Annotated in this window: 52 protein-coding genes (1 of these 52 running past the window's edge); 23 read left to right on the top strand and 29 right to left on the bottom strand. The window is 50.7% G+C overall.

The window, feature by feature from the left end:
• The 3 genes in view from ABD852_RS04940 to ABD852_RS04930 are tightly spaced (at most 7 nt apart) and all read right to left on the bottom strand, a layout consistent with a single transcriptional unit that may run on beyond the window.
• A protein-coding gene (locus ABD852_RS04940) for an ABC transporter ATP-binding protein (RefSeq protein ID WP_345026915.1) crosses the window boundary here: on the bottom strand, positions 1-902 show its 5' portion. The gene continues 100 nt to the left of window position 1, outside the view; 902 of the gene's 1,002 nt are visible here — the first part of the coding sequence; the start codon lies at positions 900-902; its stop codon lies off the left edge, out of view.
• Between the two features lie 5 nt (positions 903-907).
• Positions 908-1,951, bottom strand: a complete 1,044-nt coding sequence (locus ABD852_RS04935) for an iron chelate uptake ABC transporter family permease subunit (RefSeq protein ID WP_345026914.1) — start codon at positions 1,949-1,951, stop codon at positions 908-910.
• A gap of 7 nt (positions 1,952-1,958) precedes the next feature.
• Positions 1,959-3,134, bottom strand: a complete 1,176-nt coding sequence (locus tag ABD852_RS04930; protein WP_345026913.1) for an ABC transporter substrate-binding protein — start codon at positions 3,132-3,134, stop codon at positions 1,959-1,961.
• 261 nt (positions 3,135-3,395) lie between these two features.
• Between ABD852_RS04930 and ABD852_RS04925 the strand changes: the two genes are divergently transcribed.
• Positions 3,396-4,316 carry a methylenetetrahydrofolate reductase gene (locus tag ABD852_RS04925; protein WP_345026912.1) on the top strand — a complete coding sequence of 307 codons (921 nt, stop codon included), beginning with the start codon at positions 3,396-3,398 and terminating at the stop codon, positions 4,314-4,316.
• A gap of 12 nt (positions 4,317-4,328) precedes the next feature.
• Here the strand turns inward: ABD852_RS04925 and ABD852_RS04920 are convergent, their stop codons facing one another.
• Complete coding sequence (locus tag ABD852_RS04920) at positions 4,329-5,468, bottom strand: site-2 protease family protein (protein WP_345026911.1); 1,140 nt, start codon at positions 5,466-5,468, stop codon at positions 4,329-4,331.
• A complete protein-coding gene (locus tag ABD852_RS04915; protein ID WP_345026910.1) occupies positions 5,461-6,093 on the bottom strand; it encodes an HAD family hydrolase in 633 nt (210 codons plus the stop codon). The genes ABD852_RS04920 and ABD852_RS04915 overlap by 8 nt, the downstream gene beginning before the upstream one ends.
• 192 nt (positions 6,094-6,285) lie before the next feature.
• Here ABD852_RS04915 and ABD852_RS04910 point away from each other — a divergent pair, with 192 nt between their 5' ends.
• From ABD852_RS04910 to bshB1, 5 genes are all read left to right on the top strand, one after another.
• Positions 6,286-6,912, top strand: coding sequence for a 7-carboxy-7-deazaguanine synthase QueE (locus ABD852_RS04910; RefSeq protein WP_345026909.1), 627 nt, complete (start codon positions 6,286-6,288; stop codon positions 6,910-6,912).
• A complete protein-coding gene (locus ABD852_RS04905; protein WP_345026908.1) occupies positions 6,912-8,819 on the top strand; it encodes an OmpA family protein in 1,908 nt (635 codons plus the stop codon). The genes ABD852_RS04910 and ABD852_RS04905 overlap by 1 nt, the downstream gene beginning before the upstream one ends.
• A 147-nt stretch (positions 8,820-8,966) precedes the next feature.
• Complete coding sequence (gene trxB, locus ABD852_RS04900; protein ID WP_345026907.1) at positions 8,967-9,920, top strand: thioredoxin-disulfide reductase; 954 nt, start codon at positions 8,967-8,969, stop codon at positions 9,918-9,920.
• A 90-nt stretch (positions 9,921-10,010) separates the two neighbouring features.
• Positions 10,011-11,108, top strand: a complete 1,098-nt coding sequence (locus ABD852_RS04895) for a peptidoglycan DD-metalloendopeptidase family protein (protein WP_345026906.1) — start codon at positions 10,011-10,013, stop codon at positions 11,106-11,108.
• A gap of 94 nt (positions 11,109-11,202) precedes the next feature.
• Positions 11,203-11,928: a bacillithiol biosynthesis deacetylase BshB1 gene (bshB1, locus tag ABD852_RS04890; RefSeq protein ID WP_345026905.1), complete on the top strand. Its 726-nt coding sequence runs from the start codon at positions 11,203-11,205 to the stop codon at positions 11,926-11,928.
• Here bshB1 and pdxH read toward each other — a convergent pair.
• Entirely contained in the window at positions 11,925-12,572 is a 648-nt protein-coding gene (gene pdxH / locus ABD852_RS04885; protein ID WP_345026904.1) for a pyridoxamine 5'-phosphate oxidase, read from the bottom strand. The two genes, bshB1 and pdxH, sit on opposite strands and share 4 nt — an antisense overlap.
• Positions 12,573-12,674: 102 nt before the next feature.
• On the opposite strand from pdxH, the gene ABD852_RS04880 reads away from it, so the two are divergent.
• Positions 12,675-14,726 carry a DUF349 domain-containing protein gene (locus ABD852_RS04880; protein WP_345026903.1) on the top strand — a complete coding sequence of 684 codons (2,052 nt, stop codon included), beginning with the start codon at positions 12,675-12,677 and terminating at the stop codon, positions 14,724-14,726.
• A gap of 108 nt (positions 14,727-14,834) precedes the next feature.
• Positions 14,835-15,656 (top strand): UDP-2,3-diacylglucosamine diphosphatase, encoded by an 822-nt coding sequence (locus ABD852_RS04875; RefSeq protein ID WP_345026902.1) that lies wholly within the window; start codon positions 14,835-14,837, stop codon positions 15,654-15,656.
• On the opposite strand, the gene ABD852_RS04870 is transcribed toward ABD852_RS04875, so the two are convergent.
• From ABD852_RS04870 to ABD852_RS04855, 4 genes are all read right to left on the bottom strand, one after another.
• The gene (locus ABD852_RS04870) at positions 15,653-16,396 is read right to left on the bottom strand and encodes a carboxypeptidase-like regulatory domain-containing protein (RefSeq protein WP_345026901.1); all 744 of its coding nucleotides are present in this window, start codon (positions 16,394-16,396) and stop codon (positions 15,653-15,655) included. The genes ABD852_RS04875 and ABD852_RS04870 overlap by 4 nt on opposite strands.
• Before the next feature lie 145 nt (positions 16,397-16,541).
• On the bottom strand, positions 16,542-17,375 hold the full coding sequence (locus tag ABD852_RS04865; protein ID WP_345026900.1) for a phosphatidate cytidylyltransferase: 834 nt from the start codon (positions 17,373-17,375) through the stop codon (positions 16,542-16,544).
• Entirely contained in the window at positions 17,359-17,565 is a 207-nt protein-coding gene (locus tag ABD852_RS04860) for a DUF2007 domain-containing protein (protein WP_345026899.1), read from the bottom strand. The genes ABD852_RS04865 and ABD852_RS04860 overlap by 17 nt, the downstream gene beginning before the upstream one ends.
• A 54-nt stretch (positions 17,566-17,619) precedes the next feature.
• Positions 17,620-18,564, bottom strand: coding sequence for a CPBP family intramembrane glutamic endopeptidase (locus ABD852_RS04855; protein WP_345026898.1), 945 nt, complete (start codon positions 18,562-18,564; stop codon positions 17,620-17,622).
• A 76-nt stretch (positions 18,565-18,640) separates the two neighbouring features.
• Here ABD852_RS04855 and dusB point away from each other — a divergent pair, with 76 nt between their 5' ends.
• From dusB to frr, 3 genes are all read left to right on the top strand, one after another.
• A complete protein-coding gene (dusB, locus tag ABD852_RS04850; protein ID WP_345026897.1) occupies positions 18,641-19,642 on the top strand; it encodes a tRNA dihydrouridine synthase DusB in 1,002 nt (333 codons plus the stop codon).
• Between the two features lie 134 nt (positions 19,643-19,776).
• Complete coding sequence (pyrH, locus tag ABD852_RS04845) at positions 19,777-20,493, top strand: UMP kinase (protein WP_345026896.1); 717 nt, start codon at positions 19,777-19,779, stop codon at positions 20,491-20,493.
• 31 nt (positions 20,494-20,524) lie between these two features.
• The gene (frr, locus tag ABD852_RS04840) at positions 20,525-21,085 is read left to right on the top strand and encodes a ribosome recycling factor (protein WP_345026895.1); all 561 of its coding nucleotides are present in this window, start codon (positions 20,525-20,527) and stop codon (positions 21,083-21,085) included.
• 90 nt (positions 21,086-21,175) lie between these two features.
• On the opposite strand, the gene ABD852_RS04835 is transcribed toward frr, so the two are convergent.
• The 8 genes from ABD852_RS04835 to ABD852_RS04800 form a co-directional block, all read right to left on the bottom strand.
• Positions 21,176-21,961, bottom strand: a complete 786-nt coding sequence (locus ABD852_RS04835) for a glucosamine-6-phosphate deaminase (RefSeq protein ID WP_345026894.1) — start codon at positions 21,959-21,961, stop codon at positions 21,176-21,178.
• Positions 21,962-21,970: 9 nt separating this feature from the next.
• Complete coding sequence (nagA, locus tag ABD852_RS04830; protein WP_345026893.1) at positions 21,971-23,146, bottom strand: N-acetylglucosamine-6-phosphate deacetylase; 1,176 nt, start codon at positions 23,144-23,146, stop codon at positions 21,971-21,973.
• Positions 23,147-23,223: 77 nt separating this feature from the next.
• The gene (locus tag ABD852_RS04825) at positions 23,224-24,549 is read right to left on the bottom strand and encodes a sugar MFS transporter (RefSeq protein WP_345026892.1); all 1,326 of its coding nucleotides are present in this window, start codon (positions 24,547-24,549) and stop codon (positions 23,224-23,226) included.
• Between the two features lie 18 nt (positions 24,550-24,567).
• Entirely contained in the window at positions 24,568-25,929 is a 1,362-nt protein-coding gene (locus ABD852_RS04820) for a Gfo/Idh/MocA family protein (RefSeq protein WP_345026891.1), read from the bottom strand.
• 247 nt (positions 25,930-26,176) lie between these two features.
• The gene (locus ABD852_RS04815) at positions 26,177-27,214 is read right to left on the bottom strand and encodes a M28 family peptidase (RefSeq protein WP_345026890.1); all 1,038 of its coding nucleotides are present in this window, start codon (positions 27,212-27,214) and stop codon (positions 26,177-26,179) included.
• Between the two features lie 72 nt (positions 27,215-27,286).
• Entirely contained in the window at positions 27,287-27,790 is a 504-nt protein-coding gene (locus ABD852_RS04810; protein WP_345026889.1) for a DUF192 domain-containing protein, read from the bottom strand.
• A 149-nt stretch (positions 27,791-27,939) separates the two neighbouring features.
• Positions 27,940-29,442 (bottom strand): cysteine--tRNA ligase, encoded by a 1,503-nt coding sequence (cysS, locus tag ABD852_RS04805; RefSeq protein ID WP_345026888.1) that lies wholly within the window; start codon positions 29,440-29,442, stop codon positions 27,940-27,942.
• A gap of 143 nt (positions 29,443-29,585) precedes the next feature.
• Positions 29,586-30,359 (bottom strand): 3-hydroxybutyrate dehydrogenase, encoded by a 774-nt coding sequence (locus ABD852_RS04800; protein WP_345026887.1) that lies wholly within the window; start codon positions 30,357-30,359, stop codon positions 29,586-29,588.
• Here ABD852_RS04800 and ABD852_RS04795 point away from each other — a divergent pair, their 5' ends adjacent.
• The 6 genes from ABD852_RS04795 (at position 30,360) to gloA2 (ending at position 35,744) form a co-directional block, all read left to right on the top strand.
• Positions 30,360-30,536, top strand: a complete 177-nt coding sequence (locus ABD852_RS04795; protein WP_345026886.1) for a hypothetical protein — start codon at positions 30,360-30,362, stop codon at positions 30,534-30,536.
• Between the two features lie 85 nt (positions 30,537-30,621).
• Entirely contained in the window at positions 30,622-31,560 is a 939-nt protein-coding gene (locus ABD852_RS04790; protein WP_345026885.1) for a glycoside hydrolase family protein, read from the top strand.
• A gap of 98 nt (positions 31,561-31,658) precedes the next feature.
• Entirely contained in the window at positions 31,659-32,483 is an 825-nt protein-coding gene (locus ABD852_RS04785) for a phytanoyl-CoA dioxygenase family protein (RefSeq protein ID WP_345026884.1), read from the top strand.
• 25 nt (positions 32,484-32,508) lie between these two features.
• Positions 32,509-33,477: a glycosyltransferase family 2 protein gene (locus ABD852_RS04780; RefSeq protein ID WP_345026883.1), complete on the top strand. Its 969-nt coding sequence runs from the start codon at positions 32,509-32,511 to the stop codon at positions 33,475-33,477.
• Between the two features lie 93 nt (positions 33,478-33,570).
• Positions 33,571-35,352 (top strand): ABC transporter ATP-binding protein, encoded by a 1,782-nt coding sequence (locus tag ABD852_RS04775; RefSeq protein ID WP_345026882.1) that lies wholly within the window; start codon positions 33,571-33,573, stop codon positions 35,350-35,352.
• Between the two features lie 5 nt (positions 35,353-35,357).
• On the top strand, positions 35,358-35,744 hold the full coding sequence (gene gloA2 / locus ABD852_RS04770; protein WP_345026881.1) for an SMU1112c/YaeR family gloxylase I-like metalloprotein: 387 nt from the start codon (positions 35,358-35,360) through the stop codon (positions 35,742-35,744).
• A gap of 8 nt (positions 35,745-35,752) precedes the next feature.
• Here gloA2 and lpxK read toward each other — a convergent pair whose 3' ends face one another.
• Complete coding sequence (lpxK, locus tag ABD852_RS04765) at positions 35,753-36,757, bottom strand: tetraacyldisaccharide 4'-kinase (protein ID WP_345026880.1); 1,005 nt, start codon at positions 36,755-36,757, stop codon at positions 35,753-35,755.
• A gap of 102 nt (positions 36,758-36,859) precedes the next feature.
• Here lpxK and ABD852_RS04760 point away from each other — a divergent pair, with 102 nt between their 5' ends.
• Positions 36,860-37,963: an o-succinylbenzoate synthase gene (locus tag ABD852_RS04760; RefSeq protein ID WP_345026879.1), complete on the top strand. Its 1,104-nt coding sequence runs from the start codon at positions 36,860-36,862 to the stop codon at positions 37,961-37,963.
• Here ABD852_RS04760 and hemF read toward each other — a convergent pair.
• Complete coding sequence (hemF, locus tag ABD852_RS04755) at positions 37,950-38,858, bottom strand: oxygen-dependent coproporphyrinogen oxidase (protein ID WP_345026878.1); 909 nt, start codon at positions 38,856-38,858, stop codon at positions 37,950-37,952. The genes ABD852_RS04760 and hemF overlap by 14 nt on opposite strands.
• Before the next feature lie 231 nt (positions 38,859-39,089).
• Here hemF and leuS point away from each other — a divergent pair, with 231 nt between their 5' ends.
• Entirely contained in the window at positions 39,090-41,897 is a 2,808-nt protein-coding gene (leuS, locus tag ABD852_RS04750; RefSeq protein WP_345026877.1) for a leucine--tRNA ligase, read from the top strand.
• A gap of 79 nt (positions 41,898-41,976) precedes the next feature.
• On the opposite strand, the gene ABD852_RS04745 is transcribed toward leuS, so the two are convergent.
• Positions 41,977-42,345 (bottom strand): DMT family protein, encoded by a 369-nt coding sequence (locus tag ABD852_RS04745; protein WP_345026876.1) that lies wholly within the window; start codon positions 42,343-42,345, stop codon positions 41,977-41,979.
• 234 nt (positions 42,346-42,579) lie between these two features.
• Between ABD852_RS04745 and ABD852_RS04740 the strand changes: the two genes are divergently transcribed.
• Positions 42,580-44,148 carry a Na+/H+ antiporter gene (locus tag ABD852_RS04740; protein WP_345026875.1) on the top strand — a complete coding sequence of 523 codons (1,569 nt, stop codon included), beginning with the start codon at positions 42,580-42,582 and terminating at the stop codon, positions 44,146-44,148.
• Positions 44,149-44,173: 25 nt separating this feature from the next.
• On the opposite strand, the gene idi is transcribed toward ABD852_RS04740, so the two are convergent.
• Genes idi through ABD852_RS04725 form a run of 3 tightly spaced genes read right to left on the bottom strand, consistent with a single transcriptional unit; the run spans position 44,174 to position 50,580 of the window.
• Positions 44,174-44,713, bottom strand: coding sequence for an isopentenyl-diphosphate Delta-isomerase (idi, locus tag ABD852_RS04735; RefSeq protein WP_345026874.1), 540 nt, complete (start codon positions 44,711-44,713; stop codon positions 44,174-44,176).
• A gap of 41 nt (positions 44,714-44,754) precedes the next feature.
• Entirely contained in the window at positions 44,755-50,199 is a 5,445-nt protein-coding gene (locus ABD852_RS04730) for a S8 family serine peptidase (RefSeq protein ID WP_345026873.1), read from the bottom strand.
• A 39-nt stretch (positions 50,200-50,238) separates the two neighbouring features.
• Complete coding sequence (locus ABD852_RS04725; protein ID WP_345026872.1) at positions 50,239-50,580, bottom strand: TfoX/Sxy family protein; 342 nt, start codon at positions 50,578-50,580, stop codon at positions 50,239-50,241.
• 109 nt (positions 50,581-50,689) lie between these two features.
• Between ABD852_RS04725 and ABD852_RS04720 the strand changes: the two genes are divergently transcribed.
• A complete protein-coding gene (locus ABD852_RS04720) occupies positions 50,690-51,028 on the top strand; it encodes a HopJ type III effector protein (protein WP_345026871.1) in 339 nt (112 codons plus the stop codon).
• 83 nt (positions 51,029-51,111) lie between these two features.
• Here the strand turns inward: ABD852_RS04720 and ABD852_RS04715 are convergent, their stop codons facing one another.
• Positions 51,112-51,972 (bottom strand): DUF808 domain-containing protein, encoded by an 861-nt coding sequence (locus ABD852_RS04715; protein ID WP_345026870.1) that lies wholly within the window; start codon positions 51,970-51,972, stop codon positions 51,112-51,114.
• 453 nt (positions 51,973-52,425) lie between these two features.
• On the opposite strand from ABD852_RS04715, the gene ABD852_RS04710 reads away from it, so the two are divergent.
• Positions 52,426-53,007, top strand: coding sequence for a porin family protein (locus ABD852_RS04710; protein ID WP_345026869.1), 582 nt, complete (start codon positions 52,426-52,428; stop codon positions 53,005-53,007).
• An 81-nt stretch (positions 53,008-53,088) separates the two neighbouring features.
• On the opposite strand, the gene ABD852_RS04705 is transcribed toward ABD852_RS04710, so the two are convergent.
• The gene (locus ABD852_RS04705) at positions 53,089-54,300 is read right to left on the bottom strand and encodes an amidohydrolase (protein WP_345026868.1); all 1,212 of its coding nucleotides are present in this window, start codon (positions 54,298-54,300) and stop codon (positions 53,089-53,091) included.
• A gap of 69 nt (positions 54,301-54,369) precedes the next feature.
• Positions 54,370-54,525, bottom strand: a complete 156-nt coding sequence (locus tag ABD852_RS04700; RefSeq protein WP_345026867.1) for a hypothetical protein — start codon at positions 54,523-54,525, stop codon at positions 54,370-54,372.
• 258 nt (positions 54,526-54,783) lie between these two features.
• Here ABD852_RS04700 and ABD852_RS04695 point away from each other — a divergent pair, with 258 nt between their 5' ends.
• Positions 54,784-56,151 carry an amidohydrolase gene (locus tag ABD852_RS04695; RefSeq protein ID WP_345026866.1) on the top strand — a complete coding sequence of 456 codons (1,368 nt, stop codon included), beginning with the start codon at positions 54,784-54,786 and terminating at the stop codon, positions 56,149-56,151.
• Between the two features lie 68 nt (positions 56,152-56,219).
• On the opposite strand, the gene ABD852_RS04690 is transcribed toward ABD852_RS04695, so the two are convergent.
• Together ABD852_RS04690 and ABD852_RS04685 are read right to left on the bottom strand one after the other, a co-directional pair.
• Entirely contained in the window at positions 56,220-56,822 is a 603-nt protein-coding gene (locus ABD852_RS04690; RefSeq protein ID WP_345026865.1) for an NAD(P)H-dependent oxidoreductase, read from the bottom strand.
• 53 nt (positions 56,823-56,875) lie between these two features.
• Entirely contained in the window at positions 56,876-57,256 is a 381-nt protein-coding gene (locus ABD852_RS04685) for a GxxExxY protein (RefSeq protein ID WP_345026864.1), read from the bottom strand.
• Positions 57,257-57,671: the final 415 nt, after the last annotated feature.

Below are 57,671 nucleotides of genomic sequence, written 5' to 3'. Positions count from 1 at the left end.
GCGGCAACACGTATTGTCGGCCCGGCGGTTCCTGAGCCGGTATTTACAGCGTACCCCGTTCTCTTCAGGGCCTTTAATGTCCACTCATATGCCAGGCCGGATCCTTCTACCGAACAGCCTCCCGATCGGTTGATGAGCGGAACGAGAATCTGGCCGGTCTGGTTGTCAAACCCCCACTCCTGGTTCCGGGAGTAGATGTTCCCGATGCTTCCCTCCAGGACCAGGTCCTCCGGAGCACCGGTTTTTACGGTTCCGTTTTCATCTATCAGCCAGATGTGATCAGCCATCTGGAGCGCCAGTTCCACATCGTGAGTAGAAAACAGAATGGTTTTCGAGGTGGTAAGCGATCTCAGTTTATCGATTAATTCAATCTTTCCTAGAACATCGAGGTGAGCTGTAGGCTCGTCAAGCAGTATATAGTGAGTTTCCTGGGCGAGCGCCTTTGCGATCATGGCTCTTTGTAGTTCGCCATCGCTTAACTGGCTGATTTTGCGAGTGGATAGCGCCGTAATCCCCGTGGCATTGAGGCTTTCGTATACCTTTTCGAGGTCCGGACCGGCCAGGTTGCCCATTCGGTTCGTGTGGGGAATTCTTCCCAGGGCAACCAGTTCGAATACGGAAAGATGCGTGCCCCTGATCGGTTCCTGGAGGACGATGGAGAGCCTTTTCGAAAGCTCGACCCGGCTCCGCGAAGACAGGCTTACGTCGTCCAGCAGAACATCACCCGAAATGACGGGCTGCAGGCCGGAGAGAGTGCGGATCAGGGTCGACTTCCCGGATCCGTTCGGACCGAGTAAGGCGGTTAGGCGTCCATCCGGAAGGGTGAAGTTCAGGCCACCGGCGACCAGTCTCTCGTTTTTGTAGGCTCTGTACCCGATAACCAGCTCTTTTGCTTCAATCATCTGCGTTAAAACGAATTTCTCAGGTTGTTCATTTTCAGTATGATCCAAATGACGGCCGGCGCGCCGGCAAGAGACGTCGCGATGTTGATCGGAAGTACAATGCCATTGCCCGGAAGCTGCGCGATCAGGTCACAACACAACAGGGCCAGCGCACCTCCAAGACAACAGGCAGGCATTAAAATCATATGGTTGGAGGTAGCGAAAAGAGATCTCATGACATGGGGTACCGCAATACCGACAAAACCGATAGGGCCGCAGAACGCAGTGACAACACCGGTAAGCAGGCAGGTGTTGAGCAAAATAAGCGTTCGGGCCTTCCGGGGAGAAATACCCAGGTTGGAGGCGTAGTTCTCACCCAGTAACAGCGCATTAAGCGTCTTGGAAAGGAAGAAAGAAAACAGCAGCCCGGCTATCGTAGCCGAAGCCAGCACGGTCAGCCGCGGTCCGCCTGAAACGCCCAGGCTCCCGAAGGTCCACGAAACGAAAGCCTGGAGTTGTTCAGGTCGGCTGAAGTACTGCCAGAGGCCGGTGATGGCCAGGGTGAGCGTGCCAAGCATGAGCCCTACAATCAGCAACACCACGTTGTCTTTTACAAACCGGCTGATGATCAGCAGTAGCGAGAAAACCGCTCCGGCCCCGGTTGCAGCGGCCAAAGCAATCATCCACGAAGCGCCGATGCCAAGCCGGTGCAGCTGGATGCCGACGCCCTGGTCAAGGAAAAAGATAAACAGACCGGTCCCTAAAGCTGCCCCCGCGCTGATTCCCAGTTCAGAAGGGCTTGCGAGCGGATTCCTGAACAAGGTTTGCATCTGAAGGCCGCAAACCGATAAGGCTGAGCCTGCAAATACTGCCGTGAAAGCCTTGGGAACCCGGATCTGAAAGAGGATATGACTCCACGCAATATGGTCGTGGTCTTTACCGGACAGGATAGAAAGCGCGTCAGGAAGCGGGATGCGTACGGTCCCGACAAGGATGTCGGTCACGAAAAGCACTACCAGCAGGAATGCCAGCAGCGAGAACCAAACATATGTTTTGACGGAGTCATTCAAAGCCGGACTAAGGTTTCAGTTCATTGCAATAGTAAAGCGCATGCGGAGAAAGAACATCCGGGTGCAAAATGTGCACATAGTCGGCCAAAAGCAGATCGGGGCGGTAAGCGGACGATTCCCAATAGTCGTTGGCCCCGTTTTCAGCCAGGCGCCCGTTGAAGGAATACAGGCGATTGTTCTGTACGGGTTTGAAAGCCTGGTAACGCGGATCCGCTGAAAGCAAAGCGGCCTTTCCCATATCTGTAGCCGGCAGGAAAATATTCAGCCAGGCGTCGGCTTCCAGTGCAACCGGGTAAACAGACTCAAACGCAAGCGGTATACCGCCGGTCTGGTCGTTGTCCTTCCAGGGGTAGTCGGCGCCTGCGTCTTTCAGTAACGCGGCCATGAAACTCTTTCCGCCGGGCATATGCCACGTGCCCTGAAATTCATTCCCAAGCAGAACCTTTGGCCTGCTGCCCGGCGCACTTCTTACTTTTTCTGCCAGGCGCTCGTAATTGGAGGCCACAAGTGCAAATTGATGCTGGGCAAAATTGAGCTTGTCAAATAAAACGGCCATCAGTTTAATCCATTCGGCGCGTCCCAGCGGCGAGGTCTCCATCCACTCCGAATTGACAATCACGGGTATACCCGATGCCTGGATACCGGCATAGGCGTCGTGACCGGCATCAGGACTACCGGTTACCATAAGCACGTCGGGGTGCAAGTCGATGACGCTCTCCTGGTTAATCTGACCGCCTTTTTGAATTTCACGGATGGAGCCAGCGGCAATGCGGTCTCTTATACGGGCCGAATATACCTGGGAACCGTCGCCGACCGCAGCCAGGTTGTTCCACGCCTCCAACTGGTCTACTGCGCCGACATGAAGACTGGAAGTAACGGCTATAGAATTGATGGGCGTGCGAATAATCTGTTCAGGATTGAACCCGCCCGGCACCGGCGCAGTTTTCTTCAGCAAGATATACTGCACGGTATCGCCCGGTTGAAAGGGACTGAAAATGCGGAGCAGATGGTAGTCACCCCGGTCATCAAGCCGGAACCCCTTTGCGTACCGGATGAGCCCTGAGGGCTTTTCTACCTCGGCCCGCTCTTCGTTCCGGACGTCGCGCGTACAGGAAGCAGACAGGCAGATGGAAATGGCTACAGCGCCGGTGCAGACAAAGGAAATAATAGAGCGAATGATCATTTTATGCTTTGATACAGTTGCTTCGGAGGAAGCCGGTGCGTTCAGACAAAATTAGTACAGTACTCACATAATCTCTCCCTGGCGAAGTTTTTTTTGATATGAATCTTATTTAAAGATAAAAAATGATGACAGTTTCGGTTTTAATGAATCATTATTCTTGTAATTGGCTAAATAATAGATTTTTTGTCTTTAATGGGTGTGCTATATTTGCGGCGGAAAGCATGGATGGGGTAGGCGTTAGTTTCTTTTGTTCAGAATAATATGTTGCGATCAAAAATTGAAAACCGGGAATCCGGGATATTGCTGTATGGAATTACGCCGCCGAAGCTCGGTCACGCCCCTGAGAAGATCGCGGAGATAGCAGCGCGCCAGCTCGCGCGGATTGCCGGTCTGGATATTGACGGCCTTGTTCTTTACGACATACAGGATGAGTCGGCCAGGAATGCTTCCCCGCGGCCTTTCCCGTTTATAGAAACCATCGATCCGTGGGTTTACAGCCGAGACTACCTTGGCGATCTGAGGCTTCCCAAAATTATCTACAACGGAGTTGGGAGATATACGCAGGATACGTTTGCCGAATGGCTGGGGACGGAGGGACGTTCGGTTGACTTCATGGTGCTGGTCGGCGCTCCGTCCAGGCTGTCGAATGCCGGGCTTTCGCTGCAGGATGCCTACCGGATCAGCCGTTCCTACCCGCAGGCCAGGCTAATAGGCGGTGTGACGATTCCCGAAAGACATATCCGGAAGTCTGACGAACATTTGCGGGTAGTTGCAAAAACTGAGTCGGGGTGCCGCTTTTTTATTTCCCAGTGCGTATATAATATTCAGAATGCGCGGCAATTGCTCCTTGACTATTGCGATTACCTGAAAAAGACCGGCGAGACGCCTGTTCCGATAATCTTTACCATTACTCCTTGCGGGTCGTCCAAAACACTGCACTTTATGGAGTGGCTGGGGATTGAGATACCGGTTTGGCTGAAAAGCGAGCTGGAGGCCTCTGCGGATATGTTATCCAAATCAGTTGATGCCTGTACCAGGATCGTAGACGAACTCATTGCACATGCGGCAGATCTCTGTGTTCCGATCGGCTTTAACGTTGAGAGCGTAGCCATACGGAAGGACGAAATAGAAGCCTCCCTGGCTTTGGTCCGCTATATCGGTGGCAAATGGGGGCGTATATAGTCCCGGATTGGTCTACAGCTCAATAAATGGCTGCGGGCTGAAGCACAGGACGAAAACCAGCAGCGCTACAATACCCAGTACCACGCGCCCGGCTCCCAGGGGCCGTTCATCGGGTGTTTCCGGGTGGTATATCCCCAGGAACCGCCCCAGGATGAACAGGAAAAACAGGAAAACGGGGTAGCCGGTAATGCCCGGGAAAAAATGCGCGATCAATAGCTGCGCCAGCACGACGCCCAGCGCGAGCATCAGCGCATTCAACGGGTTTTCGAAGACTTTTCGCAGGCAGATAAATAGAAATATGGCATACAGCGCCAGCGAGAGGAGCCCGCTATAAAATTCCTCGTTGGTAAAGAGGGAAAACTCGATCAGTGTGTAAAGGCCGATGCCGGAATAAGTCAGTGCCAATACGTAGAGGGTGGGCGCTACAATATCAAACTTCTTTTTACCAATCAACCCGTAAAGTATATGACCGCCGTCGAGCTGCCCGATCGGGATCAGGTTGAGCGCGGTAAAAAAGAGCGCCAGGTAACCCGCGAAAAGGTAAGGATAGTGAATGATTTCAAAGCGGTGCGGCAGGAGCGCCGGGTCGGCGACATAACTCTTGAAAAACCAGAAAACCAGGTTGTCGCCCAGGGCAATGTTGCCCGCCGCATTCTCGTATACAAAATGCGGGTAGGAGAGTCCATGCTCCAGGTACTCCGGGTGAATCGTGAATATATGCTCGGGAGGCGGCAGGTGTGTAAACCCGTACCATAACACCAGCAAGGCTACCACGAAACCGGCCAGCGGTCCGGCTATTCCGATATCAAAGAATTTAATCCGGGATTGGACCTGTTCCCTGATCTTAATAAAGGCGCCCATGGTCCCGATGCTCGGGGATATGCCGAACCACAACGGGATATAGTAGGGGAGCGATACCCGCACCCGGTGGCGCCGGGCAACAAAATAGTGCCCGAATTCATGTACGGTAAGCACCCCGAGAAAAGGGATGGAAAATTGGAACCCCTGGCAGAATTCCTGCCATCCGAAGGCTTTATCGGAAAAGAAAAACAGATGTCCGTGCATCCACTCGGTTCCGGCCAGTGTGGTCGTTACAAGGGTAATCAGGAACAAGGCCAGCTGGATGGTAAGGGTGCGGCGATTCTCAGGCATAAGGAACCAGGTATTCGAGAATGGTGGGGGGTTTTTGAACGTGGATGGTTTGGATACCCAACCGGTTGGCGGCGATGATATTGTCGTGGTTGTCGTCCAGGAACAAGGTATGCTGTGCTTCTATGCCGGCCTGCTCGAGCACCATTTCATAGATGACAGGATCAGGTTTCATAATTCCCATTTCATAGGAAAGGAATACTTTCTTGAACAGGTCATGAAGCTGGGGAACGCCGCTGCTTTCTTTCAGTATAAGATTCACTTTGTCGATGTGGATGCTGCTGGTATTGCTGAGAAGATACAATTCGTATCGCGTGGCAAGCTGCTGCAGGAGGGTGACGCGGGCCGGTGGGATATCCAGGAGCAGTGCATTCCAGGCGGTGTCGATCTGGTCATCCTGAAGCTGAGGCATCTCCAGTACTTCGCGGACGAGATTCCTGAAGCCGGGCGCAGACAGGCTGCCGGTTTCAAAGCGTCTGAAAAGCTCGTTTTCCCGGAACAACAGAAAGAGTTCTTCATCGCTTCGTCCGGTCAGCAAAGAGAAAGCATGCACGGTTCTGGGAATATCGATGTTGAGAATAACATCGCCAAGATCGAAAATAATGTGCCGGATATTGGAATGCATCATGGCCTGTGATTAGGTTTTGCAGGCGGTAAAGCGGCAGTACGCGCTGTCACCTGGCGGATATTCGGCCAAAGCTAGGAACAAATGCACAAATGTGTTAAGCTTTCGGTCAGGTATTTTGTTTAATTTCGCTTCTTTGCCGGAGAAAACCTCGGGCATAAGGCAAGTTGGGTAAGGTTTTTTTTGAAGGAAGGAATGGCTATCAAAACAATTGAGATTCAGGAAGTAAGTTTCCCCGTGATGGAGGCCTTTTATACCTTGCAGGGGGAGGGTATGCACAGCGGAAAGGCCGCTTATTTCATTAGGCTGGGCGGGTGTGATGTGGGGTGCCATTGGTGTGACGTGAAAGCGTCGTGGGATGCGGATAAGCACCCGCGTGTGACCGTTGATCAAATTGTATCCGGGGCCCTGCAATATCCGGGCCGTTTGGCAGTTATTACTGGTGGAGAACCGCTGATGTATGATTTGGAACCGCTGACTGCTTCGTTGAAAGCGGCCGGGTTTCAAACCAATATAGAAACCTCGGGGGCACATCCCTTATCGGGGGATTGGGACTGGGTTTGCTTCTCCCCGAAAAAGTTTAAAGATCCGCACCCCGGTATTTACCGGCACGCGGACGAATTGAAAGTGATCGTGTACAACAAAAGTGATTTTGAATTTGCGGCGTATCATGCGGAACGGGTTCCGGCCGGCTGTCACCTGATCTTGCAGGTGGAGTGGGGAAGAAAAGACCAGATGACCGATCAGATCGTTGACTTTATCAAGGACAACCCCCGATGGCGCATGTCGCTTCAGACACATAAATACATGAATATTCCCTGATGCGCAAGGTCGTCCTATTCTTCGGTGTATGGTTCCTGACAGCAGGCGGGGCCTGGGCCCAGGCTCCGCAGTTGAGTCGGAGGAACCGCGATTTGGAAGAAAAGGCGCTGAAGGCCTGGGAACAAAGAGACCTTGAAAAGGCCGCCGGCTTGTACAGGCAGCTTGTTGAAAACGAGCCGGGTTACCTGTCCGGTCATATGAGACTGGCCCAGGTTTACGAATGGCAAAAACACAGTGATCTCGTAGCACAGCATTATACACGGGCCATTGAGGTGGCCCCGGATGCAGTCGAGGCTATGCCGGCCTACCAGTGGTTGGCCCGGAAAGCCCAGTCGGAGGAGAAATACGAATTATCGGCCAGGTATTGGCAAAAGGTCATTGATCTCAACACCGGGCAGAAACCCAATAACCTGGTGCGCCTGGCAAAGCGCCAGTTGGAGTCCGCAGAATTTGCCCAAAAGGCCAAGCGAAATCCTTCCAATATTGAACGCGTTCCGCTGAGCGATACGGTGAATCACCTTCCTATGCAATTTTTCCCGGTATTGACCGCCGATGAAGAAACGCTGATTTTTACCGGCCTGGAAAACGGGGGTGATGAGAACATCTTTCTTTCGTCAAAACGGGATGGAAATTGGTCGGCTCCAGTTTCGTTGTCCGATCAGATCAACACCACCAGTAACGAAGGGACCTGTACAATTTCAGCAGACGGACATACGCTGGTTTTTACCGGCTGCAACCGACAGGACGGCCTGGGAAGCTGCGATCTTTACATCAGCTTTCAAAAGAACGGCAAATGGTCGCGGCCGACAGGTATCGGAGAGCCGGTCAATAGCCGGTTCTGGGAGTCGCAGCCTTCGCTCAGCGCCGACGGCAGCGTGCTTTACTTTGCCTCCGATCGTCCGGGCGGCGTCGGGAAGTCCGACATCTGGAAGTCGGAAAAGCTGGAAAATGGAAGCTGGGGGCCGCCGGTCAATCTCGGTGAAACCATTAATACCCCCGACGATGAAAATGCACCCTTCATTCACGCCAACGGGCGCACGCTGTTTTACGCCTCAAAAGGGTTGCCGGGTATGGGGAGCTTCGATATTTTCATGATCGACCTGCAGGAAGGCGGTCAGGCAAAGCCGGTAAACCTGGGCTACCCGATCAATAACAGCGCCGACCAGGTGGGACTGTTCATTACTGCGGACGGGGAAACAGCCTATTATACAGAGGACCGTACGGAGACAGGAAAGGGGCGGCTTTCCAAATTGTATACGTTTGCAATTCCGCCAGAATTGAAGCCGCTTTTTACACCGACCCGCTATATTAAAGGACGGGTTCTTGACAGCGAAACCAGGCAGCCTGTGCAGGCGCAACTGCGCCTCTATGATCTCGCAACCCAACAATTGGTTTCCGGTTTTACTTCCGATGAAACTTCAGGCGAGTACCTGGCCGTAGTGAACAAAGACAGTCACTACGCATTGTATGTGGAAAGAGCAGGGTATCTTTTCAAAAGCATGTCGTTTGACATTGCGGATTCGGAGGCGCCGGTGAAGAAGGACATCCTCATAGAACGCGTGAAGAAGGATAAATCCGAAATACTGACCAATGTTTTCTTTGATACCGGTGATTTCAGGCTGAGCGAGAAGTCAAAGCTTGAGCTGAACAAGCTCGTGGCTTTCCTGGAGGCGAATAACGGGCTTGAGATCGAGGTCTCGGGCCACACCGATGATGTCGGTTCGGAAAACGATAATTTCAAGCTTTCGGAAAAAAGAGCCGAATCGGTAGTTAACTACTTGACATCCAAAGGTATTTCGGGAGGACGGTTGCGGTTTAAGGGCTTTGGGGAAAGCGCTCCGAAAGTACCCAACGTATCTGACGAAAACCGGAGCGTGAACCGGAGGATTGAATGGCGCATTCTGTAAACGGGTTGTTTTTTTTTATAAAATGGCGCACTTTTGGGCAGATTTTTGTTGTCAGTGAATAAGAGGCTCCCGGAGAACAGCCCGGGTGTTCTGAATGTGATAAAAAAGTTTTAATTATAGTTCGATTAGTAACAATACCCCGGAATCATGTCGATAGAAAAAGTTGAATGTTTAATAATTGGTTCGGGGCCTGCCGGATATACTGCCGCAATCTATGCTGCCCGCGCAGGTATGAAACCGGTACTCTATCAGGGCGGCCAGCCTGGCGGCCAGCTCACCACCACGACCGACGTGGAAAATTACCCGGGATACCCGTTGGGAATAGGCGGACCGGAGATGATGCAGGATTTTGAAAAGCAGGCGCTGCGCTTCGAAGCAGATATACGTTACGGAATGGTAACCAGCGTTCATTTTTCCGGTTATCCCCACCGTGTAGTCGTCGATGGTAAAAAAGAAATCGAAGCCAGGACCGTACTGATCGCCACCGGTGCATCTGCTAAGTGGCTGGGGCTTCCGGGTGAGGACCGGTTGAATGGCAAAGGCGTTTCGGCCTGCGCGGTATGTGACGGATTCTTTTTCCGGAAACAGGAGGTAGCGGTTGTGGGCGGTGGTGATACGGCCCTTGAAGAAGCATCTTACCTGGCTAAATTGTGCAGCAAGGTCTATCTCCTGGTTAGACGTGACGAATTGCGTGCATCGAAAATCATGCAAAGAAGGCTGCTTTCTCTGGAGAACGTAGAAGTGTTGTGGAATACTGAGGCGGTTGAGTTGCTTGGAGAAGATGTTCTGGAAGGCGTGGTGGTGCGCAATAATGTTACCGAGACCCAGCAAACCCTTGCGGTTACCGGTTTTTTTGTCGCCATAGGCCATAAACCCAATACAGAAGTGTTCAGCGAATACCTGGAGATGGACGATCACGGGTATATCAAGACAATTCCCGGCTCCACCAAAACCAATGTAGAAGGTGTATTTGCCTGTGGTGACGCACAGGATAATGTCTATCGTCAGGCGATAACGGCGGCAGGTACCGGTTGTATGGCCGCTCTTGATGCGGAACGTTTTTTGGTAGTGAAGGAAGCAGAGATGCTCGATCAGGTATAATCAGCGTGAACAATACCGGCCCTTTTTACTGTTGATCTGGCCCCCAGGTCGCAGTGTGTTTTTTTGTAAAAAAAGCGGCCTTAGTCGAATATGAAAGGACTGACTATTTTTAAGAATTGGAACAAAGTCGTTTTGTGCCTGTTCTTTCCCGTATTTTTTGCCGGGAAAGAAGCGGTGGGCCAGGAGAGAGGAAAGGTGAAGCAGGCACCGAAGATCAATCAGGGAACCACAAAGACTCCCGATTCTCCTAAGAAAGATCAGAAAGACGAGACCGAGGGGTTTGAAATTCAAACATCAAACATCCAGTTTCAGAGCCAGTTTGAACCGGTAAAGCCGATTAATCCTGTTGTCAACGAGGATCCTGATACGTTGTTGCCGGCTGATTTGACAGTGGCGGAAATGGCGGATTCCATGCAGGTAGGCGATGATATGGTCAAAGTAGCCGAATACTTTGTGATCTGGGATGACCGGAACATTAACCCCTACAATATTAATCCGCTTGAGTTTGACGAAAGCGTTGTTTTGGATTTATACAACGACGACGAAGGGCGCTATGCTGCTATGCCGCTCAGAAGCGTGAAACCTACCTCGCAGTTTGGATTGAGATGGGGGCGGAATCACACCGGCACCGACCTGGACCTGGATACCGGCGATACCATCGTGTCTGTCTTTGACGGTATGGTACGCGTCGTCGGCACCGACGGCCGGGGTTATGGAAGGTTTGTCGTGGTGAGGCATTACAACGGGCTGGAAACGCTGTACGGGCATATGTCGAAACCACTGACGGAGTCCGGTACCGTGGTGAAGGCGGGTGACGTATTGGGCCTGGGCGGAAGCACGGGCCGGAGTACCGGTCCGCATTTACATTTCGAAGTCCGATACGAAGGAAATGCCTTTGATCCGAGACATATTTACGATTGGAACAAACCGGCGGTCAAGTCGAGGGAATTTGAACTGACCAAATCGGTTTGGGATTACCGGCGGGGAAGCCGGAGTTACAAGAGTGAATTTGAATCAGGTGACCAGTCCCCGGCGTACCGGTCGGCGGTTTGGCATAAGATACGTTCGGGAGAAACGCTTTCTTCAATCGCCCGAAAATATGGAACGACGATTTCGAGCGTTGCAAAACTGAACAGATTAAGCGTCCGCTCTACGTTACGTATCGGACAGAGATTGCGAATCCGGTAGGGAGGAGCGAGGTACGAGGAGCGAACCAGCTGTAAGCCGGAACCCCTCACCCCTCACCCCATACCTCATACCTCATACCTCATACCTCATACCCATGAAACTAGATATACTTGCGATTGCCGTCCATCCGGATGATGTGGAGCTGGGTTGTTCCGGTACGCTGATGATGGCAGTTCTCCAGGGGAAGAAGGTAGGCATTGTAGACCTTACCCGCGGAGAGCTCGGAACGCGCGGAACCCCCGAAGGCCGCCTGGCAGAAGCGGCCGATGCGGCGGCACTGATGGGAGTCCCTGTCCGGGAAAATGTAGGTCTGGCCGATGGCTTTTTTCGGAATGACCCGGACCATCAAATGAGAATTATCCCCTTTATCAGGAAATACAGCCCGGATATTGTACTGACCAACGCCATTGACGATCGCCACCCGGATCACGGCCGTGCGGGCGGATTGGTAGCCGATGCCTGCTTTTACTCGGGGCTTCGCAAAGTTGAAACGGTTGGTGATGATGGAAAACAACAGGCGCCCTGGCGGCCCAAAAATGTCTTCCACTTTATCCAGGACCGCTATATAAAGCCGGATTTTATAGTTGACATTTCTCCCGTCTTTGAAAGGAAGATTCAGGCAATCCAGGCCTTTAAAAGCCAGTTCTTTGTGCCGTCTTATGAGAAAGACGAGCCCCAGAGCTATATTTCGACACCGGCATTCCTGGCCTCGGTAAAAGCCCGTGCTCAGGAAATGGGACACGCGGTCGGTGTGGATTACGGTGAGGGCTTTACTTCTTACCGTGCTCTGGGACTTAAAGATCTTTCGGTTTTTCTCTAGGGGGATAACCGGGAAATACGCCACTCGCCTGCAGATTCCGTTTGGGTATACAGGATCCGGTCATGAAGGCGCCCGGCGCCGCCTTGCCAGAATTCTACCCGGTCAGGGGTGAGCCTGAACCCTCCCCAATGCGGTGGCCTTGGTACCTCCCGGCCCTCGAATTGCGCTTCTATCAACTGTTGTTTTTCTTCCAGCTCCTGGCGGCTCCCGATCACCGAACTCTGGTTGGAAACCCAGGCGCCAATCTGGCTTGCGCGGGGCCTGCTCTGAAAATAGACATCCGAATCAGCTTCGGAAATGCGTTTTACTTCACCCTGAATCCGGACCTGTCTTTCCAGCTCAGGCCAAAAAAATGTCAATGACGCGAACGGATACCTTGTTAATTCGTTTCCTTTTTCGCTGAGATAATTCGTAAAAAAAGTAAATCCGTCCGGATCAAAACTTTTTAACAATACGATGCGGGCGTTGGGGTGCTGGTGACGGTCGAGGGTGGCCAGGTGCATGGCATTGGGCTCAATTACACGGGCTTCAAGGGCTTCGCCGAACCAGGTGCCGAACTGGCTTACCGGATCGCCGGCGACGGTTTCTTCGCTCAACGTTTTAAGCGTGTAGTCTTTACGTATGTCTGCTATACTCAGGCTCATGAGGCGACTATTCTTTAAGGTTAAATGACAAAAATACTTGTTTCAATAGAAAGATTCTTACTTTTGTAATATAAGGGTATCGAATAGAAAGCGTAAAAAACGATGGTACAGGACGACATCACCGAAAACGGTGGAAACGTAGTGAACGAGCCGGACAAAGAGAAAACAGTCGCGGCTTCTCAGGAAAAGAATTCAGAGGAAGAAGCGGTACAGGAAACCGGATCAACCGTTGAAGCATCAGGACAGGAAGAGACACCTGTTGCGGATACGGCAGATGCGCCGGAAAACGCCGGGGAGACTTTGAATGATTCTGATGAAGACGCTGCGGCCGCAGATTCCGATGATGCGTCAGACGAAGATGACCTCGCGCACGAAGCCATCGACCTGAGTGAATTCGATAAACCCGGCCTTATCGGCCTTCTGACCAGGGAATTGGCCCATCTTCAAAAAGGTGAAAACCTTACGTTGTCCGTATTTCGCAGACTGGATGCCCTGCTGAAAGACTTTCGCCCTATTCTTGAACAGTTTCAGAGAACCGAACAGGCGGCAGCCCTGGAGCGTTTTATCGCGGAAAATGGCAGCGAAGACGGGTTTGAATACCGTCAGGACCCGGAAACCGCCCAGCTGGACGAACTGAAAAAGAAACTCAAGCTAGAGAGAAGCAAGTTTTTCAAGCAGCTTGACAAGGCCAAGGAAGATAATTTCAGTTTGAAAACCACCTTGCTCCAACGGTTGAGAGAACTGGTAGAGGAAGAGGAAAACAAGGAATCTGACGATTCCAATATGAAGGCGGGGTGGCAGGACTTTAAAAAGATCCAGGAAGAATGGCGCCTGGCCGGAAATATTAATTCTCCTCATAATGGTACGCTTTGGGCCACTTATAACGCCCTTGTTGACCGGTATTTTAATATACGGAACATGTTTTTTGAACTCAAAGAACTTGACCGTAAACGGAATGCCGACGTGAAAGCTGAGTTATGCGAAAAGGTCGAGCTGATTTCTTCACAGATTGAAAATGAGGGTTTCAGCAAAGCGCTCCTGGATGAGGCGCTGCACCTTTTCGAGGAATATAAGCACGTAGGGCCGGCTCCCAAGGAAGAGCAGGAAAAGCTCTGGCAACGCTTCAAAACCGCGCTGGACCGTGTATACGACGCAAAACGTGTGCAATCGGGTGAGTTGAGGAAGCAAGCCGCCGAAATCTACGAAATCAAATCTAAGATATACGAAGAGATCGTGCCTTACACCGTGTTCTCTTCCGGCAGTATTAACGAGTGGAATGCCAAAACCAAGGAGTTGCTGGTTTTCCAATCGAAATGGGAGGAGATAAAGGGCGGTATGCCCCGGGAAGAAGGCAAGGTGTTGAGCAAGAAGTTCTGGTCGGGACTGAAGACCTTTTTTAACAACAAAGGTGAGTTTTTCAGGCAGCTGGAAGCCAAACGCGAGGTGAATCTACGTGCCAAAACCGAGCTGTGCGAGCAAGCCGAAGAAATTCTGAGCCTTGGCGAAGACAACCCGCAAAATACGCAGCGGGTAATTGAACTGCAGAAACGCTGGAAAACGGTCGGACAGGTTCCGGAAAAATACAAGGATTCTATTTTCGTTCGTTTCAAGACGGCTTGCGACGCATATTTCGACAAGAAGCGCGGCAAAAACCAGGCAGTAGAGAAGGAGTTCGAAGAGAACCTCCAGAAGAAGGAAGACCTGTGCAACCGGATAGAAGCGCTTGCCGAGGAGCCCGAAGCAAATATTGAGCAGCTGAATGCCTTCAAGGCGGAGTGGAAGGGTGTTGGCTTTGTCCCGAGGGCCGAGATGCAGAATATACAAAAGCGATATATTGCCGCTATTAATAAGTATGTAAGCGCAATCGGTAAACTCAGCGTGAAGGAGCGGGAAATTGTATTGCTTCAAAATGAGGTAGACGTGGTCAAAGGCAGCGATTCGGACAGAAACCTTTACCGGAAGGAGAATGACCTAAGGAAGAAAGTGACCCAGCTTGAGGAGGATATCTTACTTTGGCAGAACAATATTCAGTTCTTTGCCAAATCGAAGAATTCAGACAAGCTGAAAGCCGATTTCGAGAAAAAAATAGAAAAGGCGGAAGAGCAGTTAGCGGAGCTGAAACATCAACTCAAGGTATTGCAGGAGGCATTTTAATGACCACAAGCTTCGAAACTTCCAACCGTTTCGTTGAAAAGAGCATCCGGGAAGACACTTGCCAAAAGGCGGGTGTCTTTCCTACATTTTAGGGAACAGCATATTTAAATGAGTGATTTTCGGCACATCGATCTCAATCTTCCTGCGGGAAAAAGTATTTTTTTTGTTTCAGATTTCCATCTCGGCGCTTCGGCCAAAGGCGACAAAAACAGGGACCTTGAAAAGCGGATCGTTGACTGGCTCAGGCGGATAGCGCCAGATGCCGCTTACCTGTTCCTGGTAGGCGACGTGTTTGATTATTGGTTTGAGTACAAACACGTAGTGCCCAAAGGGGCGGTCCGTCTGCTCGGGCAGCTGGCGGAAATAGCGGACACGGGCATCCCTATTTACTATTTTACAGGCAACCACGACATGTGGGTGCGCGATTACTTTGAGCAGGAATTGGGAGCAATAGTAAGCAGGGACCCGATGCGGTTTACCGTGACCACTTCCGGACCTACTTCCCGGCTTTTTGTTGGTCATGGCGACGGCCTCGGCCCGGGAGACCATTTTTACAAGTTTCTGAAAGTATTGTTTGAGAGTTCGCTGGCGAGAACGCTTTTCAGGCAGGTCCATCCCGATCTTGCCACAAAGCTCGCCTTTGCCTGGTCGAAACAGAGCCGGGCTGCGAATAACGAAAAAGGAGAGGATACCTTTAAGGGCCTGGATCGGGAATGGCTATATCAATATTGCCTGGAGGTGGAGCAACAGTTGCACCACGACTATTACGTTTTTGGCCATCGTCATCTTCCCCTGGATCTGCAGGTGGGTGAGAATAGCCGCTACATCAACCTGGGAGAATGGTTCAGCCGGGGAAGTGGCTATCCCTATGCCCGTTTCGACGGCCGTTCCATGGAGCTGAAATACGACAAGAGCGGAACCGGTCGTTAATCTTCAAAATTCTTTTTAGGGATTTCGCCGGGGTTAATGTAATCCTGGCGGGAGATATTCTCTCTGGGGGCCTGATTCAGGTCCTTATGCCATTCTTTTCGTTTCAGATCACCCTTTTTAACCCCTTTAATGAAGTTTGCCCAGGCAAAAGGGTTGAGGAAGGGCATTGTGGTACCAAAACTCCGGTTGGCATAGGACTCGCGGCCGAAGAGTTGCTGGTCAATGGAATGGCGGAAATTGGTCTGCGCATTGTTGGGCACCATCATCGCCATCCGGTTGATATACTCAGGATCGGTGCTTTTGGCAAGCGCATCGCGATCCGCCTGATCCGGAAGCCGCATTTCCAGGAAAGCCTTTTTGAACTCATCCTCGGTCCGGTAAGGCCATACCCTTACTTCGGAGAGCATTTGCACGTTTTCGCGCATCGCGATAATGGCAGAAAAGCTTTCTCCGTTGAAGTTCTTGGGAATATTGAAGTACTGGTTCTTGTAACCGATGTATGAAAACACAATACTATCTCCCGGAAAAACGGGAACTACAAAATAGCCGTCCCTGTCGGCGATTGTTCCTTTCCCGGCCCGCGGAATAATTATACTTGCTGCGGGAAGTCGTTCCTGGTTAGCGCCGACTACAATCCCGTTAAACATTATGGCTTTCCGCTCACCCTGTCCGAATGCGGGAATCGTACTCAAAGCAGCAAGAAAGACCAGGAGAATATTTGCGAAAAAAATCTTCTTCATTGCGATCATAATCGTTTCTCTTGTTTTCAACTCTTTCTCAGTTCATACGATACCCGTACAAGAGATTTTTATTAGTTTTTTCTTTAGCGAGGTCGTGTTTATTGTCTTATAAAATTAGCGCATTGCGCTGAATATACCGAAAAGATTAGGAAAAAAGCTTGATAAAAGTGGCAATAAACGGCATCGAGAGCAAAAGCCCGTCGAAGCGGTCAAGGAAACCGCCGTGGCCGGGGATACTGTTGCCCGAATCCTTAATGGCAATGCTTCTTTTAAAAAGAGACTCTACGAGGTCGCCATAAATGCCGGCGATGACGAGGATAGCGCCAATACAATACCACTGCCAAGCGGCATAGGTAGTAAAGAAAATTCCGAGCAAAAATGCCACCAGTGCGGCAAACACCGCTCCGCCTATGGCGCCTTCCCAGGACTTCTTCGGCGAAACCCTTTCGAATAATTTCCGTCTGCCAAACTTCGTGCCCGCGAAATAGCCTCCGATATCCGAGGCCCAAAGCAACAAAAGACAGCCCAGTACGATCTGGAAGTTATAGGTGCCCCCCCGCATGGCGATGACCGAAAGCAGCGCAAAGGGAAGCGCTACGTAGATAAGGCCGAGGAAGGTGAAGCCTATGTTCATAAAGGGTTTTATGTCTTTTTTCTTGTACAATTTGATAAAGAAAATAAGCGACAATAACGGCGAAATAGCAAAATAATACTGTCCTGACAGGTCTCCCTTTTCAATGAAAAACGTGAGCAGGTTTAAGACGATACCGCAAAAAGTACCATAGTTGGTTAATGGTTGATTCCCGTCGAGGCCCAGGAGCTTGTAAAACTCGTACTGGGTCAACGCACATAAGATGCAGACAAAAAGCAAAAAGGTTGCTTCGCTGTAGAGAATCAGACCTAAAATTACAAAAAAGCCAATCAGCGCGGCTACGACCCGCTGCTCGAGATTGCTTCGTTCACTAAGACGAAATTTCATTTTCAAGTATTTGCCTGGCAATAATTTCCTGTTCTAGGGGGACATATAGTTCAAAGACGCCCAGGAGGTAGCTACTGTCTTTTTTGTTGATAATCACGGCCTGTATGCCGTTGTTTTCGAGTACCATCCTCGATATTTCTGCCTTGGGGTTTGCGTCGCTGATCAGTATTTTTACCCAGTTTTCAAGCATGATAAGCCGGTTTTGATGCGTATTAAAGGGAACTAGTGAATTGAGGGGAGCCGGTCAGGCGGCAGCGGAACCGGGGGTAGATTTGTAGACAATGCGTAGCAGCCAAAGCGCAGCTACCAATGACAACAGGCCTGTCCACACCGGTACGGATTGAGAGGATGCAATATCGACATCAATCATTTTCTGGCGGTACATCCACATCAGGACGACCGTAACGGCATTGTTTACAAAATGAGCGAAAATAGCCATTGCAAGCCTGCCGGTCCAGAAATAGAGATAACCGAACATCGCGCCGAGAAATAAGCGGGGGAAAAAACCGTAAAACTGGAAATGGATGACGCTGAATATAAACGCGCTCACCCATATAGCCAGGTGGACATTGGCCCAGTGCTCCGCCAGCTTTCTTTGTAATATACCTCTGAAAAGCACCTCTTCACCAATGGCCGGGATAATGGCTATTACCACGACCGCAATCAATAGCTGGCCGATCGTCTGGAAGGAAAGGAAATACTCCGTGAGATTGGCCAGTGTCAGCTCATTTTCTTTCATCCAGGCTTCTATGCCCGATAAACTGTCGGGGAGAATCATAGATTCGTTCCATTCGGAGATCATACCCGTGAACGGCATCAGTACGATTGTCAGAAAGAATATCGGGACCAGGCCGGCGTATGAATTCCGGTTTTGGAGATTGAAGGCTTCTGTGCCTTTCCTTTCAACAAGCTTCCAGAAAACCAGTGCCGGAATCAGGAAGGAGAAAAGGTGGTAAACGGCCTGCAGAAGGATTACCCTAAGCCAGCTCTCCGCGTCATAGGCTGCAGTGGCCCCGGCGGCAATAATTTCATTGAGGTTAAAATCGCCATCCCCGATTAACGTCAGCAGGCCGACGCCGAGGATGCTGCCTATCGCCATTCCGATGAGTATAATCCCGATCAGAATGAGCAATGCGCTCCAGGTACCGGATACCAGAGGTTGCGTACGGGGAAGGTGTATTTCTGCCATAATTCCTGTAAATTTACGTCAAATTTCCACAGTTCGGTTTTTCCGGTCTGTTATTACGGAGCTATAACCCCGAAAAATGCCAAATATAGGAAATATTACGCTTGGAGAATTCCCGCTGCTGCTGGCGCCGATGGAGGACGTGAGTGATCCGCCCTTCCGTGCGGTCTGCAAAGACAACGGTGCGGACCTGATGTACACCGAGTTCATCTCTTCGGAAGGATTGATTCGGGATGCCGCCAAAAGTGTAAAAAAACTCGATATTTTCGAGTATGAGCGCCCTATCGGAATACAACTTTTCGGGAGCGACATTGAAACCATGGCGTCATGCGCCGAAATCGCCGCCGCAGCAGGGCCCGATCTCATAGATATCAATTACGGTTGCCCGGTAAAGAACGTGGCCTGTCGCGGCGCGGGGGCGGCGTTGCTCCAGGACATTCCGAAGATGGTAAAGATGACCGAGGCGGTGGTGAAATCGACCGGGCTTCCGGTGACCGTTAAAACCCGGTTGGGGTGGGACCATGAAACCATTAATATCCTTGAGGTTGCCGAGAGGCTGCAGGACATCGGTATCCAGGCACTGACCGTACATGGCCGCACCCGGGTACAGATGTACAAGGGTGACGCCGATTGGACGATGATCGGAAAAATCAAGGACAACCAGCGGATACGGATCCCTATTTTCGGAAACGGCGATATCGACAGCCCCGAAAAAGCGCTCGAATACCGGGAAAGGTATGGTGTGGACGGCATTATGATCGGCAGGGCCTCGATCGGGAATCCCTGGATTTTTAACCAGATCAAGCATTTTTTTAAGACGGGAGCGCATTTACCGGCCCCCGGCATACTGGAAAGGGTCGCGGCCTGCCGGAAACACCTGGACTTTTCGGTCAGGTGGAAGGGTGACACCCTGGGACTGCTGGAAATGCGCAGGCACTATACCAACTATTTCAAAGGTCTGGATAATTTCAAACCGTTTCGGATGCGGCTTGTAGAAAGCCTGGTTTACCGGGACATTGAAGCGATGCTGGACGAAATTGTACACTACTACCAGGAATCAGAAAATTTTGCTGCTATCTGACCGCCGGTCTTCACGCCGCTGTTTCAATGCCTCCGGGTAAAGAGCGCGATGAAAACCGGTGCGTTTTGGAAGTCATTTTTGTATTTTAGCCGAGTGCGGTTTATTATTGCCACTTTAACACAAACCAGAAATTTATGTCCCAACAAAACTATCAACGTATATTATTGAAGCTCAGCGGGGAAGCGCTCAACGGGGGAGACAAGGCACAGGTGATCGACTTTAGTATTCTGGACCGGTATGCGCTGGAGGTAAAAGAAGTGGTTGATGCGGGGGTTCAGGTAGCGATTGTGATAGGTGGTGGAAATATTTTCAGAGGGGCATCAGTTGAAAAATCAGGTATTGACCGCGTTCAGGGCGATCATATGGGGATGCTCGCAACGGTAATAAACGGCATGGCGATTCAGAGCGCGCTCGAAAAGCACCAGATCCGTACCCGCCTGATGTCGGCGATAAAAATGGAGCAGGTTTGTGAGCCTTTAATTCGCCGGCGGGCCATCCGGCATCTGGAAAAGGGGCGCGTGGTTATTTTCGGAGCCGGAACCGGTAACCCTTACTTCACCACCGATACGACGGCGGGCCTGCGTGCTATTGAAATTGAAGCGGACGTAGTGTTGAAAGGAACACGCGTGGATGGCGTATATGACAAAGATCCGGAGAAAAACGCTGACGCGAAGAAATATGAAACCCTCACTTTTGACGAAGCCATTTCGAAAAAACTGAAAATCATGGACCAAACAGCGTTCACGCTTTGTATGGAAAACAACCTTCCGATTGTTGTTTTCGATATGAACAAGCCTGGTAACCTCAGTAAACTCGTCAGCGGCGAAACGGTAGGAACGCGTATCGGTTAACGGATTAATTTTCGAATCATATTTATGTAGCATGGAAGAAATAGAATTCTATCTTGAAGACGCAAAAGAAACGATGGAAGGGGCTATCAAGCACCTGAATATCGAGTTGGCAAAAATACGCGCCGGAAAAGCCTCTCCTCAAATGCTGGATGGTATAAGACTCGAGTATTACGGTTCTTTATCTCCGCTAAACAACGTCGCCTCGATTACCACACCCGATCCGCGTACCATTGTAATCAAACCATTTGAACGGAAGATTATTTCGGATATAGAGCGGGCCATTATCAATAGCAACGTAGGGCTTTCACCGGCAAACGACGGTGAGGTGATCCGTCTGTCCATTCCGCCGCTCACGGAAGAGAGACGGAAGGAGCTGGCGAAAAAATCGAAGGCTGAAGTTGAGACGGCGAAAGTGAACATCCGGAACATCCGACAGGATGCGAACAACGCTATCAGGAAGCTGGCGAAAGAGGGGGCTTCAGAAGACCTCATCAAGCAAGGGGAGGAGCGCGTTCAGAAAATCACCGACGGCTTTATCGTCAAAGTAGACCAGATTTACCTGGCGAAGGAAAAAGACATTATGGAGGTCTAGCCCACGCCGGCAAAGTATCAGTAAAATGCCCCGGTTGCAATTTGTTTGCGACCGGGGCATTTTACTGGAGTAATGTATGGAAAGCAGGGGCTATGCACCGAGTAGTGAAGCACTTTCCTTGTCTACAAATAACCTGGCATCCGGGTGCTCTCTTAGTATGGTGGAAGGAAATTCCGGGGAAATATCAGCTTCCAGGGTATACTTAATGGCCTGCGCTTTTAGCGGACCGGGTACGATGCAGAATGCATGGGCCGGCTTGACCAGGGTCGGTATCGTAAGCGTAAGCGCGTGTGTTGGCACCGAGCCGAGTGTTGTGAAACAACCGTCATTTACCTGCTGAACACGGCTGGTTTCGTCCAGTTCCACCACTTTCACAGTAGCGGGGTCGTTGAAATCGGCTACGTGCGGATCGTTGAAGGCAATATGACAATTCTCTCCGATGCCCATACAGATGATATCCACCGGGTTTTCCTCAAGCAGAGCCGTATACCTGGCGATTTCGTCGGTGACGTTGGAAGCGTTCCCGTTGATCCGGTAGAAATTGCCTATGGCTACATGGTTAAAAAGGCGGTCGACCAGGAAAGTGGCAAAGTTTTGCGGCGCGTCGCTTTCAAGACCTATGTATTCGTCCATATGGAAAGCATTGATCCTCGACCAGTCGATCCCTGCTGCATTTTTGAGATGCTGCAAAAATTCGTTTTGAGAGGGTGCGGAAGCGAAGATCATATTAACCGTTTCTTTCCGGCTTTGAATTTCACGGATTCTTTCGGCTACTGCACTGGCGGCTTCAATTCCAAGTTGTTCACGATTTGGGGAGACGATTACGGCAAGGTTATCGACTGAAAGTGCTGACGTAGAGAGATTATCTAGATTCATAAATATCTGTTAAGAAGTATATACCAAATTTCCGCCGACGATCGTATTTTGTATGTTGATCTGTTGGTCAAAGACGACGATATCAGCATCTTTCCCTACCTGGATCGTACCTTTTTTATCCAGGACTCCCATAATACGGGCGGGAGTAGTGCTGGCCATCCTGACTGCTTCGCTCAGGTTTACGCCGCCGAGTGTGATGATATTCCGTACGAGGCGGTCAAAAGTTGCCACACTTCCGGCAAAAGAATTGCGGTCGGGCAGCTTCGCTACTCCGTCTTCCACGATGACCTTGAGGCCGTTTTTCAGAGATCCCAGCGTGCTTTCACCCTCAGGCATACCGGCGGCCCGCATGGCATCGGTAATGAGCGCTGTTTTGTCGGCCCCTTTGATTTTGTAGATCAATTGAAGCAGGGGGGCAGGTAAATGCACACCATCGCCGATAATTTCGACATCCATATCGAGCAGGAACGCGCTTTCGATGGTTCCGGCGTAGCGGAAGGCCTTTTCCCGGGTAACGCCTGACATGGCCGAATATAAATGTGTCGCCAGGGTATAGCCATTGTCCCACGCCTCCACTACATGCTCGTACTTGGCATCGGTATGCGCTACTGCGGCCAGAATTCCGCGCTCCCTCAACTTCCTGCCGAACTCGATCGCGCCTTCCAGTTCCGGTGCCGCGCTCCAGCGCACAATGTCGTCGGAATAGGCCAGGATTTCCTCGTATTCTGCCGGGTTGGGGTTTCTGATATAACGCGGGTCCTGCGCACCACGTTGGCTCAACGCGAAATAGGGGCCTTCAAGGTGGATGCCCAGGAAAGCGGCGCCTTTCTTGTTGACGTCCTTTGCCTTTTTGTAGACATCCAGCGTATTCAGCAGGTCTTCTTTCTCTGCCGTCAGCGTAGTAGGAACCATGGAAGTCGTCCCGTATTTCGCGTGTGTTTCAGCGACCTGCAGGAAGGCATCCACTGTGCCGTCCATGAAGTCGGCGCCCCCGCCGCCGTGGATATGAATATCAATAAAGCCGGGTGCGACGTACTTTCCTCCGGCGTCGATCACTTCTGCTCCCGGTACCTCGACCTTCCCGGCATGGATGCCGGCAATCTTGCCATTTTCCACAACAACGGTACTGTTTTTAATTTCCCGGTAGGGAGTCAGAACAGTACCGTTGGTAATAACTAACTTCATTTAATATCAGGTTTGAGCGGTGAGGTATGAGGTTTGAGGGGGCTTGCAGCTCACCTCTCAAACCTCATACCTCACGCCTATTTAAATCCCCATTTTCTTAATTTGTGGCCTTTTGCCGCGTAGAATACCAAGTAGAGATAACATGGGATCAGTACCCAGTAGGCCAGCCTTGTACCGTGGCTATCGGCGAAATGCCCGTAAACAAGCGGCATAATCGCGTTTCCGCAAAGGCCCATGATCATAATGGACGAACCGAGCTTGGTAAAACGGCCAAGTCCGTCGAGGGCCAATGGCCAGATACCCGCCCATACCAGTGAGTTGGCGAGGCCCAGCAGCACTACGAACCAGATCGATACGTCGGTGGTATGGTTCAGCAAGGTAATTTCACCTGTTGCATAAATGATGCCCAGGGTAAAAAATGTTCCCAGAACGGTACAAATGCGCAGCGCCGTCACCTGGGAGATCACTTTCGGGATTACCGTGATCCCGATAAGATAACCGATGATGGTACAGGCCAGCGTATAGGAAGGGAATGTTTTCGCTTCCAGCAGGTCGAGGCCCATCGAGTTGGCGTAGGGAATGATGGTATCGATGGCAATCACTTGCGTTCCCACGTGTAGGAATATTGCTACCGCGCCGAGAATAAGGTGAGGGAAATCGAAAATGCTGTTTTTGGACGAATTTGCGCTTGCCACCGCCTCGCTTTCGTGCTCGGTGTCGATTTCCGGAAGCGGCGATTTATAGACCAGGAAACCCAATACAAGCAGGAAGGTGCCCAGCGCCGAATACGGCGTGATAACCCGCCGGATAAGTTCGTCAAGGGCTGCCGCCTTCTCTGTATCTCCCATGTGCTGCAATTGCGCAAAAAGGTCGGTATCTGTCGGTTTCAGGATGACAGCGGCGAAAATGAGCGGCGAGAGAATACCGGCGGCCTTGTTGCAAATACCCATGATGCTGATGCGCTGCGCGGCCCGTTCTTTAGGGCCCAGGATCGTGATGTAGGGGTTCGCAGCAGTCTGGAGAATGGCCAGGCCGATACCGATCGTAAACAAGCCCAGGAGGAAAATCTCATAGGTGCGCGTCATAGCCGCAGGTACGAAAATAAACGCCCCGGCTGCCATCGCCCAGAAACCGAACATCATCCCCATCTTAAAACCGTATTTTTTAAGAATAAAGGAGGCCGGTACCGACATGAAAAAATACGCTACATAGAAGGCAAACGCTACCAGGTACGACTGAAAGCTGGTAAGTTCACAGGCAATCTTAAAATAAGGGATCAGGATGGCATTTACCCAGGAGATAAACCCGAAGATAAAGAACATGACCCCGATCAGGAAAATCGAGAGAATGGTTTGATTCTTGGTCAGGCTTTCGACTGAAACGAGTTCGTTTTTTTGTTTCATTTTTGCGAGTACAATCCGTTAGACAGTTGGTTCCCAACCTTTTTGGTATTCGCGCTTCCAAAGTTTCTGCGCTTCTTTATTGTTTTTAATTCTACCAGTAGCCGGGTCGATGTCCAACGTAGTACGCGTGCGGTAAGCAATATTGCCCAATTGACACAGCAGCGTGCTTTTGTGACCGCTGTCGATGTCGGAAGCTAGCGGAGTTCCCTTTTTGATAGCGTCAAAGAAGTTCTGGAAGTGGAAAGCATCCAGCGCCTGTGAAGGGTTCATCCGGTCGCGGGCGTTGATTTCAATATCGTTTTTCACTTCTTTCACCAGTTTGTTGTCCAGGCCGAAAATTTTGTAGGAGTTGCCGCCGTCAATTTGCAGGGAACCATTTTCGCCGTAGAATACCAGCCCGACGCTGCTGCCTTCGTTAGTGCGGCCATTACAGCTTCTGCCTTCCCAGGTCATGGCACATTTGTTGCCGAATTCCAGGTTAATCACTTGTGTGTCAGGTGTTTCCCAGTCATCCTGGTACCGGTAGCGGCCGCCGTCGGATGAAACCTTGGTAGGGTAGTCCACCTGGAGCCCCCAACGCATCAGGTCGAGCATGTGGGTTCCGTTGTTGAGTGATTCCGCAGTTCCCCAATGCCAGAACCAGTGCCAGTTGTAGTGGATCAGGTTGTCTTTGAATGCCTTTCTTGGTGCCGGGCCTTGCCAAAGATCAAAATTGAGCCATTGGGGTACCGGAGTTACCTTCCCTGTGCCGATCGAAGGGCGGTTGTTGGTGTACCAGCCCTTTGCAAAGTAAGCGCGGCCGATAGCCCCGTTCTGTACTTCTTTGATTCCTTTGGCAACATTCGGCCACGAACGGCGCTGGTTGCCCATTTGGATAACATTTTTGTACTTCTTGGCGGCAGCTACCAGCATTTCGCCCTCATTCGGGTTATGGCTGCATGGTTTTTCCAGGTACACGTGCTTGCCCGCTTTCGAGGCGAGCAATGCAGCCGGTGCGTGCCAGTGGTCAGGCGCTGCGACAACGAGCGCATCCATATCCTTGCTTTCAAGCGCCTTCCGGAAATCAGGCACATCGGCAGGCTTTTTACCCTGAATTTTGTTGATTACGTCAATTGCCTTTTCCGCGGCCCTGGTGTCAACGTCGCAGATGAAATTTACTTCACTGTTCGGTTGCAGTGCAAAATTCTGCGCGAGAGCAAGTCCGCGGCTGTTAACCCCCATAACACCGATTGAAATTTTCTCATTCGCGCCGATTACTCTTTTGTAGCTCTTTGCGCTGAAGCCCGGCAATACGCCGCCGAACGTCATAACTGCGGATCCGGCCAGGGCTTTTTTGAGAAAGTCTCTTCTTTCTGAGTGGTCTTTTCTATGAGTTTTCATAGGCACTTTCTGAGTGATCAGATTTTTGATTATTAATAACTATGGGAAATATCGGTCAGATACTTTGATTCACTTTAAGAAATGCATTCTTTTCTGGAATATACCCATGCTTTTCAAAATTATGGGTGAATTGAAGGGCTCACCTGAAGTTGCGCCGCTTAAAAGGAGATCAGGGGTCTTCCCGGCAGCGGAAATTTTCTTTTAATGAAACGGGAAATCCGGCGGCAACGTACAACGGCCCTGCCGGTTATGCCGGCGGCGTGTTTTCAAGGTACAATACCTCTAGCACGGTCTGACCGACGGCTTTCAGGGTCTTCGGATCGATGCTTTCCATGGTATCATGAACTGTGTGCCAATGTTCAAAAAAGCTCCCGGAGGCCGGATCGAGGTGAATGATGTCGATCATCGGGATTTTGGCAATTTTATTGACCGCCACATGGTCGTCCACACCGACACCAAAGCCGGTTACGTCAACGAAATAGGCACCATACCCGAGCGATTTGGCGGTATCCCAGACTTTGTTTACGACGTCGCCGGCGTACATCATCGAGAGTGATTCCTTGGGGAAGGTGGCGTTCTTGGCGCCTACCATATCCAGCAAAATGCCATAATAAGCTGAATATTGCGGCAGGTGCTTGTTTTGTGCCCAGTATTGCGAGCCCAGGCAGAATCCGCCCATGTATTCATCATCCGGGCCGGTACCGCCGCTATTTCCCCAATCTTCAGCATCGAAGAAAATAATGTCAACCCCGATGTTGAGATTATTTTTGTCCTGTCCGATGGTCCGGGCGATTTCCAGCAAAACCCCAACGCCGCTGGCGCCGTCATTAGCCGCGGGGACGGGTGAATTTTTTTGTGCCTTGTCCGCATCGGCGAAGGGCCGGGAGTCCCAGTGTGCTGCGAGGAGAATCCGACGTTTGGCGTCAGGATTATAGATCCCGATAATATTTCTGGCATTCAGCTTTTTACCGTCGAAAGTAGTGGGACGGAACTTTTGTTCAATCGCCTGCCAGCCGAATGAGCGAAGCTTTCGCACCAGGTAGTCGCCGCAGCTTTCGTGTGCTTTTGTGTTGGGCACGCGCGGGCCGAAATCCACCTGTTGTTTGACAAAATAATATGCAGAATCTTCGGTAAAAGCCGGCGTCCGGCTCTGTACTGCGTCTGCCGGCGCCCGGGTAGTTTCAGTTTCCTGCTGCCTGCTTTGGCAGCCTACGGCTATCAATCCTGCCGCCAATGCCCGCAAAAGAACCGCCGGCCTCCAGTTTAAAAGGAATATTTGTTTCATGAGGTATGAGCGGTGAGGCATGAGGTATGAGGGGTGGCATAAGACTTACACCTCACGCCTCATACCTCACACCTACTTGGGAATATTAAACGAAAGGCTATCACCCGGTTGTATTTTGTAGAGGTCGGCAAAACCTGCATTCACTTCTACCACGTATTGTGCCGGGCCGGTGGAAGGGAGGCTTTCATCCGACATCGGAACAGCATTTTTTTGGATGGAGACCACTTTCTTTTTGTCATCCACATAGATTATATCGAGTGAAATCCGGGTGTTTCTCATCCAGAAGCTCCGGGGGGCCATTTCGTCGAATATAAACAGCATGCCCTGGTGATGCGGAAGGCTGGTGCGGTCCATCAGCCCTTTGGCGTGCTCGTATTCACTGCGGGCTACTTCTACGTCTACCTTTTGAGCGGTTCCGTTGCTGTGAAACGTAATGCTCCCCTGGATCTCGGGTCTGCCGGTTTCAGCCGCAGGTTGATGCGTCGCCGGTTCAGTTGCGGGCTCCCTGCGGAGGAAAAAAAAAGCCGCTGCCGCAGCTATCAACAGGAGTAAAATTACCCAAATGCGTGTTTTCATGTGGATTGTGGTTTTCGGAAATCGGAAATCAGAAATCGGCCCGCTAATACCCAATTCTTAATATCCAAGCTCCCTTTTCTAATTTTCCCTTTTCTAAAATTTCCGATTTCCGATTTCCGATGTCCGATTTCTGATTTCCTCCCCACCACCTATTCTTCATAAGCCCAATCGATCCTGTGTTTCATGTCGCGGATCACCAGCCCCTGGTTTTTAAAATAGGCACGGATTTCATCTACTTTGTCGTAACGTTTTTCGGCCTTATACTCCTTATATAAATTGAGCATTCCGATAAGGACGCTGTCGCCAGTGGTTTTTTCTTCGGAAAGCCCGAGAATTTCGTGGAAGAAATAGACGAATTTGTTTTCCATCAGCTCGAAAGCCGTTCTGCCGATTGCCGAAAACTTAAGCTGGCCGGCATAGAGCATGTTGATGTACCGAAGCAGGTTAAACATCTGCGCAATGGCGACAGCTGTATTGATATCGTCGTTCATGGCGTCATAGAAGCGGCGCACTGAAGCCGTAATATCCTGACGGATTTCCTCGTTGATTTCAACGCCTTCTTCTTCGATATACTCGAGCATTTTAATACTGCGAACACCCGAAGCGAGCTTCCGATAGCCTTTTTGCGCTGCCCGCAACGCTTCGTTAGAGAAGTCGAGGGTAGAGCGGTAATGGCTTTGCAGCATGAAAAAGCGGACGGTCATCGGGCTGAAAGCCTGTTCGAGCAGCGGATGGTTCCCCGTAAATAATTCTCTTGGCAGGAAGGAATTGTTAAGAGACTTGGACATTTTCTGTCCGTTTACGGTCAGCATATTGGAATGCATCCAATAGCGTACCGGGTCTTTACCGGTGAGCCCTCTGCCTTGAGCGATTTCACATTCATGGTGCGGGAACTTCAGGTCCATACCCCCGCCGTGAATGTCGAAGGTTTGTCCGAGGTACTTGGAGCTCATACAGGTACATTCCAGGTGCCAGCCGGGGAAGCCCCGTCCCCACGGAGAATTCCACTGCATGATGTGTTCAGGCGCAGCCTTTTTCCACAACGCGAAATCAAGCGGGCTCCGTTTTTCTTCCTGGCCGTCAAGCTCGCGGGTTTCATTGCGAAGATCTTCAAGAATCCGCCCGGAAAGTTTTCCGTATTCATTGCCCAATTCGTTGTACCGCGCGATGTCGAAGTATACCGATCCGTTTGATTCGTAAGCGAGCCCTTTTTCGAGGAAAGTTTTGACCGCTTCAATCTGCTCTATAAGGTGGCCGGTAGCGGTGGGTTCGATGCTGGGCGGCAGGATGTTGAAAACAGACATCACCTCATGGAAATCGTTGGTGTAGCGCTGCACAATTTCCATAGGCTCAAGCTGCTCGAGCTTGGCCATCCTGCCGATTTTGTCTTCACCCTCGTCGCCGTCGCCCACCAGGTGGCCTACATCCGTAATGTTGCGCACGTAGCGTACCTTATACCCGATATGAGTCAGGTAGCGCAGTAAAGTATCAAAGTTCAGAAAGGTCCTGACATTGCCCAGATGTACGTTGTTATAAACCGTCGGGCCACACACATACATCCCCACATAGGGGGGATTAAAAGGTGTGAACAGTTCTTTTTTACGGGTCAGCGTGTTGAAAAGCACCAACGGTTCGAAATCCTGTACACTCATTGAAATAATATAATTTTACGATCTGCCTGGGAGGCGTGTTCGGGTAAATAGACAATTTGGGTGACCAGGCACCCCTTCGGTACAAAAATAGTAAAACGCCGCTTATTGCCTCACAAATTGTATGGTTTTGCGGGGCAGCCCGGCTAGTGAGCGGTCCATCCGGCGTCAATGGCCAGGGCGGTTCCGGTAATAAACGGAGCTGCGGCGCTGTTAGCCAGGAAAAGTGCTGTTTCCGCTACGGCTTCGGGCGTGATAAAAGCTTTGATGGCGTGTTCTTTCAGGAAAATTTTCTCCACCACCTCTTCCCGGCTCATGCCATGGACCTGCATTTGTTCCGGAATCTGTTTTTCTACCAGGGGGGTGAGCACGTAACCCGGGCAAATGGCGTTTGCGGTAATGCCAAAAGGCCCGCCTTCCATGGCCAGCGCCCGGGTGAGCCCGATAATGCCGTGTTTTGCTGCGACATAGGCGCTCTTGTAAGGAGAAGCAATGAGGCCGTGGGCCGAAGCGATATTGATGACGGCGCCGGAGCGTTTTTGCTGCATGCCGGGCCACACGGCCTTGGAAAGCCGAAATGCGGCATCGAGATGCACAGCCATGAGATCGCGCCATTTTTCATCCGGGAAATCTTCAATTTTGCTGACAAACTGAATCCCGGCGTTGTTGACAAGTACGTCAATATTACCGAAAGCGGCTATGCTTCCGGCCACCATCTGTTGAATCTGGCCGGGATCTTTGAGATCGGCATCAAAAAACAGGTGATCGACTTCAAATTTTGCCGCGGTTTCAGCTGCAATTCCGGGGCCGTTTTTCTCCAATCCGTTGAAAACGATATTATAGCCTTTTCCGGCGAATGCAGCAGCAATTGCCAACCCGATCCCGCTGGTACTTCCCGTAATGAGCGCTGTTTTTGACATATGGATTTACTTATATCTTCCGTATTGATAAAAGGTTTGGGCAGAAGTGTCGTTATTTTATTCAGGAACGGCAAAAGTGAGAAAAAAGTAAACAGGGAAGCTATGTACTTCGAAAAAAGACAGCAGGAGGCGGGAGCTGCAATGTCAGCGGAAGAAGTGCCTGAACTCCTGAGGTGACAAAAGGCATTTTTTCCCTATCGCAGAAAGCACTAATTTAGCCTCCTGAAATATTTATACTTTAGCTAACTCATACCAGTCTGCCATGCCTTGGATTAAGAAAGGCCTTATATACAAGCCGGAAGGAAATTTGGCGCATAGCCGCACACACGCTCAGGCCCCCTTTGTCTTTGACACCGGGAGCGCCATTCGCATCTATTTTTCGTCGCGTGACGAAAAAGTCCAAACCAGGCCTACTTTCATAGAAGTGGACCCCGACGATTTTTCCAAGGTGAAGTACATTCACCATGAGGCCGTGATGGATGTCGGGCTGCCCGGCGAAAATGATGAGACCGGGGTGATGCCGTCGTGGTTTGTAAAGCGGCCTGACGGTGAGATATGGCTTTATTATACCGGTTGGAACAAAGTCCCCCATACATACCGGCTCTCGATCGGGCTGGCGGTAAGCAAAGACGGCGGACTTACGTTCGAAAAGAAGTACCGGGGTCCTGTTCTGGACCGGAATATCTATGACCCGGTTTGGGCGGCCATGCCTTCGGTCATGGTGGAGGAAGACGGGACCTGGAGAATGTGGTACATATCCTGCCAGAAATGGGGGACCGTCCACGGTATCCCGGAACCTTATTATCGCTGTCATTCGGCGGTTTCCAGTGATGGTATCCGCTGGGAGGTCAGCGACGTTCCGGCGATTGATTTTGACGAATTTCTTGACGCGGTAGGGCGGCCGAGCGTGGTGAAAGAAGAGGGCATTTACAAAATGTACTATTCCTACCGCAATGCGCTCGATTACCGCACGAACCCGGCCTATAGCTACCGGCTGGGATATGCAGAATCTCCGGACGGAACCAACTGGACGCGTAAAGACGACCTGGTCGGAATTGCCCGCTCCGAAAACCCCGGTGATTTTGATTTCCAGATGATGAATTATGCGCACTACTTTAGCAGGGGCGATAAAAAATATCTATTTTACAACGGAAATGGTTTCGGAGCTTCCGGGTTTGGTTACGCGGTTTGGGAGGAGTGAGGGAGTCGGAAATCAGAAATCGGAAATCGGAAATCGGAAATTGGAAATCGGCTGGGCCGGATCGGTCGGGCCATTGAAGCAATAACCTAAGTTATCGAATGGAAAGTTTAAAACAGGAGTTTCACCGCAACGGGTATGTCATATTGCGGGGCTTTTTTGATAAGGAGGTCCTGAATAACATTTACAGGCAGGCAAGGGAAATATTTTCGGTTCAAATCAACCGGGTTCTGGGAATCCGGGTGGATATAGAGAACCGGGAGGCTTTTGACAAGGCCATGTATGCCTTATTTGAAAGGGATTTTGACGCGTTTGTCAATACCGGGAAGACCGTCCAGCATTTGATTTCCCTGCACCGCCTGGGAACGGATCCGAAAATAACGGCACAATTGCAGGAACTGGGGCTTACCAATCCAATCATCGGCGTTCGTCCGGCTATGCAGTTCAACAGCCGCTTTTTGTCTAAAAATGGCAGCAAGCACTGGAAACTCGATCCGCACCAGGACTGGCGGACAGGACAGGGGTCGCTGGACAGCGCAGTTATCTGGTTCCCGCTTGTCCCGGCGAATAAGGAACTGGGGAGTGTGCAGGTAATGCCCGGTAGTCATTTCAAAGGCCTGATGGAAGCAGATACTTCCGGTTATCAGGGCGGGATCCTTGCAGATCTGAATCACAGCGAATTCGTTCAGACTGAGTTGGAGGTGGGAGACATCGTGGTGTTTTCTACACTGCTCATCCACCAGTCGGGAAATAATACTACTGACCTGATCAGGTGGTCGGTTCAGTTCCGTTATAACAACCTTGACGACGCCTCTTTCATTGAGCGGGCCTATCCGATGGCGTATATCTACAAACCCGAAGAGGAACTGCTGACGCCAGGGTTCCCGTCTTTGGCTGATATTAAAGAAGTATTTGAAAACAATTAGCGATTGAGCGAACAATCGAACTGACATGCTGAAAGTTTCAGTCGCGATATTTACTTATAATCAAAAAGATTTCATCGGACAGGCCATAGAATCTGCTGTGAATCAGGTTACTGATTTCGACTACGAGATATTGGTAGGCGATGATTTCTCGACTGACGGAACGCGGGAGGTAATCCTGGAATATCAAAAACGTTACCCCGATAAGGTTGTCCCGGTGTTTCATCCCAGGAACCTCGGACAAAACGGTTTTTTTAATACCGTCGAAACGCTCAAGCTGGCAAAGGCCCGGTACGTAGCACCTATGGATGGCGACGATTACTGGACAGATTCCTCCAAGCTTCAGGTTATGGCGGATCACCTGGACCAGCATCCCGATCAGTCCGCCTGTTTCCATAACGCCCTGGTAACACATGACGACGGCACGCCATCGTATGAATTGAATACGGCTGACCAGGCTTTGGAAGTGACGATTAAGGACCTGGTGGGCGACAATGAGGTTTGGTTTATTGCAACTTCAGCCGTACTTTTCAAAGGCGACCTGATGTATTATCCCGAATGGTTTCGGAAGTCATCCAGCGGCGACATACCGCGTTATATCATCCTGGCGAAACAAGGCCCTATCGGCTATATCCCCAGGCTTATGTCCGTATACAGGAAAAACAGGGGCGGGGTGAGCAACAAAGACCATTATCGGGATGCCCGTTTCCTGCGCAACCGGATTATGATGTATGAAGGGATTAACCAGGAAACCAACTACGAATACGCCGACCTGGTCAAAAAAAATGTATCGCGGTATTACCGGATGCTCCTGGACGCCAGGCAATATAGCAAGAGTTATTTCAGTAAAGCTGCATTGGCACTCCGTTACCTGTGGATGCGGAAGCCCACTGCTGTCGAGTGCCGGATCATTGTGCGTGAATATATAATGCCCGCCTGGCTGATGAACATTTACAGTTTTTTTGCTCTCCTGCCGCACAGGTTGAAGCAAAGTTAGGGAGGAGAGGTCGGAAGTCGGAAATCAGAAATCGGCCCTGTAGAACCCGACTTCCGATTTCCGATTCCCGACTTCTGATTTCCGATTTCCAAAATGAGTATCTGGGAGGTATTTAAACGGCTTCGACCATTTGTCAGACCCTACAGGAAGCTGATCCTTTTTGCGTTGGTGCTGACGCTTGTGGGGGCATTGACCGCCCAGGTGAATCCCATTGTGCTCAGGTACACGGTCGACACAATTGAGGAAATGCAGAAAAACGGATGGGGCGTAGCACGCGGAGCGGGACTCTTGGCGCTCATCAGCGGTATCCTTTTCCTGAAAGAAATACTCAATTCATTGATCGTTTTCGGCCAGCGGTTCTACGGTGAAAAAATCAGGATCAGCATTTCCGGAGACCTTGCCGATACCGCCGTCGGCCGCATCCTTACCTACGACCTGGGCTTTTTTAGCAGCCAGACCAACGAAAAGGGGAAGCTTCAGAGCCGTATTGATCGCGGCGTAGAATACCTGACCAGGCTGGTGCAGAGTTTTTTTATTGACCTGCTTCCGCTGTTTGCCAACTCGGTGGTAGCGCTTGTGGTCATGTTTTCCGCGAATTTTTATGTGGGACTGGTGGCGTTGAGTATACTGCCGCTCTACTTCTGGGTGAGTTACAAACAGGCCGAAAAGCTGAGCGGCGTGCGGCGCACGCTGAAAGGGCAAAGAGAAGACAAGAGCAACGGGCTTATTAACCTTATTGAATCCATACAGGTAATCAAGTCGTTTGTACGGGAACCGTATGAAGCGACTAAGCAGTTCAGAGTGCAGCAGCTGCTGATGGGATCGCTCCTGAAAACAAGGCAAACCAACTTCTTCTTTGACGGTCTTAAAAGCTTTTTGGAGCAAATCGGCGTCGTTCTGATCATTATCCTTACGGCCTACCTGGTGCTGGACCAGCAGATGTCGATTGGAGCCATTATGTTTCATATTCTGCTGTTCAACAATGTGTCGGCGCCCATCCGCCAGTTGCACCGGATTTATGACGAGATGAACGATGCGCTGACTTATTCTGAAAGCTTTTTCGATGTGCTTGACCGAAAAGAGGCTGTTGAGCATAGCGGCAGCTACCAGGTTGCAGAGCTTGCGGGCGCCTACGAGCTGAACGACGTTTCCTTCACTTATCCGAATGGAAATAAGGCCTTGTTTAACGTTTTCATGACCATTCCGAAAAACCAGACCACGGCCCTGGTCGGGCTTTCCGGCGCCGGAAAAAGTACATTGATTAACCTGCTGAGCCGGTTTTATCTCCCCGACTCCGGTGAATTGCTGCTGGACGGCCAGCCGATTGCCGCGTTTGACCTGCCCAACCTGAGGCGGAATCTCGGCATGGTTTTCCAGAAAAACCATATTTTCAAAGGATCCATAGAAGAGAACATCAGGTATGGCAAGATGGAGGCTACGCAGGAGGAAATTCAGGAAGCTGCGAAAAAAGCTTACCTCCATGAACAGGTAATGGCGCTGCCGAAACAGTATGCTTCCGATGCGCAGATGTTATCCGGCGGACAACAGCAGCGCATTGCGATTGCGCGGCTTTTTCTTAAAAACCCGCCCATTATCTTCCTGGATGAGCCAACCGCAAGCCTGGATGCCATTGCCACCGAACAAATCAAAAATAGCCTGGATGCCATTAAGGAAGGCCGTACGGTAGTCATTATTTCGCATAGCCTGTCTCAGATTATCGACGCTGACCAGATTTATGTGATGGAGAAAGGACGCGTTGTCGAGAATGGTACACACCAGGCTTTGTATGAACAGAACGGCGTATACAGGAAGATCTTTGAAGCGTCAGCCAGGAGCCTCAACCTGGACAAAATGTTGGAATCAATGCGAAAGTAAACAACATGCAAATCAAGTCTCTTCACCACATTGCCATCATTTGCTCCGACTACCCGAAGTCTAAAGCCTTTTACACGGAAATTCTCGGGTTTAACGTCGTCCGGGAAATTTACCGGGAAGAAAGGGCCTCTTATAAATGTGATCTTTCATTAAACGGCCGGTACCTTATCGAGCTTTTCTCTTTTCCTGATCCGCCCGAAAGACCGTCTTATCCGGAAGCAAGAGGGCTTCGCCACCTGGCATTCGAAGTGGAAAATGTTGACGAAGCCGCCGCTTTCCTGAAGAAGCACGGAGTAGTTTGTGAGCCCGTCCGGCTGGATGCTACGACAGAAAAGAGGTTTACCTTTTTCGCGGACCCTGACGGCCTGCCGCTCGAATTTTACGAAGGCTGAGCGCGGACCTATTTTTCCAGGTAGCTGTTGACTGTTTGCAGGAATTCACGCTCCTCGTGCACCACCGTTTCGATCGGTATGTAGAAGCAGCGATGTGACAGAGACGCTTCGCGGGCCAAAGGAAGTAATTTGACAAAGTCTTTTTCCGTTGTCAGAAGCGCTGTTTTTTCATCGCCTGCAAGTTCTTTAACGGGAAGTTCGGAAGTCGTGTAATGGTGGTGATCCGGGTAGGGAAAGAACTTCTTCAGGGAATAAGCCCGCTGAAGGTATTCCTGGAACGGCTGGTTTCGTGCCAGGCCTGCCATTCCGATAAACGAATTAAATACAGCAACGGTATGCTCGCCATCAAAAGCAACGGGAGCACCGTAACGGACGGAAGAAAACACAACAGGAACCTTCTTTCCGGCATTGGACTGTACGGCGGCCGAAATCTGTTCCCGCTCGGCCGGATCCAGGGAAAGCGGGCATTTGGTCACTACGACAAGATCGGCGCGACGGGCTCCCCTCCCGGGTTCTCTGAGGTTGCCGGCAGGGAAAGTGACGTCGTTAAAAAAGGGGCGGTTGTAGTCGGTCAGCAGGATATTCATATCGCGGCTTATTGACCGGTGCTGGTAGGCATCATCCAATAGTATAAGGTCGGTTTCACTAAAATCCGTCCTGACTTTTTCGGCTGCCACCGCGCGCTTCTCTGCCACGATTACCCGGACACTGGGTTGGAATTTTCGAAAAAACTGGAGGGGCTCGTCACCTATCTCGTCGGCGGTGCTACCCGTGTCCGCTACCACCAGGCCTTTGGATTTACGACCGTATCCGCGGCTGATCACCACGATTTTGTGCCGGTCCTGAAGCAGCCGTATCAACAATTCAATCATGGGAGTTTTTCCTGTACCGCCTACGCTGAGGTTGCCGACTGCCAATGTTTTTACCGGGCTGGGGTGCGTTTTGAAAAGACCTCGTTCGTATAGCGCATTCCTGAGATCCATCACCCCTCCGTACAAGCGGCTGAGGGGCATCAGAAGTGTTTTTATAACAGGGTTATTACGTATTGAATCGCTCAAGGTCGCTTTATTTTCATAATTTTCCGTTCAAATTAAGCAGAATAAGCGTCTCAAGCGATGTCCCTACTACTTTCTTTTACCCCGCATATACTCCGTTTCAAATTTGAAGCGGGTACTTCCCGCGGTGTCTTAACGGAAAAGACGACCTATATCCTGACAGTCAGGGACGAGGAATACCCAACGGTATACGGCGTGGGCGAGGCCGGGCCGCTCAAAGGGCTCAGCATCGACGATGTGCCTGACTTTGAAGACGTTTTGACCCGCATTACAGCCGCTTTCAACGATCTCAGGCTGGGGATATCCGGTTGGGAGATTTCGAAAATACTGGAACGCCTGGTACCGGACCGGTATCCCTCAATCCGGTTCGGGTTAGAAGCCGCACTCCTGGATTTCGGAAATGGCGGGCGGCGTATCTATTTTGAGAATGGATTTTCGGCCGGAGATTGCCCGATAGCAATCAATGGTTTGATATGGATGGGGGACGAGCGTTTCATGGCTGACCAGATAGAAACCAAACTCGCGGCCGGTTACCGCACCATTAAAATGAAGGTGGGGGCTATTGATTTCGACCGCGAGTGCCGGTTGCTGGCCGCCATCAGGAAGCGATTTTCGGCGGACGAAGTGACGCTCCGTGTTGATGCAAACGGCGCATTTGCCCCGGACGAAGCGCTGCACAAGCTTGGCAAATTACACCGGTACGAGCTGCATTCCATAGAACAGCCGATCCGCCAGGGGCAACATGAAGCCATGGCCGCACTGGTACGCGAGTCACCTGTGGCCATCGCATTGGATGAAGAGTTGATCGGGGTACAGGGGCGGGAGGAGAAAAAACGGCTTCTTGAAGAAATACGGCCGCCTTTCCTCATTTTTAAGCCTTCCTTGCTGGGTGGTTTTTCTGCCTCGAAAGAATGGATATCGCTTGCCGGAGAGCTCGGGATTGCCTGGTGGATCACCTCGGCGCTCGAGTCGAATATAGGGCTGAATGCCATCGCCCAGTTTACCGCTTCTTTTGACAACCCGCTCCCGCAAGGCCTCGGCACCGGGCAGTTGTACCACAACAATTTTGAATCTTCGCTCTACATAGAAAAAGGTACGCTGCGGCATCGCCGCCCCGGGGGCACTTTGCCGCAGCATACCGGAACCGGCACTACAGCCAGTTGATTCCCTTTTTTAAGAGGGAAAGCGTTTCTGCCTCCGGGGTACCCGGCTCCGGCCGGTTGTCATAGGCCCAGTTGGCCTGTGGTGGAAGGCTCATCAGTATGGACTCGGTTCTGCCGCCCGTTTCCAGGCCGAACTTGGTGCCGCGGTCCCATACGAGGTTAAACTCCACGTAACGTCCTCTTCTCAGGTATTGCCAGTTTTTCTCCTCCGGGGTATGGGGCTCGTTTTTATGTGCCGCCATGAAATGTGTATAAAGCGGGGCAAAAGCTTGTCCGGTTGCCAGCACGAAGTTGAACAACGCCGACTTGGACAACCCGTGGTCAGGCGCGTCAGGTTTCAGGTAATCGAAGAAGATACCGCCGATCCCGCGCGTCTCATCCCGGTGCTGCACAAAAAAATAATCGTCTGCCCAATTTTTGAATTTTTCATAGAACGCGGGATGGTGGGCATCACAAACCTGTTTCAGCTGCCGATGGAAATAGGTAGCGTCTTCCCGTACTACATAATGAGGCGTGAGGTCAATTCCTCCTCCGAACCAGCAGGTCCCGTTATCCAGCTCAAAATACCGGACGTTCATGTGGATGATGGGCACTTTCGGGTTTTTCGGGTGCATCACGATGGATACCCCGGTAGCAAAAAAAAGAGGGGCTTCGTGCTCAGGGAGGTTCATTTGCGCACGCAGCCGCGGGTGTACCGGGCCCTCCACTGCAGAAAAGTTGACGCCTCCTTTTTCTATCACCGATCCGTCCTGGATCAGCCTGGTCCGGCCTCCGCCCCCCGAATGGTGTTCCCACAGGTCCTCGCGAAATTTCCCGCTGCCGTCCTCAGTCTCCAGCGCCTGGCAAATAGTATCCTGCAGGTTTTTGAATTCGGCGGCAATCTGGTCTCGTAACATAATGAATGGGTTATGTAGGGGTGAGGTATGAGGTGTGAGGCATAAGGGGTACCTCACACCTCATACCTCACCCCTCAAAGTTAGTCATCAGACCCGGGAATTAGCGTTTCAGGGCTTAAATTGATTTCACCGGGAACAATGATTTCCGTTACGGGCATCCCGGGACGTAAAAAAATCCTATTTTTGCGCCCGATAGGAGGAAACCACAAAAAGAACCTATTCTACTTTGTAATGAGCGAGTACAACCACCATCAGATTGAACGTAAATGGCAGGCATTTTGGGAGGAACAGAAAACCTTCCAGGTAGCCAATGCCTCCGATAAGCCCAAGTTTTACGTGTTGGACATGTTTCCCTACCCCTCAGGGGCCGGCTTGCATGTCGGGCATCCGCTGGGATATATCGCATCTGATATTTATGCGCGTTATAAAAGGCTGAAAGGTTTCAACGTGCTGCATCCCATGGGTTTCGACAGCTTTGGGCTGCCGGCAGAACAGTATGCGATTCAAACCGGGCAACATCCGGCCGTTACGACCGAAGAAAATATCTCCCGCTACATAGCGCAGTTGAAAAACCTGGGCTTCAGCTACGACTGGAGCCGCGAAGTTCGTACTTCCGATCCTGCCTATTACCGGTGGACACAATGGATTTTCAGCGAGTTGTTCAACAGCTGGTACAATGTGGAGACCGATCGTGCGGAACGGATTGAGACTTTGGTGAAACGGTTTGAAAGTGAGGGTAACCAGGTAGTGAAGGCGGTTGCCGACGAAGATGTCCCTTTGTTTTCCGCGTCGGAATGGGCAGGTTTTACGGCAGAGGAAAAATATAAAATTACACTGAAATACAGGCTGGCTTACCTGGCGGAAGCAACCGTGAACTGGTGCGCTGCGTTGGGGTCTGTTTTGTCGAATGACGAAGTGAAAGACGGCGTATCGGAGCGCGGCGGGTTCCCGGTAGAGCAGAAGCTCATGCGGCAGTGGATGATGCGGATTACCGCCTACGCGCAACGGTTACTGGATGGGTTGGGCACAATTGACTGGACTGACTCACTCAAGGAACAGCAGCGAAACTGGATCGGTCGTTCAGTAGGCGCAATGGTATCTTTCGACCTGGACGGGCATTCGGAAAAGATTACCGTGTTCACCACCCGTGTCGATACGATCTACGGTGTCACCTTCATGGTGATTGCACCCGAGCACGAGCTGGTGGACAAGATTACGACCGATGCACAGAAAAGTGTTATTGCTGCGTATAAGGAAGAAGTGAAGAAACGTTCGGAACTGGACCGCGTGTCGGATGTGAAGACGGTATCCGGAGCATTTACCGGAGCTTATACGATCAATCCTTTTAACGGTGAGAAGATACCGGTTTTCATAGCAGATTATGTCCTTGCGGGATACGGAACCGGGGCTGTTATGGCCGTTCCTTCCGGTGATCAGCGCGACTGGAATTTTGCGAAACATTTTGATTTGCCGATTATCCCGATCCTGGACGCGCAAAAAGATATTGAGAAGCAGGCAGATGCTACGAAAGAGGGGCGGTATATCAATTCGGGTATTATCGACGGCCTCACGTACCAGGAAGCGACAGACAAGCTTATCGCCTGGCTTGAAAACAAGGGAAAAGGGAAGGGGAAAATTAACTACCGGCTGCGCGATGCAGTTTTTGGACGCCAGCGGTACTGGGGCGAACCGGTGCCGGTTTATTTTAAAAATGACGCCGACGGTGCGCCGCTCCCGTACCTGATCCCGGACGATGAGCTTCCGCTGGAGCTTCCGGCGATTGACCAGTACAAACCTACCGAAACCGGTGAACCACCCCTGGGCCGCGCTGCGGGTTGGAAATATAAGGGTGAATACGATTACGAATTAAGTACCATGCCGGGCTGGGCCGGTTCCAGCTGGTATTGGTACCGCTATATGGACCCGGCCAACAACAGCGCTTTTGCATCGGAAGATGCGGTAGCCTATTGGAAAGACGTAGATCTGTATGTGGGCGGAACCGAACATGCTACCGGGCATTTGCTATACAGCCGTTTCTGGAACAAGTTCATGAAAGACAGGGGATTTGTACAGGAAGAAGAGCCATTCAAAAAGCTGATCAACCAGGGGATGATCCAGGGCAGGAGCAGTTTTGTGTACAGGATCAAAGGCGGCGATGCTGCAAAGCCGGTATTTGTAAGCGCAGGTCTGAAAGACCAGTATGAGACTACCGCCCTGCACGTCGACGTAAATATCGTTACCAACGATGTACTGGATGTGCAAAAGTTCATTGAAACCCGGAAAGACCTGACCAATGACAATGCCGAGTTCTTGCTGGAAGACGGCCAGTACAAATGCGGGGTTGAAATTGAAAAAATGTCGAAGTCGAAGTTCAATGTCGTTAACCCGGATGACATTGTAGCCAGGTACGGGGCTGATACCCTTCGGCTTTACGAAATGTTCCTGGGGCCGCTGGAACAGGCGAAACCGTGGAATACCAACGGAATTGACGGGACCTACCGTTTCATCCGGAAGTTGTGGCGCCTTTTCTATTCCGACAACGGGCAATGGCTGGTTACCGATACACCGCCTTCAGAGGCAGAACTGAAAGTTTTGCACCGCGTAATCAAAAAGGTGGAGGAGGATATCGAGCAATTCTCTTTCAACACGACGGTGAGCGCTTTCATGGTGCTGGTAAATGAACTTGGCAGCATGAAAACCAGGAGCAAGGCAGTATTGCAGGATTTGCTGGTCATATTGGCGCCTTTCGCCCCGCACATTACCGAGGAGCTTTGGCAGGCCGTCGGCAATCAGGCGGGAACGATTTCAACAGCCGCCTTCCCCAAATGGGAGGAAAGGTACCTCGTCGACGACGTTTTTGAATACCCCGTACAAATAAACGGTAAGGTGCGGGCCACCATTTCTTTCCCGCTCGACACACCCGGTTCGGAAATAGAGGAAGCAGTGCTTTCCAACGAAGCGGTTATCAAATGGCTGGAAGGAAAACCCCTGAAAAAGTTTATCATAGTTCCGAAGCGGATTATAAATGTAGTGGTTTAGATGTGAGGGGTGAGGTTTGAGATATGAGCGCGCTTCCCTCAAACCTCAAACTCACTCCTCAAACCTCACCCCTTAAACCTCACTCCTTAAACATAAAATACACCGCTGCCACCAGTAGCACGAAAGCCAGTAGGTGGTTAAGCCGGAACGATTCGGTTTTGAAGGCGAACACGGCGAAAAGCGTGAACACGACCAGGGTGATGACCTCCTGGATGACTTTAAGCTGCCAGATTGAAAACGGACCGCCGTTTCCGTTGAAGCCGATTTTGTTGGCCGGTACCTGAACGGCATATTCGAAAAGCGCGATCATCCAGCTGAACAGAATAACTTTCACGAGGCTCAGGTTCGAGAACCAGGAATATTCTTTCAATTTTAAATGGCCATACCAGGCGATGGTCATGAAAATATTGGACAGAACCAGGAGAGCTATGGTATAAAATGCCTTCATTTTTTTAAGTTTTTGACAAGGTTTTATGGGAGCGGCCGCTTGAGAACCGCGTTCGTATGAAACGGGGCGAATCTAGTTATTTTTAACGGCATCCGTCAACAGGCGATCCGGTAAAAAAGGCGTTTCTGAGCCGGCGCTGCTTTTGATTGAATCTTCGCAATTATTTTCCCGAGAATATATAAATTGTAGCGGGTTACACACGAACGGATACACCTGCAGGCCCGGAAACAAAACATGTTACATCAGCAGCTCCCATTTTACCTGGCGATCATCATACTGATCATCTTATTGATACTTTTAGCGAATAAGCTTCGCGTAGCCTACCCGATTTTGCTGGTCCTGGGCGGCCTGGGTATTTCGCTTGTGCCCGGCGTTCCGGTTGTTAAAATTGACCCGGATCTCATATTTATCCTGTTTCTGCCGCCGTTGCTGTACGAAGCGGCCTGGTCCATTTCTTTTAAAGACCTTTGGAAATGGCGGCGGATCATATCAAGCTTTGCCTTCGTGGTGGTCTTTCTGTCCGCTACGGCGGTCGCGATAGTGTCGAACCATTTTATTCCGGGATTTTCACTGGCGCTTGGCTTCCTTTTGGGCGGGATTGTTTCGCCGCCGGATGCCGTAAGCGCGGGCGCTATTATGAAATTTGTGAAGGTGCCGGCCCGTTTCAAATCAATTGTGGAAGGGGAAAGCCTGTTCAATGATGCTTCTTCACTCATTATCTTCAGATTTGCCCTCGTAGCAGTCGGGACCGGGCAGTTTGTGGCGGGTCAGGCGGTCGCGACTTTCTTCTGGATGGTGCTGGGAGGCATCGCTATCGGGCTGCTGCTGGCTTATATCTTTTACGAAGTGCACCGGTTGCTTCCGACCAACGCAGAGATGGATATTGTTCTTACGTTTGTGGCCCCTTACGTAATGTACCTGGCTGCTGAAGCGGTGGACAGTTCCGGCGTGATGTCGGTAGTGACCGGGGGGCTTTTCCTGGCGAACCGGAGTCATATGTTCCTGACGAGCGCGGGAAGGATCAAATCGCACACGGTCTGGCAAAGCATAAGTTTTATGTTGAACGGGCTCGTTTTTATACTCATCGGCCTGGATTTGCCGGAGATTGCCGGGGGACTGGAGGGAGTGAGCATGCGTTCGGCTATCGGGTACGGTGTGCTCATTACGGGTGTGCTGGTACTGGTACGTATTGTTTCTGCTTATGGAGCCATGTTTTTTACCTTGCTACTCCGCGATTATATCTCAGTGGCAGACAGGAGGAACCCCGGCTACAAAACCCCCTTTTTATTGGGGTGGGCGGGAATGCGCGGCGTTGTTTCCCTGGCAGCAGCCTTGTCTATCCCGGTTCATCTGGCTGACGGCACGCTGTTCCCGCAGCGCAACCTTATCCTCTTTATCACTTTCGTCGTTATTTTGCTTACACTCGTAGTGCAGGGATTGACCCTGCCTTACCTGATCCGGAAAATTCCAATCCTGAGAGAAGGCGAGAGTTTACCCGATGATACGCAGTATTATGCTTTGTACAGTCGTTTGAGGGCTTCCAGTTGCACTTATATCGGTCACCATTATTCCGGTCGCCTTCAAAGTCATGCGGCATTTCAAAGCCTTCTTTCCAAATACGAGGATGCGGATCAGCCCGATGCGGGTATGGACGAGGCAGCCAAGGCTATTATGCTGGAAGTGATCGAGCGGCAGCGTGAGTGGCTCAGGGAATGGAACAAAGAGGAAGGGCTTGACGAAACCTACGTCAAGAAGCACTTTTACCGATTGGACCTGGAAGAGGAAAGCCTTGGCTTGAAGTGATTGAGCCGGGCGATCAACCGCGGTATCAAAAGTTTTGCGCGAACCTGGATTCAAGCGAAAGCCGGATCACTTCCCCGAGCCAATAGGTATAGCGTTCAGGGTTTTCTTCGATATTTTTCAGCAGGACGTCCGGTGCAACCCATTGAAAGGCCGCTACCTCGTCAGAATCGGGGTGTACGCTACCCTCATAACTTCCGCAGAAAACATGGTCGATTTCATTTTCAACCAATTGATTGTCCAGGTGGGCTTTATAACCGAACTTGCCCACATATTCCAACTCACAGGAAAAGCCCATTTCCTCCTGAAGGCGTGCGGCGGCAGATGTGGCAATGGATTCTCCGGGCTGGGGATGGCTGCAGCAGGTGTTGGACCAAAGGCCGGCTGAATGGTACTTACCGGAAGCCCGTTGCTGGAGCAGAATCTCCCCGTTGGAATTAAACACGACAATTGAAAATGCCCTGTGCTGCATCCCTTTCCGGTGAGCTTCCAGCTTGGGTGCGTAGCCAATGACGTTGTCGTCAGCGTCAACCAGGATAACTTTATTACGTATTTCTTGCACACTCATACAACCTGATAACGGCAGGCAGTAAACAAAAGTGCCAAATCCTATTTTTTTATCACTTTGAAGGCCTCCTTATTTCCTTTGTAGGTGACCTCTATCAGGTATATACCGGCAGGTACGGCAGTCAGGTTAATGAGTCGCTTCCGGCGGAAGCCGTTGCCGGTGAAGTTGCCCGATTCGATTTTCCGGCCCTGCATGTCGGCAACCGAGTAAGAAAGGGGGCCGTTGACCTGGTGGTTCAGGAAGAAAATGCCGTCAGCGGACGGGTTGGGGAAGACGGAGAACAGCGCTTCGTCTGATAGCACGATGGAGCGGACCTCGGAAAATTCGAAGGAACCGTCAAGGTTCACCATTTTCAACCTGTAATAAACTGCGCCCCGGTTGTCGGCGAGGTTGTCCTGGTAACGGTAGTTCCCGGCGGGTAACTGATGCGGTGACAAAGTAGCCAGCGTCTCAAACAGCCCGTTTTTCAGCGCTTCGTTTCCTACGGCCCTCTGGATTTCGAAATGGCTGAAGTTCACCGCATCAGCTGCCGTCCATGTCAGTAAAGCCTGGTATTTTTCGCTGAGAACGGCCGTGAATGCCGAAAGCCGGACAGGCAATGCGTTTTCGTCAAAAAGTGCAGCCGGAGATAGCCAGAATTCGGAAAAACTTCCTGTTAAAAACTCAAAATAGTAACCCTTGTCATAGGGAACCCTGGCAATATCCTGTGGCTTGATAAATTGCCATACTCCGCCGCTGTTATCGGCAAGATCGCCGTTTTCGCGGCTTAGCATGCCCGATGAAAATTTGGTAATACCCAGGTCGGTTACACCGTTCGCATTCAGGCAGCCTGTGCAACCGGCAGCAGCTAACATGGTTTCCATTTCCGTATCGGTGAAAAACAACCGGACACGGGCTTTCGGATTGTAAGTGGTCTGGGTGGGTTGGATAACAAAGTTCCGGTCGTGATAATAGGTGTTCTCTGCGTTTCGTACCCCGGCGGTATTCACATAGACCCTCGCTTTAACGGTACCCGGAGCGAGGCTGCCGTTGGGGTTGAAGGATGCCAGCAGCGCCCCGTTGTCACTGAAATGTGTCCACGCATCTGCACCTGAAGCAATGGTCTGTGTAATTTCCTGCGAATTACCGGTCCCGTGAATCGGCCGGGTATTATCGTAGATGTGAATGTCGTCAATTGCGATCCCTTCTTTGTTTTCGAAGGGGTCGGCGCTCATTACGAAACGCAGCCGGATGCTTTGCTGTCCTGCCGGTGGCACCGGTAACGGAATGGTCGCCGCATGCCAGCGTGTGTATTTTTCCTGCGACCACATGTCCTGACCCGGATAGGCCCTGTTGTACCAGTTGGTACCCTCATTTTTACTGCCAAGCCGCAGCCAGCTGATCCCATCAAAGGAATATTCTACCCATGCACCGTCACAGCGGGTTACATCCAGGCAGTCCTCCAGGTCGAGCGCCAGCATCATACTGAGCGTGGGCTGGGCGAGTCCCCCGATTTGAAAGCATGGCGAATAAAGGTAAGAATGCTCATTCTCGTTGTAGTTTCCGCTCAGGCTCGTTTTCCAGGCTTTGTCGCCACTGGCAGCGGTGTGAATCCGGGTAGAAGAAGGTGTTCCGTATTCCCAGGAAGACAGGTTGCCGTCAGTAAACCAGAAACCGTTGCCTGCTTCGAAATTTTGCAGGTAGGGAAATGCCGTGATCAGCGGCGAATTGGTAAGCGTGCGTGTAATTTCATTGTTGAAATCGACGTTGTCGCCGCTTTTTGTAACCCGGCATTTTAGCGTATAAGTCTTAAAAACAGCCAGGTTCGCCAACGTGGAGAAAGTGAAATCCTGCTCGATTCCGCCGCCTATCGCTGCAATGGTTTCGGTTATAACCGGCCCGTTATCAATCTGATACGAGACCTGGATATTGGTGACCGGGTAACTCATGGAGTTGTATATGCGAATCGTGACGGGCTCCTGTGCTCCCAGCGCGCAATTCGAGACCCGCGGCGATACTATATTTTTCAGCGCAATATCATTTTCAGCGATTGACAGCCTTATATCGTCAAAGGTATAGCCGTTCAGATCCTCGCGGCTCGCGGCCTGGTAGGAACCGGTCTGGCCCCACCTGATTTGCGTGCTGGACGAGAAGTCCTGCCCGTTTGCTTTTAATAAATCATTTAATTCCAGGCTGTTGCTGCGCTTGTATTCTCCAGGCTCGCCCTGGTTGGCCATCAGGTCAAATATTTCGATCCAGGGGGCGGTGTCGGTTCCCCTGACCCACACCTTATTACCGGTGCCGGTTGTCTGGTGGTGTTGAAGGTACCAGAAGTCCAGGCGTATTTCGTGGTTGTTTGCCTGGTAATCAATGAGGTTATAGGTGCCGGTAAGGTAGTTGGTCGTTTCTTCATGGGGGAATGATTCCGCATCTAGCGTTAGTGCGCGGTTATCGGATCTTGCGATGCCGGTATTGACAAAAGTCCTGATACGTCCGCCCGGCCGCGTGCTCAGGAAGTCATAGCGGTCTATACCCGGGAGGCCTGTTTGCCGGTACTGAAAGGACTGTATGGGTGTGGCGGCGAAGTTTTCGAGGTATTCGGCAGCCGAAGGAGAAACTGCCAGCTGTACCTTGGGATTGGTAAATTGAGAAACCGAAGTGATAATCCGGTTATTGGAGGATATTTGATCGCCGGCCGCAGTAAGGGTGACTTCGAATTGATAGGTGCCCGGTGCCGACAGGTTGGCCGGGACTGCAAAAGCTATTGTCGTTTCTGAGCCCACCCCAAGCGCCGGAACCGTAATATTTTCGGTGACCCAGCTTCCCTGGTTGATCCTGTAGGCGATGGTAGCGGGAGTGGCTGCGATAGCGGTGTTGTCCAGGTTTTTTACGCCGATGCTTACCGGGGTCGCGGCGGTGAGCGCGGTGCCGGTAAACAGTCGGCCGGAACCGGCGGGCGAAACGAGATGGGTCAGGGCAAGGTCGCCGTCTGAAAGAGCGCTGCCGCATTGACCTGTGGCGGGCTGCCGGGAAACGGCTATGGACCTGAGACCGGGTAACAGACTGGCAAGGGGGCGCACGGCTACCCAGTAAACGGAGTCTTTGGACAAACCGGTAAAGCTGTAATCAAGCCGGGACGAAGGAACTGTAGCAACTACTTTCATTTCATCGCCTTGTAAACGCATGAGCTCGTAGCCCGTGGCATTGGGGATCGTTGGCCAACTGATGGTGATCATGCCTTCGCATTGGGCTGTTTCGGGAGCGAGTGAAACGACGGGCATCTGCATAATGGTGAAGTCAGGGCTGGTGCTCATCTGGTTGTCTGACAGGCGGATGATGCGTATGCGGGTCACAGCCAAAGGGAAATTGGCGGGAATAGTCCAGAAATACTGGCGGCTGCCGGAGGGTAGGGAAGCGGCAAACCTGACCCATGCCGAGCCGTCAAAATATTCGAGGTGGAAGCCTGTTGCCGGTCCGTAGGACTCCCAGCTTACCAACATCTTATCGCCCGGTCTGTATTTTTGGCCACCCGCCGGCGCGGTCAGCGTCGTCCCGGCCGGGATCAGGTCGTAGACGACAAAATACCCCTGGGTTCCTGTGGGGATATTGAATCCTTTGACCGTGAATTGAGCGGTTCCGGCCGGTGGGTTGTCGATTACAACCTGCTCGATGTTGTTGAGCCGGTCGGTATTTCGGGTAGCTGCGTCTTTTACTGATGCCGGTGCCGGATTGTTGACATACGGCAGCACAGTATTGCCCGCATGATTGACCGTGAGATCAAGGTCATTTACCAGCGCTGCCGCCGCAGCCGGATGCGCGGGCGGATCGTTCCAGCAGAGCATCACTTTGAGCGCTGCTGTATTGGCGGGTATGTTGATATTTTGGCTTTGCGAGCCATTTTGGGTAATATTTCCGCTGATATACCGCCCTTTTGCGAGCATATCGGAGGAACGGAGCAGATTAAGCACGCCATAGCCGAAGGAATAATCCGGGCCGGCAGTGCCGAGATCCGTTGCCCCGTTGCAGAGCAAAGCTTTCATCAGCGCAGAAGGCGCTGCTGTCGCTCCCGGAAAAAGCCGCTGATATTGTTCGGTAAGAAGGGCGGCCCCTCCGGTTACAGCAGGTGCGGACATACTTGTTCCGGTGCGGCCGTTGTACGCGTTGTTTAACCCCGCTGACCTGATGGCAGTCCCTTCCGCCACAATTTCCGGTTTCAGCCGGCCGTCCTGCACCGGCCCGCGGCTGGAATTGATTCTACGGGTAAAAAGAGAGTCAATGTTTCCTACTGTCAGAACGTTTTTCGCGGTCTGGTAGCTTTTCAAAACGGTTCCGAAACCTTTTTCACCGGAAACCGCCAGCCGGTAAGGATTGTCCGGGTAATCGGTATCCCCGCTGTTGCCAGCGGCAAAAACATGCAGCAAATCTGGAAGATCCAGGCCCATTTGGTCCAGGTAAGCCGCATATAGATCGTACTGTCTGAAATCTTCGTCGCCGTTTACATTTTGTCCGTAGGAATTGTTGGTAAGCCTCATGCCGAAATCATGGTAGAAGGCGGGGCTGTAAACCAGGATATTGGAGTAGTATTGCGAAACAAGCAGGCTTTTGGGGGCGAACCCCCTGTAGATTTCCTGCTTGATACCAGCCCCTCCGACGGTCCCCATGGTATGCAGCCCGTGTCCGCCGCCGCCGGTTTTGTCAAAGCGATTAATCAGCCTGTTGCTGAAATCGACATGCTGCAGCGGGTCGGTATCGTCACCGACGCCCACCACTACGTTTCTACCCATCAGACCGTCGGCATAAGGGCCAAAAGCCGAGTGGAGCATATTGCTCCGTGCCTGAACGTTGCTTTTGGAATTTTCGTGGCGGTCGGGACCGGGCGCCTCCTGGAGGTATTCCAGATACTGTGATTCGGCAAGTGTTCTTATTTTTTGTCGGGCTATCCGGATGGCAAGAATACGGGCATGCAGGAGTTTTCTCGAAACTATTGTTGCGGCGTGCTCATTTTGAAGCCACTTTTCTACGGAGTCTGCGGCGTAAAAGGACGGGAATCGTACCCAAAGCTCAGCAGTCTCCCCGGATGATTCGGGACGTTGCCCGCTGAGCAGACTGGTATCTGCCTTCATAGGCGCGGTGAAGGCGAGCAGGCCGCGCACCCCTATACCGTCCAGTTCTTCCGGGTCGAGGGGGCCGTTGATAACGGCTACCCATGCACGATTCGGAACGTAGCCTTCAAGTGAGATTCCGGCTTTTTTCAATCTCAACCGGGTAGCTTCATCGGGGAATTGGTTCAACCGGATCAAAGCGAGAATAGGTTTACCCTTTTTTGAGGAATCGAGAACCGATAGGGCTTGCCGGGCCTCCAGCCGGGCATTCTTCCAGTTGATTTTTTCGAAAGACCGGGTTCCGCTTTTCAGATAGATGCGGTCATCCCCGTTTTCCTGGGCAAGAATCAGGGTAGGTAGCGATATCAGGCACAGCGTGCAGATGCGGAAAAAGGCGCTAAACATAGGGAGAAGGTTTTTTACCCGTACAGAGATGGGAAGATGTTATTTTTCGGCTGAAGCCACGGTCCGGTTGAAAGCAAGGCACCGTTCAATCCATTGTGCGAGCTGCAATTCGGTTCGCACTCCACCGGGGCTGATATAAGCATAGCCTTCGTAAACTCTGCCTTTCATGACCATGGGCTGAAAACCTTCGGTTTTTGCCAACTCTTCCGTTTGTTTGGGATCAAAGCGGCACATCAGATTTTCGCCGCTTACGTTAACACACATTTTCTGATTGATGATGAAAGCCAATCCGCCAAACATCTTTTTTTCTTCCAGCTGAAGGTCCGGAAATTGTCCGAGGTAGGTGCGTACCCTCTTTGCAAGGCTAACGTCGTATGCCATAGGTATTTGAAACACTTGTCCGTGAAACCGAAACAAGTTACTAAATAAATTGGTTGATCGGTATGGCTGTCCCGTTCGGAACAGATGTCTATATTTGAAAGAAAAAGTTATGTTGCATCAACTATTGAATCGTCTTTCAGCCGGGGAAGCTTTGTTTACGGACGTCATTGCGTTCATAGACGAGCGTTATGATCACACGCCTACGGCTTTCGTCAACGGCGCACAGAAAAACCTTGCGGAAGAAAACCAGGGCAGCGCCAAGGTACTGTCCCTGGCGAAGCTGGCAGGGCTGTCGGCCGGGGACACACTTCGCCTTTTTGCAGAGCATTATGAAAGTGTGCTGTCCGATCCGAACGGCACGAATCATCAGAATATCCGCCAGTTTATGCAGAATGGCTGGGAAGGAGTGGTTTTTGAAAAAGAGGCGCTAAAGCCCAGAGAGCTGTAGGTACGGCAGAAGCCTGCCGCGGGGGTTCAAAGCAACCGGCAGTTCATGGCACCGGAAACTGCCGGTTGCTTTGTAGTTCATTTTTAAGTCCGTGCGAATAATTTTTTCGCGATAGTCACAACACCTACTACCAGCAAGCCGGCAATGAGGCCCAGCCCGAATTCTTTGACAATGGCGGGAACTTCCGGCAGGAAATGATGAAAGTAATCTATGTTGTGCACAAAGATGCCACCTGAGACGAGAATAAGGGCGATCGTTCCCACCACGCCCAGGATTTTGATTACCACCGGCAGTGATTTGATAAGGAGATTCCCAAGAATAAAAAAGAAGCCTTTGCCGTCGGAATGTTTGACCAGCCGGAATCCGGCGTCGTCCATCCTGACGATCAGGGTTACAATTCCGTAGACTCCCACAGTGGCGGCGATGGCGACCACAGATACCGTCAGCGCCTGAATGAGCAGTTCGCGATCCAAAACGGTCCCCAAGGCGATGATAACGATTTCGACCGAAAGGATAAAATCGGTAGTGATGGCAGACTTAACCTTTGCTTTCTCCATTTCGTCGCCGTCGTCATTGCTCTGTTCAATGACTTCATTTCCTTCTTTCTGTCGGTGAAACAGGAACTCCACTATTTTTTCGGCACCTTCATAGGCCAGGTAAAATCCGCCTGCGGTCAGGATAAATTTGATCGCGACGGGAAAGAAAATATTCAGCGCCAGTGCGACCGGCACGATGAGCAGTTTGTTAATAAAAGAGCCTTTTGTAATAGCCCACAATACCGGTATTTCCCTGGAGGAGAGAAACCCGGTTGCTTTTTCTGCATTTACGGCTAAATCGTCGCCGAGGATACCGGCGGTTTTGCCGGTAGCAATTTTACTGGTAACTGCCACGTCATCCATCAACGCGGCTATATCATCAAGAATAGCAAAAAAACCGGAAGCCATATATTTAGTTAAATCGTGCGGGTATAAAAGTATTAATATCTCGGCAACTTTAACAAGCAGATTTGTCTGATTTATCCGGCCGGGAAGCAGTGAAGGACGCGAGAAAGAGTAAATTTTTTCGATTTTTTTTCGCTTATCGACGTGGATTTACCTGTTTTTATCTTGAATACAGACCTCATTCCGGGAGGAGTTGGTACTTTTTTTAAAGGCGACAGTCGAATAATCCGGGAGTGCGGGTATAAGGAGTACGAATGTTTTATGCGTCTGTTAATCAAGGCATTAAATGTTGTTTTTTTACTGACAGATGTTGGAAAATGATGACTTTCAGAGTAGATAATCGCATTCTTGTGGTATTTTTTTTATAAACTATAATGCGCCGGGTGTGACCCCGGTTAATATTTTCGTCTATATTTGTAGATAACTTCACAACTAATTACAATTATTATGTTAGCAATGAAAAAGACTATTTTGTTCTTTGCACTCTTAGTTGGAATAAGCGGGGGTGCATACGCGCAAGGTTTCGGCTTCGGTCCGAAAGCCGGATTGAATATCAGCAATTATACGGGAGGTAATGTCAAGACAGACGCCCTGGTGGGATATCACCTGGGGGGGATGTTGAACTTTGGGATCGGGAATGTTTTCTCTATCCAGCCTGAAGTTTTGTTTTCCACGCAGGGGGCTAAAATAGACAACCAGGGTGCAAAAGAGGACTTTAAGGTGAGTTATGTTTCAGTTCCTGTTATGCTGAAGTTTAAAACTTCGGGTGGTTTCTACATTGAAGCCGGACCGCAGGCATCTTTTAAAACCGGCGAAAAAATCGGTAGCCAGACGATAGACAGTTTTGCCAAGAATCTCGACCTTGCGGTTGGCGGCGGAATTGGCTTTCAATCGAAAATAGGTTTGGGCATTGGTGGCCGTTATGTAGCGGGTATCTCCAAAGTAGGTGATTTTACTACAATGGGTAATGTCAACCCCGATTTCAAAAACAGTATTATACAGCTGAGTTTGTTCTGGATGATCCCGGTAACACGGTAGTTTTTACAGGGCAAAAAAAAACGCGTCAAACGACGCGTTTTTTTTTGCCCTGTAAAAACAGAGGGACTGTACCTGGCAGGATCAAAATACAATTTTTCCCTGGTGAATCAGTGATGTTACCTGCGAAATGCGCGATACCGCTTCGGCTGAACAGCTCGCATCAACCAGTACCAGATCGGCTGCGTCGCCGGCTTTGGGCCATTGCTGTGTGCCTTTGTCATCCAGCGGGAGTATGGAGCGGGTAGCGAAAGCCAGGGTTCTCGACAGTTCCCACTCTGTGGAATAACCATAAAGTTCTGCTATCAGGTTGGCTTTTTGAAGCATGTTCCCCGAGCCGAAAGTGTTCCAGTGGTCCTGTATGTTATCATTGCCGATCAAGACCTCTACACCGTGCTTCCTGAGGGTTGGAATGGGCATAACGGTTCCCCTGAACGGTACCGACGACACAATTCCGACACCGGCCATGGCGAGCCGTTCGGCTATCTTTTCCGTTTCGGGAGCGCTCAGGTGCGCCAGTGCAAACGCATGACTTACATAGGTTTTCCCTCTCAGGCGTGGATTTTCAAGGACCTTGTCAATCAAAAAGGCAATTGTTTTCATTCCGCTTTCTCCCCGCTCATGGAGGTGCAGGTCGATGCCTTTGTTATTGTCCAGTGCAAGCTGCACAATCAGTTCCATCGGTTTTTCTATGCTTCCGTCAATTGAAAAAGGGTCTACACCGCCAATGAAATTTATGGCGTTCATTTTGGCTGCTTCTTTCAGAAGCGGTTCGGTTGGCGTGTAGTAGATTCCATGTTGGGGAAAGGCCACCAGCTCCGCCGACACAGAGTCTTTTTTATGCTGCAAAGCCTTTTCAAGGTGATGCAGGGAGTCGAAGCCGGAAGTGGGGTCGATATTGACATGAGAGCGTATAAAATGCGTTCCATATGAATGAAGCATGCCGATCAGTTTTTCTGTCCTTTCGACGGAGGTTTTCAGCCATTCGGGGATCTGCTTTTGTTCATATGCGATCATGTCTTTTACCGTTCTTCTCCTGGCAGAAACCGCTTGCCAGGGCAGACCGAACAGCATTTTGTCGAGATGCGCATGCATATCCTTAAATGCAGGCAGCATCAGCCGGCCTTTTGCATCGATCCCGTTTCCTGCAGGGTCATTCCTGCCGATACGCTTGATTTTATTTGCTTCTATTTCAATGCAGTGCAGGCCCGTTCTGGTCTTTACAATTTCGCCGTCTTCGTGCTCAAAACCGGTTTCCAGCAATACGTTTTTCAGAGTGTAAGTTTGATTTGCCATTTTGATATCTGATACATTTGCGCCGATATATTTCGGAACAGAAGTAAAGTAAGGCAGGTTTCCTGCTATTTATTTGTGCCATCCATGCCGATCCTTGAATGTTTTATCACTATGCCCGTACCATTGACCACAATAGGGATGGAACTCCGACCGGCGGGTCATCCCGACCGTAGTGGAGGGATCTCCTGTTTCCAGTCCCCAATCTCTTTCAAAGGACTTTTTCATAGCAACATGAAATCGTTCGGCTTTACTGCGTTGCGCTCAGGACGCCCCTCCGGCCGACACCGTCTGCCATTGATAAGAAGGTTCTTGATTGTCAGCAACGATATTGGGCTGATTTTTTGAATCATATTATCATCTTTACTACAGCACGTTTTGCTACTCCCTTTTTTCCAGGAGGAATAAATCCTTCAAGAGTTGGAATGAATCCTTCACGCAGGCCCACGGATGATTGAGTAGCTTTGTGTCAAACATTTTCAATCCATGCAGAGATCAGAAATATCCCGGAAGGATTTTTTAAGAAAATCAGGGTTAGGTTTAGTGGGAATGGCCATCGCTCCCGGACTGTTAGAAACGGGCGATGTTACCAACCAACCGCTAACTGATAAAGAAAACAGGCAAATGGGAAAGGATTACATATTAAAAAACGTAAGACTGGAAACAGGGTTCGTTTATGAGGGGGAAGAAGTCGTTCACACCGAAACCGGGCTTTTTACGGTGTCCGTGAGCAACGGAAAAATCAAAAGTATTTCTGCCAATACACCGAACGATTCGCGGGCGCTTGATGCCAAAGGATGGTTAATGTTGCCTGCATTTAAGGATATGCATATACACCTGGATAAAACTTTCTACGGCGGGCCCTGGCAGGCGAGGAGACCCAGAACCGGCGGCGTAAAAGGGATGATCGCGTTGGAGCAGCAAATTTTGCCGGAAATGCTCAGGACGTCTACCGAGCGGGCAGAAAAGCTGATTGAGCTTCTCCAGTCCAAAGGATCTTCGTTTGCGAGAAGCCACGTAAACATCGAACCTACCTCGAAACTACAATCTCTGAAAAACCTGCAAAAGGCGCTTGAAAATAAAAAGGATGGTTTCGAGACAGAGTTGGTAGCATTTCCCCAACACGGCGTTTTCTATACCGACTCAGCACCGTATCTGAAGGAGGCTGCGCAGATGGACATTGATTTTATAGGCGGTGTGGATCCTTTCAGCATTGACGGTTCAATCGAAAAAACGCTTGATTTTGCTGTTCAATTGGCGCTGGACCATAACAAAGGCATCGATCTGCATCTGCACGAGTCGGGAGAATCGGGTTTAAAGACTGTTGAGTATCTTATTCAAAAGGTAAATGAGAATCCGGTTCTGAAGAAAAAAACCTTTATCAGTCACGCATTTGTGCTGGGTAAGCTGGAGAAGCCGAAGCAGGAGGAAATTGCTGCGCAGCTGGGTGACGCAAATATCGGAATCGTCTCCACGATACCTTTCGGCGGACTCGTGATGCCGATACCGGTATTATACAAGCACAACGTTACGGTGCTGACCGGCAACGATAGCATTGTTGACCATTGGAGTACATGGGGGAGCGGGAGTGTACTGCAGAAAGCCAGTCTCATGGCCCAGCTCTATGGCTATTCAACTGAATTTTTATTATCGCGTAGCCTGAAACTCGCTACCGCCAATGTTTTGCCACTTGACGATAAGGGCGTTCAGCAATGGCCCAAAACCGGCGATGCTGCCGATATGGTGCTGGTTGACGCGAGCTGTTCGGCGGAGGCGGTCTCCAGGATATCGCCGGTAAAATCGCTGATCAGCAAGGGGAATGTGGTGTGGGGAGGGTTGGGTAGTGAGGTTTGAGTTGTGAGGTTTGAGAAGTGAGGTGGGTCGACGCGGCAACCTCACTGCTCAAACCTCACCGCTACGCTTCAGACGACACTTTCTATTACGTCTTCTGCATTCCGACGTGTTTTGGGTTTCATTTCCGGCTGGTTGGCATCGTCGGTGTCCCGGTAACCCAGTGCGACTGCAACCAATGGCTCAAAATCCTCCAGACCCAGTATATCGGCGTAAGCGTCGGGTTGTATACCCTCCATTGGGGTAGAATCCACGCCAAGGGATGCGCTGGCCCCGAGGAAAAAGCCAAGTGAAAGATATACCTGTCGCGATAGCCATGCTTTTTTGTCGGCCTCCGGCTGGTTTTTGATAAAGTTGTTGTAATAGGCTTGCGATCCTTCCGGAAGTTGCAGGAGCAAATTGTTCTCAAAATGAGCAACCTGTTTTACAACGCTGAACACTACTAAATGGCTGGCATCTTTAATCTTTTGGGCATTGAAGTACGATACCTCTGCGAGCGCAGCTTTTGTCCGGGTGTCTTCAACAAATGAAAATCTCCACGGCTGGCTGTTGATAGAAGATGGGCTCAGCCGGATAATTTGTTTAAGTTCATCGATGAGTTCGGCAGAAATACGTTTCCCATTTGCATATTTCTTAGTTGCGTAACGGGTGTTGGCTAAATCTAAAAAGCGCATTCAGTAATCTTAAGTTTGTTGTTAATACATAGAATATAATAGGTAACACAATTTCAGATGTAGCCGTTCACAACGCGTTTGATTCCTTCTCTAACCCGGCGGGTATTGAAATTTATCAGGAGGCCGAGACGGAGGTCGCTAAGTTTGAGATAGGTGAGGAGTTGAGCAAGATGAATGTCATTAAGTTCTTTGACTGATTTTACTTCGATTATCAGCTTTTCGTTAATCAGGAGGTCGGCTTTGAAACCGGTATCAAGCTCTATTTCCTTGTAATTCACCTGCATGTCAACCTGTGACCGGACCCTGAGACCATGTTTTTTCAGTTCGTGTGCCAGGCAAACTTCGTACACTCGCTCCAGTAAGCCAGGCCCCAATTCCCGGTGGAATTCGATGGCAGCGCCTATGATAATTCCTGATAATTCATTTTCAGTCATTTCGCGCGAAAGTTAGTATAGTAGTATAATCGACTCTCGGAAAACACAATGGTTGTCTGTTTCCGTCCTTTGAGGTTTGTTTAACCACGGAGAACACAAAGGTCACAGAGGTTTGCTCCGGATGGCCTTTGCGGTTTGTTTAACCACGGAGAACACAAAGGTCACAGAGGTTTACTCCGGATGGCCTTTGCGCTCACCGTGCTCTTTGTGGTTTGTTTAACCACGGAGAACACAAAGGTCACAGAGGTTTGCTCCGGATGGCCTTTGCGCTCACCTTTGTGGTTTGTTTAACTACGGAGAACACAAAGGTCACAGAGGTTTGCTCCGGATGGCCTTTGCGCTCACCGTGCTCTTCTATGTTGAAAAGCAATTTTATAAGCTGATATTTCTGTTATTTTTATTTTTTAGCTGCATT

It is taken from the genome of Ravibacter arvi (assembly GCF_039540405.1).
GTDB classification, from domain to species: Bacteria; Bacteroidota; Bacteroidia; order Cytophagales; family Spirosomataceae; genus Ravibacter; species Ravibacter arvi.
This window is presented reverse-complemented; position numbering and strand designations above follow the sequence as displayed.

What these genes read in the sequence shown, in the direction of transcription:
- ABD852_RS04760 (WP_345026879.1), top strand. Translation starts at nt 36,860, where the DNA reads ATGTCCCTACTACTTTCTTTTACCCCGCATATACTCCGTTTCAAATTT.
- ABD852_RS04925 (WP_345026912.1), top strand. Translation starts at nt 3,396, where the DNA reads ATGTTGCGATCAAAAATTGAAAACCGGGAATCCGGGATATTGCTGTAT.
- ABD852_RS04795 (WP_345026886.1), top strand. Translation starts at nt 30,360, where the DNA reads ATGGATTTACTTATATCTTCCGTATTGATAAAAGGTTTGGGCAGAAGT.
- leuS (WP_345026877.1), top strand. Translation starts at nt 39,090, where the DNA reads ATGAGCGAGTACAACCACCATCAGATTGAACGTAAATGGCAGGCATTT.
- ABD852_RS04720 (WP_345026871.1), top strand. Translation starts at nt 50,690, where the DNA reads ATGTTGCATCAACTATTGAATCGTCTTTCAGCCGGGGAAGCTTTGTTT.
- ABD852_RS04855 (WP_345026898.1), bottom strand. Translation starts at nt 18,564, where the DNA reads ATGGCAGAAATACACCTTCCCCGTACGCAACCTCTGGTATCCGGTACC.
- ABD852_RS04860 (WP_345026899.1), bottom strand. Translation starts at nt 17,565, where the DNA reads ATGCTTGAAAACTGGGTAAAAATACTGATCAGCGACGCAAACCCCAAG.
- ABD852_RS04730 (WP_345026873.1), bottom strand. Translation starts at nt 50,199, where the DNA reads ATGTTTAGCGCCTTTTTCCGCATCTGCACGCTGTGCCTGATATCGCTA.
- ABD852_RS04880 (WP_345026903.1), top strand. Translation starts at nt 12,675, where the DNA reads ATGGTACAGGACGACATCACCGAAAACGGTGGAAACGTAGTGAACGAG.
- gloA2 (WP_345026881.1), top strand. Translation starts at nt 35,358, where the DNA reads ATGCAAATCAAGTCTCTTCACCACATTGCCATCATTTGCTCCGACTAC.
- bshB1 (WP_345026905.1), top strand. Translation starts at nt 11,203, where the DNA reads ATGAAACTAGATATACTTGCGATTGCCGTCCATCCGGATGATGTGGAG.
- idi (WP_345026874.1), bottom strand. Translation starts at nt 44,713, where the DNA reads ATGAGTGTGCAAGAAATACGTAATAAAGTTATCCTGGTTGACGCTGAC.
- ABD852_RS04780 (WP_345026883.1), top strand. Translation starts at nt 32,509, where the DNA reads ATGCTGAAAGTTTCAGTCGCGATATTTACTTATAATCAAAAAGATTTC.
- ABD852_RS04865 (WP_345026900.1), bottom strand. Translation starts at nt 17,375, where the DNA reads ATGAAATTTCGTCTTAGTGAACGAAGCAATCTCGAGCAGCGGGTCGTA.
- ABD852_RS04875 (WP_345026902.1), top strand. Translation starts at nt 14,835, where the DNA reads ATGAGTGATTTTCGGCACATCGATCTCAATCTTCCTGCGGGAAAAAGT.
- frr (WP_345026895.1), top strand. Translation starts at nt 20,525, where the DNA reads ATGGAAGAAATAGAATTCTATCTTGAAGACGCAAAAGAAACGATGGAA.
- trxB (WP_345026907.1), top strand. Translation starts at nt 8,967, where the DNA reads ATGTCGATAGAAAAAGTTGAATGTTTAATAATTGGTTCGGGGCCTGCC.
- dusB (WP_345026897.1), top strand. Translation starts at nt 18,641, where the DNA reads ATGCCAAATATAGGAAATATTACGCTTGGAGAATTCCCGCTGCTGCTG.
- ABD852_RS04920 (WP_345026911.1), bottom strand. Translation starts at nt 5,468, where the DNA reads ATGCCTGAGAATCGCCGCACCCTTACCATCCAGCTGGCCTTGTTCCTG.
- ABD852_RS04710 (WP_345026869.1), top strand. Translation starts at nt 52,426, where the DNA reads ATGAAAAAGACTATTTTGTTCTTTGCACTCTTAGTTGGAATAAGCGGG.
- ABD852_RS04695 (WP_345026866.1), top strand. Translation starts at nt 54,784, where the DNA reads ATGCAGAGATCAGAAATATCCCGGAAGGATTTTTTAAGAAAATCAGGG.
- ABD852_RS04700 (WP_345026867.1), bottom strand. Translation starts at nt 54,525, where the DNA reads ATGAAAAAGTCCTTTGAAAGAGATTGGGGACTGGAAACAGGAGATCCC.
- ABD852_RS04905 (WP_345026908.1), top strand. Translation starts at nt 6,912, where the DNA reads ATGCGCAAGGTCGTCCTATTCTTCGGTGTATGGTTCCTGACAGCAGGC.
- pdxH (WP_345026904.1), bottom strand. Translation starts at nt 12,572, where the DNA reads ATGAGCCTGAGTATAGCAGACATACGTAAAGACTACACGCTTAAAACG.
- ABD852_RS04715 (WP_345026870.1), bottom strand. Translation starts at nt 51,972, where the DNA reads ATGGCTTCCGGTTTTTTTGCTATTCTTGATGATATAGCCGCGTTGATG.
- ABD852_RS04745 (WP_345026876.1), bottom strand. Translation starts at nt 42,345, where the DNA reads ATGAAGGCATTTTATACCATAGCTCTCCTGGTTCTGTCCAATATTTTC.
- ABD852_RS04725 (WP_345026872.1), bottom strand. Translation starts at nt 50,580, where the DNA reads ATGGCATACGACGTTAGCCTTGCAAAGAGGGTACGCACCTACCTCGGA.
- ABD852_RS04835 (WP_345026894.1), bottom strand. Translation starts at nt 21,961, where the DNA reads ATGAATCTAGATAATCTCTCTACGTCAGCACTTTCAGTCGATAACCTT.
- ABD852_RS04810 (WP_345026889.1), bottom strand. Translation starts at nt 27,790, where the DNA reads ATGAAAACACGCATTTGGGTAATTTTACTCCTGTTGATAGCTGCGGCA.
- ABD852_RS04910 (WP_345026909.1), top strand. Translation starts at nt 6,286, where the DNA reads ATGGCTATCAAAACAATTGAGATTCAGGAAGTAAGTTTCCCCGTGATG.
- ABD852_RS04825 (WP_345026892.1), bottom strand. Translation starts at nt 24,549, where the DNA reads ATGAAACAAAAAAACGAACTCGTTTCAGTCGAAAGCCTGACCAAGAAT.
- pyrH (WP_345026896.1), top strand. Translation starts at nt 19,777, where the DNA reads ATGTCCCAACAAAACTATCAACGTATATTATTGAAGCTCAGCGGGGAA.
- ABD852_RS04820 (WP_345026891.1), bottom strand. Translation starts at nt 25,929, where the DNA reads ATGAAAACTCATAGAAAAGACCACTCAGAAAGAAGAGACTTTCTCAAA.
- ABD852_RS04775 (WP_345026882.1), top strand. Translation starts at nt 33,571, where the DNA reads ATGAGTATCTGGGAGGTATTTAAACGGCTTCGACCATTTGTCAGACCC.
- ABD852_RS04705 (WP_345026868.1), bottom strand. Translation starts at nt 54,300, where the DNA reads ATGGCAAATCAAACTTACACTCTGAAAAACGTATTGCTGGAAACCGGT.
- ABD852_RS04930 (WP_345026913.1), bottom strand. Translation starts at nt 3,134, where the DNA reads ATGATCATTCGCTCTATTATTTCCTTTGTCTGCACCGGCGCTGTAGCC.
- lpxK (WP_345026880.1), bottom strand. Translation starts at nt 36,757, where the DNA reads ATGCCCCTCAGCCGCTTGTACGGAGGGGTGATGGATCTCAGGAATGCG.
- ABD852_RS04685 (WP_345026864.1), bottom strand. Translation starts at nt 57,256, where the DNA reads ATGACTGAAAATGAATTATCAGGAATTATCATAGGCGCTGCCATCGAA.
- nagA (WP_345026893.1), bottom strand. Translation starts at nt 23,146, where the DNA reads ATGAAGTTAGTTATTACCAACGGTACTGTTCTGACTCCCTACCGGGAA.
- cysS (WP_345026888.1), bottom strand. Translation starts at nt 29,442, where the DNA reads ATGAGTGTACAGGATTTCGAACCGTTGGTGCTTTTCAACACGCTGACC.
- ABD852_RS04740 (WP_345026875.1), top strand. Translation starts at nt 42,580, where the DNA reads ATGTTACATCAGCAGCTCCCATTTTACCTGGCGATCATCATACTGATC.
- ABD852_RS04895 (WP_345026906.1), top strand. Translation starts at nt 10,011, where the DNA reads ATGAAAGGACTGACTATTTTTAAGAATTGGAACAAAGTCGTTTTGTGC.
- ABD852_RS04815 (WP_345026890.1), bottom strand. Translation starts at nt 27,214, where the DNA reads ATGAAACAAATATTCCTTTTAAACTGGAGGCCGGCGGTTCTTTTGCGG.
- ABD852_RS04790 (WP_345026885.1), top strand. Translation starts at nt 30,622, where the DNA reads ATGCCTTGGATTAAGAAAGGCCTTATATACAAGCCGGAAGGAAATTTG.
- ABD852_RS04800 (WP_345026887.1), bottom strand. Translation starts at nt 30,359, where the DNA reads ATGTCAAAAACAGCGCTCATTACGGGAAGTACCAGCGGGATCGGGTTG.
- ABD852_RS04870 (WP_345026901.1), bottom strand. Translation starts at nt 16,396, where the DNA reads ATGAAGAAGATTTTTTTCGCAAATATTCTCCTGGTCTTTCTTGCTGCT.
- hemF (WP_345026878.1), bottom strand. Translation starts at nt 38,858, where the DNA reads ATGTTACGAGACCAGATTGCCGCCGAATTCAAAAACCTGCAGGATACT.
- ABD852_RS04785 (WP_345026884.1), top strand. Translation starts at nt 31,659, where the DNA reads ATGGAAAGTTTAAAACAGGAGTTTCACCGCAACGGGTATGTCATATTG.
- ABD852_RS04690 (WP_345026865.1), bottom strand. Translation starts at nt 56,822, where the DNA reads ATGCGCTTTTTAGATTTAGCCAACACCCGTTACGCAACTAAGAAATAT.
- ABD852_RS04915 (WP_345026910.1), bottom strand. Translation starts at nt 6,093, where the DNA reads ATGATGCATTCCAATATCCGGCACATTATTTTCGATCTTGGCGATGTT.